General features: G+C 66.6%; 53 protein-coding genes and 1 other RNA gene (1 of these 54 cut by a window edge). 12 read left to right on the top strand and 42 right to left on the bottom strand.

Annotated features, from left to right (window positions below):
- Window positions 1-50: 50 nt before the first annotated feature.
- The 10 genes from pdxJ to rpoE all read right to left on the bottom strand — a co-directional run bounded on the left by pdxJ (window position 51) and on the right by rpoE (window position 9,056).
- Window positions 51-791 (bottom strand): pyridoxine 5'-phosphate synthase, encoded by a 741-nt coding sequence (gene pdxJ / locus PVZ72_RS22515; protein ID WP_273863047.1) that lies wholly within the window; start codon window positions 789-791, stop codon window positions 51-53.
- A gap of 3 nt (window positions 792-794) precedes the next feature.
- Window positions 795-1,478 carry a DNA repair protein RecO gene (gene recO / locus PVZ72_RS22520; RefSeq protein WP_187978495.1) on the bottom strand — a complete coding sequence of 228 codons (684 nt, stop codon included), beginning with the start codon at window positions 1,476-1,478 and terminating at the stop codon, window positions 795-797.
- Between the two features lie 2 nt (window positions 1,479-1,480).
- Window positions 1,481-2,386, bottom strand: coding sequence for a GTPase Era (gene era / locus PVZ72_RS22525; protein ID WP_133862947.1), 906 nt, complete (start codon window positions 2,384-2,386; stop codon window positions 1,481-1,483).
- On the bottom strand, window positions 2,379-3,068 hold the full coding sequence (rnc, locus tag PVZ72_RS22530) for a ribonuclease III (RefSeq protein ID WP_133862948.1): 690 nt from the start codon (window positions 3,066-3,068) through the stop codon (window positions 2,379-2,381). Before rnc ends, era begins: the two co-directional genes overlap by 8 nt.
- Window positions 3,065-3,460, bottom strand: a complete 396-nt coding sequence (locus tag PVZ72_RS22535) for a DUF4845 domain-containing protein (RefSeq protein ID WP_133862949.1) — start codon at window positions 3,458-3,460, stop codon at window positions 3,065-3,067. The genes rnc and PVZ72_RS22535 overlap by 4 nt, the downstream gene beginning before the upstream one ends.
- Window positions 3,457-4,311, bottom strand: coding sequence for a signal peptidase I (gene lepB / locus PVZ72_RS22540; RefSeq protein WP_133862950.1), 855 nt, complete (start codon window positions 4,309-4,311; stop codon window positions 3,457-3,459). The genes PVZ72_RS22535 and lepB overlap by 4 nt, the downstream gene beginning before the upstream one ends.
- 5 nt (window positions 4,312-4,316) lie before the next feature.
- Entirely contained in the window at window positions 4,317-6,116 is a 1,800-nt protein-coding gene (gene lepA / locus PVZ72_RS22545) for a translation elongation factor 4 (RefSeq protein ID WP_187978494.1), read from the bottom strand.
- Window positions 6,117-6,263: 147 nt separating this feature from the next.
- Window positions 6,264-7,688, bottom strand: coding sequence for a DegQ family serine endoprotease (locus PVZ72_RS22550; protein ID WP_273863048.1), 1,425 nt, complete (start codon window positions 7,686-7,688; stop codon window positions 6,264-6,266).
- A gap of 222 nt (window positions 7,689-7,910) precedes the next feature.
- Entirely contained in the window at window positions 7,911-8,441 is a 531-nt protein-coding gene (locus tag PVZ72_RS22555) for a sigma-E factor negative regulatory protein (protein WP_187978492.1), read from the bottom strand.
- A 33-nt stretch (window positions 8,442-8,474) separates the two neighbouring features.
- Window positions 8,475-9,056, bottom strand: coding sequence for an RNA polymerase sigma factor RpoE (gene rpoE / locus PVZ72_RS22560; protein ID WP_026083736.1), 582 nt, complete (start codon window positions 9,054-9,056; stop codon window positions 8,475-8,477).
- Window positions 9,057-9,387: 331 nt separating this feature from the next.
- Here rpoE and nadB point away from each other — a divergent pair, with 331 nt between their 5' ends.
- Window positions 9,388-11,010: an L-aspartate oxidase gene (gene nadB / locus PVZ72_RS22565; RefSeq protein ID WP_273863049.1), complete on the top strand. Its 1,623-nt coding sequence runs from the start codon at window positions 9,388-9,390 to the stop codon at window positions 11,008-11,010.
- Here the strand turns inward: nadB and PVZ72_RS22570 are convergent.
- Window positions 10,967-11,419: a protein YgfX gene (locus PVZ72_RS22570; RefSeq protein WP_273863050.1), complete on the bottom strand. Its 453-nt coding sequence runs from the start codon at window positions 11,417-11,419 to the stop codon at window positions 10,967-10,969. The two genes, nadB and PVZ72_RS22570, sit on opposite strands and share 44 nt — an antisense overlap.
- A complete protein-coding gene (locus PVZ72_RS22575; RefSeq protein ID WP_133862956.1) occupies window positions 11,403-11,660 on the bottom strand; it encodes an FAD assembly factor SdhE in 258 nt (85 codons plus the stop codon). Before PVZ72_RS22575 ends, PVZ72_RS22570 begins: the two co-directional genes overlap by 17 nt.
- Window positions 11,661-11,782: 122 nt before the next feature.
- On the opposite strand from PVZ72_RS22575, the gene ygfZ reads away from it, so the two are divergent.
- Window positions 11,783-12,700 carry a CAF17-like 4Fe-4S cluster assembly/insertion protein YgfZ gene (ygfZ, locus tag PVZ72_RS22580; protein WP_273863051.1) on the top strand — a complete coding sequence of 306 codons (918 nt, stop codon included), beginning with the start codon at window positions 11,783-11,785 and terminating at the stop codon, window positions 12,698-12,700.
- A 40-nt stretch (window positions 12,701-12,740) separates the two neighbouring features.
- The gene (locus PVZ72_RS22585) at window positions 12,741-13,568 is read left to right on the top strand and encodes an HDOD domain-containing protein (RefSeq protein ID WP_273863052.1); all 828 of its coding nucleotides are present in this window, start codon (window positions 12,741-12,743) and stop codon (window positions 13,566-13,568) included.
- A gap of 1 nt (window position 13,569) precedes the next feature.
- Here PVZ72_RS22585 and PVZ72_RS22590 read toward each other — a convergent pair whose 3' ends face one another.
- Entirely contained in the window at window positions 13,570-14,973 is a 1,404-nt protein-coding gene (locus tag PVZ72_RS22590; protein ID WP_273863053.1) for a sensor histidine kinase, read from the bottom strand.
- Complete coding sequence (locus PVZ72_RS22595; RefSeq protein ID WP_059313739.1) at window positions 14,966-15,637, bottom strand: response regulator; 672 nt, start codon at window positions 15,635-15,637, stop codon at window positions 14,966-14,968. The genes PVZ72_RS22590 and PVZ72_RS22595 overlap by 8 nt, the downstream gene beginning before the upstream one ends.
- Before the next feature lie 330 nt (window positions 15,638-15,967).
- Between PVZ72_RS22595 and PVZ72_RS22600 the strand changes: the two genes are divergently transcribed.
- From PVZ72_RS22600 to PVZ72_RS22610, 3 genes are read left to right on the top strand one after another with little or no spacing between them, the layout of a single operon-like run.
- The gene (locus PVZ72_RS22600; protein ID WP_133862960.1) at window positions 15,968-16,948 is read left to right on the top strand and encodes a Bug family tripartite tricarboxylate transporter substrate binding protein; all 981 of its coding nucleotides are present in this window, start codon (window positions 15,968-15,970) and stop codon (window positions 16,946-16,948) included.
- Between the two features lie 49 nt (window positions 16,949-16,997).
- Window positions 16,998-17,456: a tripartite tricarboxylate transporter TctB family protein gene (locus PVZ72_RS22605; RefSeq protein WP_017640135.1), complete on the top strand. Its 459-nt coding sequence runs from the start codon at window positions 16,998-17,000 to the stop codon at window positions 17,454-17,456.
- Window position 17,457: 1 nt separating this feature from the next.
- Entirely contained in the window at window positions 17,458-18,966 is a 1,509-nt protein-coding gene (locus PVZ72_RS22610) for a tripartite tricarboxylate transporter permease (RefSeq protein WP_273863054.1), read from the top strand.
- Window positions 18,967-19,028: 62 nt separating this feature from the next.
- Here PVZ72_RS22610 and PVZ72_RS22615 read toward each other — a convergent pair.
- The 8 genes from PVZ72_RS22615 to ppc form a co-directional block, all read right to left on the bottom strand.
- Window positions 19,029-19,099: non-coding RNA, sX9 sRNA (locus PVZ72_RS22615), on the bottom strand.
- An 81-nt stretch (window positions 19,100-19,180) separates the two neighbouring features.
- The gene (locus PVZ72_RS22620) at window positions 19,181-19,963 is read right to left on the bottom strand and encodes a class I SAM-dependent methyltransferase (protein WP_273863055.1); all 783 of its coding nucleotides are present in this window, start codon (window positions 19,961-19,963) and stop codon (window positions 19,181-19,183) included.
- Window positions 19,964-19,994: 31 nt separating this feature from the next.
- Complete coding sequence (locus tag PVZ72_RS22625) at window positions 19,995-20,696, bottom strand: extensin-like domain-containing protein (protein ID WP_273863056.1); 702 nt, start codon at window positions 20,694-20,696, stop codon at window positions 19,995-19,997.
- Window positions 20,697-20,803: 107 nt separating this feature from the next.
- On the bottom strand, window positions 20,804-21,661 hold the full coding sequence (locus PVZ72_RS22630; RefSeq protein WP_273863057.1) for a DUF72 domain-containing protein: 858 nt from the start codon (window positions 21,659-21,661) through the stop codon (window positions 20,804-20,806).
- A complete protein-coding gene (locus tag PVZ72_RS22635) occupies window positions 21,661-22,020 on the bottom strand; it encodes a hypothetical protein (protein WP_273863058.1) in 360 nt (119 codons plus the stop codon). The genes PVZ72_RS22630 and PVZ72_RS22635 overlap by 1 nt, the downstream gene beginning before the upstream one ends.
- A 137-nt stretch (window positions 22,021-22,157) precedes the next feature.
- Window positions 22,158-22,841, bottom strand: coding sequence for a tRNA (adenosine(37)-N6)-threonylcarbamoyltransferase complex dimerization subunit type 1 TsaB (tsaB, locus tag PVZ72_RS22640; RefSeq protein WP_273863059.1), 684 nt, complete (start codon window positions 22,839-22,841; stop codon window positions 22,158-22,160).
- Window positions 22,842-22,978: 137 nt separating this feature from the next.
- Complete coding sequence (gene adk, locus PVZ72_RS22645; RefSeq protein WP_133862967.1) at window positions 22,979-23,626, bottom strand: adenylate kinase; 648 nt, start codon at window positions 23,624-23,626, stop codon at window positions 22,979-22,981.
- A 190-nt stretch (window positions 23,627-23,816) separates the two neighbouring features.
- A complete protein-coding gene (gene ppc / locus PVZ72_RS22650; protein ID WP_273863060.1) occupies window positions 23,817-26,453 on the bottom strand; it encodes a phosphoenolpyruvate carboxylase in 2,637 nt (878 codons plus the stop codon).
- A gap of 163 nt (window positions 26,454-26,616) precedes the next feature.
- On the opposite strand from ppc, the gene PVZ72_RS22655 reads away from it, so the two are divergent.
- From PVZ72_RS22655 to PVZ72_RS22665, 3 genes are all read left to right on the top strand, one after another.
- A complete protein-coding gene (locus tag PVZ72_RS22655; RefSeq protein WP_133862969.1) occupies window positions 26,617-26,952 on the top strand; it encodes a pilin assembly protein in 336 nt (111 codons plus the stop codon).
- Window positions 26,953-27,218: 266 nt separating this feature from the next.
- Window positions 27,219-27,650 carry a DUF4398 domain-containing protein gene (locus PVZ72_RS22660; protein WP_273863061.1) on the top strand — a complete coding sequence of 144 codons (432 nt, stop codon included), beginning with the start codon at window positions 27,219-27,221 and terminating at the stop codon, window positions 27,648-27,650.
- Between the two features lie 45 nt (window positions 27,651-27,695).
- Complete coding sequence (locus PVZ72_RS22665; protein WP_273863062.1) at window positions 27,696-28,469, top strand: OmpA family protein; 774 nt, start codon at window positions 27,696-27,698, stop codon at window positions 28,467-28,469.
- 59 nt (window positions 28,470-28,528) lie between these two features.
- On the opposite strand, the gene PVZ72_RS22670 is transcribed toward PVZ72_RS22665, so the two are convergent.
- The 5 genes from PVZ72_RS22670 to msbA all read right to left on the bottom strand — a co-directional run bounded on the left by PVZ72_RS22670 (window position 28,529) and on the right by msbA (window position 35,717).
- Complete coding sequence (locus PVZ72_RS22670) at window positions 28,529-30,031, bottom strand: helicase HerA-like domain-containing protein (protein ID WP_273863063.1); 1,503 nt, start codon at window positions 30,029-30,031, stop codon at window positions 28,529-28,531.
- 50 nt (window positions 30,032-30,081) lie between these two features.
- Complete coding sequence (gene hldE, locus PVZ72_RS22675; RefSeq protein ID WP_273863064.1) at window positions 30,082-31,509, bottom strand: bifunctional D-glycero-beta-D-manno-heptose-7-phosphate kinase/D-glycero-beta-D-manno-heptose 1-phosphate adenylyltransferase HldE; 1,428 nt, start codon at window positions 31,507-31,509, stop codon at window positions 30,082-30,084.
- Between the two features lie 90 nt (window positions 31,510-31,599).
- The gene (locus PVZ72_RS22680) at window positions 31,600-33,015 is read right to left on the bottom strand and encodes a PIG-L deacetylase family protein (RefSeq protein WP_273863065.1); all 1,416 of its coding nucleotides are present in this window, start codon (window positions 33,013-33,015) and stop codon (window positions 31,600-31,602) included.
- A gap of 1 nt (window position 33,016) precedes the next feature.
- A complete protein-coding gene (locus PVZ72_RS22685; RefSeq protein WP_273863066.1) occupies window positions 33,017-33,913 on the bottom strand; it encodes a GNAT family N-acetyltransferase in 897 nt (298 codons plus the stop codon).
- A complete protein-coding gene (gene msbA / locus PVZ72_RS22690; RefSeq protein ID WP_273863067.1) occupies window positions 33,903-35,717 on the bottom strand; it encodes a lipid A export permease/ATP-binding protein MsbA in 1,815 nt (604 codons plus the stop codon). The genes PVZ72_RS22685 and msbA overlap by 11 nt, the downstream gene beginning before the upstream one ends.
- A gap of 245 nt (window positions 35,718-35,962) precedes the next feature.
- Between msbA and PVZ72_RS22695 the strand changes: the two genes are divergently transcribed.
- Entirely contained in the window at window positions 35,963-36,562 is a 600-nt protein-coding gene (locus PVZ72_RS22695; RefSeq protein ID WP_273863068.1) for a serine acetyltransferase, read from the top strand.
- On the opposite strand, the gene PVZ72_RS22700 is transcribed toward PVZ72_RS22695, so the two are convergent.
- Window positions 36,537-37,376 (bottom strand): hypothetical protein, encoded by an 840-nt coding sequence (locus tag PVZ72_RS22700; RefSeq protein ID WP_273863069.1) that lies wholly within the window; start codon window positions 37,374-37,376, stop codon window positions 36,537-36,539. The two genes, PVZ72_RS22695 and PVZ72_RS22700, sit on opposite strands and share 26 nt — an antisense overlap.
- Before the next feature lie 22 nt (window positions 37,377-37,398).
- Window positions 37,399-38,448, bottom strand: a complete 1,050-nt coding sequence (locus tag PVZ72_RS22705) for a hypothetical protein (RefSeq protein ID WP_093253871.1) — start codon at window positions 38,446-38,448, stop codon at window positions 37,399-37,401.
- A gap of 117 nt (window positions 38,449-38,565) precedes the next feature.
- Here PVZ72_RS22705 and PVZ72_RS22710 point away from each other — a divergent pair, with 117 nt between their 5' ends.
- Window positions 38,566-39,207 carry a lipopolysaccharide kinase InaA family protein gene (locus PVZ72_RS22710; protein WP_133862979.1) on the top strand — a complete coding sequence of 214 codons (642 nt, stop codon included), beginning with the start codon at window positions 38,566-38,568 and terminating at the stop codon, window positions 39,205-39,207.
- Between the two features lies 1 nt (window position 39,208).
- Here PVZ72_RS22710 and PVZ72_RS22715 read toward each other — a convergent pair whose 3' ends face one another.
- The 13 genes from PVZ72_RS22715 to glnE all read right to left on the bottom strand — a co-directional run bounded on the left by PVZ72_RS22715 (window position 39,209) and on the right by glnE (window position 55,149).
- The gene (locus PVZ72_RS22715) at window positions 39,209-40,381 is read right to left on the bottom strand and encodes an O-antigen ligase family protein (protein WP_273863070.1); all 1,173 of its coding nucleotides are present in this window, start codon (window positions 40,379-40,381) and stop codon (window positions 39,209-39,211) included.
- Between the two features lie 5 nt (window positions 40,382-40,386).
- Complete coding sequence (locus PVZ72_RS22720; protein ID WP_273863071.1) at window positions 40,387-41,148, bottom strand: glycosyltransferase family 2 protein; 762 nt, start codon at window positions 41,146-41,148, stop codon at window positions 40,387-40,389.
- A gap of 50 nt (window positions 41,149-41,198) precedes the next feature.
- The gene (locus tag PVZ72_RS22725; RefSeq protein WP_273863072.1) at window positions 41,199-42,158 is read right to left on the bottom strand and encodes a glycosyltransferase family protein; all 960 of its coding nucleotides are present in this window, start codon (window positions 42,156-42,158) and stop codon (window positions 41,199-41,201) included.
- A complete protein-coding gene (locus PVZ72_RS22730; protein ID WP_187978468.1) occupies window positions 42,155-43,288 on the bottom strand; it encodes a glycosyltransferase in 1,134 nt (377 codons plus the stop codon). The genes PVZ72_RS22725 and PVZ72_RS22730 overlap by 4 nt, the downstream gene beginning before the upstream one ends.
- Window positions 43,285-45,027: a carbamoyltransferase family protein gene (locus tag PVZ72_RS22735; protein WP_273863073.1), complete on the bottom strand. Its 1,743-nt coding sequence runs from the start codon at window positions 45,025-45,027 to the stop codon at window positions 43,285-43,287. Before PVZ72_RS22735 ends, PVZ72_RS22730 begins: the two co-directional genes overlap by 4 nt.
- Window positions 45,028-45,213: 186 nt before the next feature.
- Window positions 45,214-46,635: a lipopolysaccharide kinase InaA family protein gene (locus tag PVZ72_RS22740; RefSeq protein ID WP_273863074.1), complete on the bottom strand. Its 1,422-nt coding sequence runs from the start codon at window positions 46,633-46,635 to the stop codon at window positions 45,214-45,216.
- Window positions 46,632-47,387 (bottom strand): lipopolysaccharide kinase InaA family protein, encoded by a 756-nt coding sequence (locus tag PVZ72_RS22745; protein WP_187978466.1) that lies wholly within the window; start codon window positions 47,385-47,387, stop codon window positions 46,632-46,634. The genes PVZ72_RS22740 and PVZ72_RS22745 overlap by 4 nt, the downstream gene beginning before the upstream one ends.
- Window positions 47,384-48,115: a lipopolysaccharide kinase InaA family protein gene (locus PVZ72_RS22750; protein WP_133862986.1), complete on the bottom strand. Its 732-nt coding sequence runs from the start codon at window positions 48,113-48,115 to the stop codon at window positions 47,384-47,386. The genes PVZ72_RS22745 and PVZ72_RS22750 overlap by 4 nt, the downstream gene beginning before the upstream one ends.
- The gene (gene rfaP / locus PVZ72_RS22755) at window positions 48,115-48,921 is read right to left on the bottom strand and encodes a lipopolysaccharide core heptose(I) kinase RfaP (protein ID WP_273863075.1); all 807 of its coding nucleotides are present in this window, start codon (window positions 48,919-48,921) and stop codon (window positions 48,115-48,117) included. The genes PVZ72_RS22750 and rfaP overlap by 1 nt, the downstream gene beginning before the upstream one ends.
- Window positions 48,918-50,036, bottom strand: a complete 1,119-nt coding sequence (locus tag PVZ72_RS22760; protein ID WP_273863076.1) for a glycosyltransferase family 4 protein — start codon at window positions 50,034-50,036, stop codon at window positions 48,918-48,920. Before PVZ72_RS22760 ends, rfaP begins: the two co-directional genes overlap by 4 nt.
- Window positions 50,033-51,040 (bottom strand): lipopolysaccharide heptosyltransferase I, encoded by a 1,008-nt coding sequence (gene waaC, locus PVZ72_RS22765; protein WP_273863077.1) that lies wholly within the window; start codon window positions 51,038-51,040, stop codon window positions 50,033-50,035. Before waaC ends, PVZ72_RS22760 begins: the two co-directional genes overlap by 4 nt.
- Entirely contained in the window at window positions 51,041-52,075 is a 1,035-nt protein-coding gene (waaF, locus tag PVZ72_RS22770; protein ID WP_273863078.1) for a lipopolysaccharide heptosyltransferase II, read from the bottom strand. It lies immediately after the preceding gene.
- A gap of 113 nt (window positions 52,076-52,188) precedes the next feature.
- Window positions 52,189-55,149, bottom strand: coding sequence for a bifunctional [glutamate--ammonia ligase]-adenylyl-L-tyrosine phosphorylase/[glutamate--ammonia-ligase] adenylyltransferase (gene glnE, locus PVZ72_RS22775; RefSeq protein ID WP_273863079.1), 2,961 nt, complete (start codon window positions 55,147-55,149; stop codon window positions 52,189-52,191).
- 329 nt (window positions 55,150-55,478) lie between these two features.
- Between glnE and aceE the strand changes: the two genes are divergently transcribed.
- Window positions 55,479-55,654, top strand: the 5' portion of a protein-coding gene (aceE, locus tag PVZ72_RS22780) for a pyruvate dehydrogenase (acetyl-transferring), homodimeric type (RefSeq protein ID WP_187978463.1). 2,467 nt of this gene lie beyond the right edge of the window; 176 of the gene's 2,643 nt are visible here — the first part of the coding sequence; it begins with the start codon at window positions 55,479-55,481; its stop codon lies beyond the right edge, outside the window.

The following is a 55,654-nucleotide window of genomic DNA, read 5'->3' on the forward strand; positions in this document are numbered from 1 at the left end:
TGCGCCGGAAGTGGGGCGCATTATAGGGGAGTTTCAGGACAGGTCAACAGTTATTTTACGACCGAGCTGCAGCGGATCAATTCGGCCATGTCCCTGACCGCCTGCTTGAAGCCGACGAAGACTGCCTGGGCGACGATGGCGTGACCGATGTTCAGCTCGTTGATACCTGGCAGGGCCGCGATCGGCTGAACATTGTGGTAGTGCAGGCCATGGCCGGCATTGACCACCAGCCCGAGGCCGGTGGCGAATTCCACGGCCTTGGCCAGGCGCTGCAGCTCCAGGGTCTGCTCGTGCTGGGTGTCTGCCTCGGCATAGCGACCGGTGTGGAGTTCGATCACCGGGGCGCCGCAGTCCTTGGCCGCCTGAATCTGCTGCAGATCCGGGTCTATAAAGAGGGACACTTCCGAAGCGGGCAGCGCGGCAATGGCAGTGCGGATGCGCTGGACCTGCCCCAGGACATCCAGACCACCTTCGGTGGTCAGCTCTTCCCGGCGCTCGGGCACCAGGCAGACGTGCTCGGGACGGATCTCCTGCGCGAAGTCCAGCATCTCGGGGGTTAGGGCGACTTCGAGATTCATGCGGGTCTGCAGGAGCTCGCGCAGCAGGCGTACATCCCGTTCCTGGATATGGCGACGGTCCTCACGCAGGTGCAGGGTGATGCCATCCGCCCCTGCCTCTTCGGCGTCCAGTGCTGCCTTGACCGGATCCGGATATCTCGTACCCCGGGCCTGGCGCAGGGTAGCGACATGATCGATGTTGACGCCCAACAGAACACGACTGAACTCTTTCATGGCTTATTCACTTGGCTTGGCGAACAATTCGCGACTCATCAGGGGTTTGCTGCCCAGGTGCGGCGCCAGGGCCTGGCGCATCAGGCGCTTGGCAGCGCGGACTACCGTGGGATCGTCCCATTCGCCACGATCCAGTGCCAGGATTTCCGCGCCGGCCAGACAGCCCGGGCGAACCTCGTCGACGGGCTCGAAGCCCTGATCCGGAATGAAGCGATAGAGACGCTGGGCTTCGATGGCCCGACCATCCAGGGCCTGGGCCAGCGAAAAACCGTAGCCCAGCAGATCAAGCAGACGCCATTCGAAGGTACGCAACAGGGGTTCGACCGGACGGCCCTGGACCAGGGCGGCCAGGGTCAGACCATAGAGTTCGAAGAGGGCGGGATAGGGATCTTCGGCGGGTAGCAGCCGGACCAGCAGTTCGTTGAGATAGAAGCCACTGAAAAGGGCCTGTCCCTGAAGCAGAAAGGGCGGCGCCAGGGCCGCCACCTTCTGCAGATTCTTCAACTCCCCTCGCCCGCTGAGCTGGGCTTCGAGCGGAATGAAGGGTCTGGCCAGACTTCCGGAGCGGGAGCGGGCCGCGCGCAATACGGTACGGACCCGGCCAAAGGCGCCGAACACATCCACCAGCGCACTGCTTTCCCGGTAGGGGCGCGAATGCAGGACGAACAGCGGCTCGGACGCCTGCATCGCTAGAGGTCGGAATAACCCAGAGAGCGCAGGGCACGCTCGTCATCGGACCAGCCGCCTTTGACCTTGACCCAGAGGTTGAGCATGACCTTGGCGTCGAACAGGGTTTCCATGTCGTGGCGGGCTTCCTGGCCGATCCGCTTGATGCGCTCGCCGGCCTGGCCGATGAGGATCTTCTTCTGGCCATCACGCTCGACCAGAATCAGGCCGTGGATGTGCAGCACGCCGTTGTCGTACTTGAATTCCTCGATCTCGACCGCGACCTGATAGGGCAACTCCGCCCCCAGCTGGCGCATGATCTTTTCCCGGATCAGCTCGGCCGCGAGAAAGCGGCTGGATCTGTCGGTGATCTGGTCCTCGGGGAAGAAGTGGTCACCTTCCGGCAGACGTTCGGCGACCAGCTCTTCGAGGGCGTCGAGATTGTGGCCATGCTGGGCGGAGATCGGAATGAGCGCGGCTTCCGGCAACTGCTCCTGCAGCCATTGCAGGTGCGGCAGCATGTCGGCCTTGTCTTCCAGGCGATCCATCTTGTTGACGGCGAGCAGCACCGGGCACTTCACGAAGCGCACCCGCTCCAGCACCATCTGGTCTTCGTCGGTCCAGCGGGTGCGATCGACCACGAACACCACGACGTCCACATCGCGCAGGGCGGTGACGGCCGTCTTGTTCATGAAGCGGTTGAGCGCCTTCTGGTTTTCCTTGTGCAGACCGGGGGTATCCACATAGATGGTCTGGACCTCACCCTCGGTCTTGATGCCAAGCATGTTGTGCCGGGTGGTCTGCGGCTTGCGCGAGGTGATGGCCAGCTTCTGCCCCAGGATATGGTTGAGCAGCGTGGACTTGCCAACGTTGGGGCGACCCACGATGGCTACGTAGCCGCAGCGCGATGCCTTCAGCTCATCATTCATGACCATTCTCCACGCCCAGGGCGATCAAGGCCGCCGAGGCCGCTATCTGTTCGGCGATGCGGCGACTGGCGCCCTGCCCCGTCGTCTTTTCGTTGAGCATGGCGATCTCGCATTCGACGAAGAAGACCCGGCAATGGGGCTCTCCTTCGATGGCGACCACCTCGTAGCGCGGCAGGTCGCAGGCGCGCGCCTGGAGAAACTCCTGCAGCCGCGTCTTGGGATCCTTGTTGGTATCCACCGGCGTCAGCTCGCGCAGTTGCGGACCCAGCCAGGCCATGACCCGGTCTTTCGCCGCGTCCATGCCGGCATCCAGATAGATGCCGCCGATCAGGGCTTCCATGGCATCGGCGAGAATGGATTCGCGACGAAAGCCGCCGCTCTTCAGCTCACCGGAACCCAGGCGCAGGTAGTCACCGAGTTCGAAGCTGCGGGCCAGCAGCGCCAGGGTCTCGCCTTTCACCAGCTTGGCCCGCAAGCGGGACAGCTGGCCTTCACGGGCCTGGGGGAAGTGATCGTAGAGGGCTTCGCCAATGATGAAGTTGAGGATGGCGTCGCCGAGAAATTCCAGGCGTTCGTTGTTGCGACCGGCAAAGCTGCGGTGCGTGAGGGCGAGCAGCATCAGGTCCGGGTCCTGGAAGGTATAACCCAGCCGACGCTCGAGGCGATCTAGAGATAAAGTCACGGGAGATTTATACGGAAATCACGATTGAAACGAACGACCAGATCGATGTTGCGGATCAGGTGTTCACGTTTTTCATAGTCGAGGTGGATCTGCAGGTGGTTGCCGTCGGCTTCGACGCGCATGGCCTTTTGCAGATCGAGATCACGGATGTCGTTCACCTGCATACCCTTCCCCACGTAGCTGTAGACGTCGGACACGCTGCGAATCTGGTTATCGGGGTTGTCGCCGATGGATTCGATGACCTTGGTCAGAGCATTGTAGTCCAGGTAATGCGGAACGAGTTTCATGGCCGTGCTGGCCAGGAAGGCGATGACGCAGAGTCCGAGCAGACCACCGAGAAACGACAGACCCTGCTGACGCGACGGGAGACCGGGCACTCTGCGTTCATTCATCTGATGATACCTACGCGAGACAGGGTGGGCATGCTCTGCAGCTTGGGCTCCGGCCAGCTCAGCCAGACGGCGAAGGCCTTGCCGACGATGTTGCGGTCGGGAACCATGCCCAGCAGATCACGGGGAATGTTGGGATCGTCCCAGTAGCGACTGTCGTTGGAGTTGTCGCGGTTGTCACCCATCATGAAGTAGTGACCGGCCGGCACCTTCCACTCGTGGTCGGGCTCCATGCGGTAGCGGGTCATCTCTTCGCGGATCAGGTGTTCGGCCTTGCCCAGTTGTTCCTTGAACAGCTTGACGCTGCCCAGCGAACCCGGCTCGTCGCCTACCAGCTCCTCGCTGACGCGCTGGCCGTTGATGTACAGCTGCTTGTCGCTGGTATAGCGGATGGTATCGCCCGGCACGCCGATCACGCGCTTGATGTAGTTGACGCTGGGATCGCTGGGATAGCGGAACACCATGACGTCGCCACGCTGCGGATCACCGATCGGGATGACCTTGAGATCGATCACCGGCAGGCGGATGCCGTAGGCGAATTTGTTCACCAGGATGAAGTCGCCCACTTCCAGGGTCGGCTTCATGGAGCCCGAAGGAATCTGGAACGGCTCCACCAGGAAGGATCTCAGGATCAGCACGATGGCCAGGACGGGAAAGAAGGACTTCCCGTACTCGACCAGCGCCGGTTCCTTGTTCAACTGCTCCAGGACCACGGGATCAGGCTCGCTGACCTGCTGCCCGTAGGTCTGGATCGCCTTGCGACGACGCGGTGCGAGCACCAGCAGATCGATGAGCGCCAGGGCGCCGCAGACGGCGACCGCGAGAACCAGCAACAGAGGGAAGTTCCAGGACATGGGCTTCAGCTATCCACCTTGAGCACGGCCAGGAAGGCCTCTTGAGGAATCTCTACGCTACCAACCTGCTTCATGCGTTTCTTGCCCGCCTTCTGCTTTTCCAGCAGCTTGCGCTTACGGGAGACGTCACCGCCATAGCATTTGGCCAGGACGTTCTTGCGCAGCGCCTTGACGGTGGTGCGGGCGACGATCTGACCGCCAATGGCTGCCTGGATCGCCACGTCGAACATCTGCCGCGGGATCAGCTCCTTCATCTTCTCGGTCAGGGCGCGACCCTTGTAGTGCGCCTTGTCGCGATGGACGATCAGGGCCAGGGCGTCGACCTTCTCGCCGTTGATGAGGACGTCGAGCTTGACCAGGCTGGCCGCCTCGAAGCGATCGAAGCTGTAATCGAGCGACGCATAGCCGCGACTCACCGACTTCAGGCGGTCGAAGAAGTCCAGTACCACCTCGTTCATCGGCAGGTCGTAGCTGACCTGCACCTGGCTGCTGAGGAACTGCATGTCGCGCTGGACGCCACGCTTTTCAATGCACAGGGTGATGACGTTGCCCAGGTGCTCCTGGGGTACCAGGATGTTGGCGCGGACGATGGGCTCGCGCATCTCGGCGACGGAGGCCAGGTCCGGCAGTTTCGAGGGGTTGTCGACATAGATGGTGCTGCCATCCTTGAGCACCACCTCGAAGACCACGGTCGGCGCCGTGGTGATGAGGTCGAGATCATATTCGCGCTCCAGGCGCTCCTGGATGATCTCCATGTGCAGCATGCCGAGGAAGCCGATGCGGAAGCCGAAGCCGAGGGCCTCGGAGCTTTCCGGCTCGTATTGCAGGGCCGCGTCGTTGAGGGTGAGCTTCTGCAGCGCTTCGCGGAAGTCCTCGAAGTCGTCGGAGCTGACCGGGAACAGACCGGCGTAGACCTGCGGCTTGACCCGCTGGAAGCCCGGCAGCATGGCCACGTCAGGGGTGGCGCTGAGGGTCAGGGTGTCACCGACCGGAGCACCGAGGATTTCCTTGATGCCGGCGATGATGAAGCCTACTTCACCAGCCTTCAGGTCAGGCATCTCGGTGTGCTTGGGCGAGAAGACACCGACGCTGTCGACCTGGTGCACCTTGCCGGTGGACTTGACCAGGATCTTGTCGCCCTTCTTGACCCGACCGTGCTTGACGCGCACCAGCGAGACGACGCCCAGGTAGTTGTCGAACCAGGAGTCGATGATCAGGGCCTGCAGCGGTGCGTCGATCTCGCCTTCCGGCGGCGGAATGACCTTGACCAGTTGTTCGAGCACCTCGGGTACGCCCATGCCGCTCTTGGCACTGCAGGGCACGGCGTCGGTGGCATCGATGCCGATGATGTGCTCGATCTCGGCCTTGACCTTGTCCGGATCGGCCTGGGGCAGATCCATCTTGTTCAACACCGGCATGACCTCGAGGCCCTGCTCGATGGCGGTGTAGCAGTTGGCGACCGACTGGGCTTCCACGCCCTGCCCCGCGTCCACCACCAGCAGCGCGCCTTCGCAGGCGGCCAGCGAGCGGCTGACTTCATAGGTGAAGTCGACGTGGCCAGGGGTATCGATGAAGTTGAGCTGGTAGGTCTTACCATCTTCGGCCTTGTAGTACAGCGTAACGCTGTGGGCCTTGATGGTGATGCCGCGCTCACGCTCGAGATCCATGGAATCCAGGACCTGGGCCTCCATTTCTCGGTCGCTCAAACCACCACACATCTGGATGAACCGATCCGCAAGCGTCGACTTGCCGTGATCGATGTGGGCGATGATGGAGAAATTGCGGATATGGCTCAGATCACTCACGAATCAGCACTCGAATAGCCAGCGGCGGAACATCCGCCGGGAAAATAGCGGGGGAGTTTACCTGAATGCGGCAAACAAGGGGACTCGCGCCGTTCGAGCGGACAAAAAGAAGGGGCGGTCGCCCGCCCCTGCGCGCCTGCCTTGCCGTTACTTGCCCGGCAGCTTGAAGGTGATGAAGCTGGCGCGACCGTCGCGCACCACGCGCATCGAGATGGAACGACCCGCCGGCAGCGCCGAGGTGATCTTCTCGAAGGCCGGGGCCGATTCGATCGGCTGGTTGTTCAGGTGGGTGATGACATCGCCCGGACGCAGGCCGATGGCCGCAGCGGGACCGTCGCCACTCAACTTGTTGATGACCACACCGCCCTGGATATCCAGGGTCTTCTTCTGCTCGGGCGTCAGATTGGCGACGGCGATGCCCAGGCGATTGCTGGCGCGGTCGGAGCCACGCTCGCCACCGGAAGCGGCCTGGTCATCCTTGGGCATGTCGCCCACGGTGACGCTGAGGTTCTGCCGCTTGCCTTCGCGGATGATCTCCATGTCGGCCTTGGCACCCGGCTTGAGGTTGCCGATCAGGTGCGGCAGGTCGGCGGACTCCTCGATCTTCTGACCATTGACCGAGAGGATGACGTCACCCACCTTGATGCCGCTCTTGGCGGCGGGACCGTCGTCCAGGGTCTGGGCGACCAGGGCACCCGCCGGACGATCCAGGCCGAAGGATTCGGCAAGGTCCTTGTCCACTTCCTGGATGACCACGCCGAGCCAGCCGCGACTGACCTTGCCTTCGGTCTTGAGCTGGTTGGCCACGTTCATGGCGACGTCGATCGGGATGGCGAAGGACAGCCCCATGAAGCCCCCGGAGCGGGTGAAGATCTGCGAGTTGATCCCGACCACTTCCCCCTTGAGGTTGAACAGGGGGCCGCCGGAGTTGCCCGGGTTGATGGCTACGTCGGTCTGGATGAAGGGGACGTAGCTTTCATTGGGCAGGCTGCGACCCTTGGCGCTGACAATGCCGGCGGTGACCGAATGATCGAAGCCGAAGGGTGAGCCGATGGCCAGCACCCATTCACCCACTTTGAGCTGGTCGGAGTTGCCCAGCTTGAGGGTAGGCAGGTCCTTGGCGTCGATCTTCAGCAGGGCCACGTCGGTGCGGGGATCCGCGCCGATCAGTTTGGCGGTATGGTCGCTGCGGTCGGACAGGCGCACCAGGATCTCGTCGGCATCGGCGACCACATGATTGTTGGTCAGGATGTAGCCATCGGGCGAGATGATGAAGCCGGAACCCAGCGACTGGGCCTGCTCCTGCTTGCCCCGGGGACTGCGCGGCATCTGCGGAATGCTGCGCTCGAAGAATTCACGGATACCCGGTGGCAGGCCTTCCAGGTCGGGCATGGTCATGGCGCCGGCGCCGCGACCTTCGGCAATTTTCTGCCGGGTGCTGATGTTGACGACCGCGGGAGATGCCGCCTCGACCAGCCCGGTGAAATCCGGCAGATCGGCCCGGGCCATGGCCGTCATTCCCATCAGCCAGAGCCCCATCAGGGCAGCCGTGTAATGCTTTAGATTGCGCATGCGCATGCAGCTCCACTCTATCCAATGACTTGAACACATCGCTGGCGACCTGCCTTTCCGGGATCGGAGGCACTGTCAGTGACGACTGGCAGCAGAAATACCACGCCCTTGCTGAACGATAGCTTTCGAAGCTTTTTTGCGACCTGGTCGAAAATCTCCAGGGCAAAAAAAACGGCGCCTGGAGCTGGGCTCCGGGCGCCGTTTCGAGGTGAAGCCAGCGGATCAGCGCTGGGCAGGAGCGTCCTGCTTTTCACCTGCTGCAGGCTGATCAGCCTTGACCTGGGCGTTGGCCTTGGTGCTTTCTTCGCTGAAGCTGGCCAATACAGCCGGGCTACGTGCGGGTTGTGGCACGGTCAGCTGGCTCGGCGCCTGCTGGGCCAGACCCTGGGTGGAGACGTCGGACTGGTTGTACATCCGCACGCCCGCCAGTACGGCGAAGGTCACGGACGCAGCGACCGCGACACGACCCAGGCTCGACCAACGACCCTTGCTCGCCTGAGCGGCAACAGGTGCTGCTACTGGCGCTGTGGCGACCTCATCACGCTCCAGCGTGGTGGTGACGCCTTTGGCGATATCCAGATTCGGCAGCATGGGCTCACCGCGAATCACGGCGCTGACCATGGCGTAGCGCGACCAGGTGGCGCGCAATTCCGGGTCCTTGCTGACCTCGGCGATGACGCGCCGGGTTTCGAATTCGTCCGCTTCGTTATCCATAACAGCGGACAGGGATTCCAGCAGGGCTTCACGACTCATACGTATTACCTCTCTAAAAGCTGTCGCCGCTGTCTATGCATCACGCAGCAGGGGCTGCAATGCTTTGTCTATCGCTTCCCGAGCCCGGAAAATCCGGGACCGGACCGTTCCCACCGGACATTGCATAACATTGGCAATGTCCTCGTAGCTGAGGCCTTCGAACTCGCGAAGAGTCAGCGCGGTGCGCAGATCTTCCGGGAGTTGCTGGATGGTCCGATGCACGGTGGCCTCGATCTCATCCCGCAAAAGGGACCGCTCCGGGGACTCGATATCCTTTAGAGCATGGTCGCCTTCATAAAATTCCGCATCTTCGGCACTGACGTCGCTATCCGGTGGACGACGACCCCGGGCAACCAGATGGTTCTTTGCCGTGTTGATGGCGATGCGATAGAGCCAGGTGTAGAAAGCACTATCGCCACGGAAGTTCCCGAGGGCACGATAGGCTTTGATAAAAGCCTCCTGAGCGACGTCCTGGGCTTCCTGGGTATCGTGGACGAAACGCACGATCAGACCGAGAATCTTGTGCTGATACTTGAGCACCAGCAGGTCAAAGGCACGCTTGTCGCCGCGCTGTACGCGCTCGACCAGTTGTTGATCCTGCTCCTGAGTGGGCAGGACTTGCTTGCTATCCTTGGCTTGCAGCTCGGTATCGTCCTTGCCTTCACTATCGACGCGCGCTGCTAGACTGGGCTGTTGCACGAAGTTTCTCCCCTCCACAGCAGTTGATGAGCGAGCACTGAAATGGCTGCTAATCGCTCCTGGGTATCACTGATTTAGCTTTGGCAGATGGCCCATTCTCGTCCAGGCACTCCGGCCGCACGGATGAGCGATTATCTGTACATAGACCCCGTTTGACGCCCGCGAGTTCCCTGCCCCCTTGCCATCGATGGCTATGCCGTCAGTCGCCGTGTTCCTATACTCGCCGTCTCGGTGAGAAGGAAACGTCATGGCGCGTCATCTGGAATTCGATGTCCTGGTAATCGGCAGTGGCGCCGCAGGCCTGACGCTTGCGCTCAATCTGCCCGCGACGCTGTCGATCGCGGTGCTGAGCAAGGGCGAGTTGGCGCATGGCTCGACCTACTGGGCGCAGGGGGGTGTCGCCGCCGTGCTGGACGAGGGCGATACCGTCGAGGCGCACGTGCAGGATACCCTAGTCGCGGGCGCCGGGCTGTGTGACGAAGCCGCTGTGCGCTTCACCGTCGAGCACAGCCGCGAGGCCATGCAGTGGCTGATCGACCAGGGCGTACCCTTCACCCGCGAGCAGGACGGCGCCAAGGGTGGCCTGGGCTTTCACCTGACCCGGGAAGGCGGCCACAGCCACAGACGCATCATTCACGCCGCCGATGCCACCGGCATGGCGATCTTCGACACCCTGCTGCGGACCGCGGAAGGCCGTCCCAATATCCAGCTGCTCAGCCAGCGCGTGGCGGTGGATCTGATCACCACGGAAAAACTCGGCCGGCCGGGTACGCACTGCCTGGGCGCCTATGTGCTCGACCGCACCAGCGACCAGGTGGATACCCTGCACGCGCGTTTCACGGTGCTGGCCACTGGTGGCGCCAGCAAGGCCTACCTCTATAGCACCAACCAGGACAGCGCCAGCGGTGACGGCATCGCCATGGCCTGGCGCGCCGGCTGCTCGGTAGCCAATCTGGAATTCAACCAGTTCCATCCTACCTGCCTCTATCACCCCCATGCGCGGAGCTTCCTGATCACCGAAGCCCTGCGTGGCGAGGGGGCCGTATTGCGCCTGCCCGATGGCGAGCGTTTCATGCCGCGCTTCGACCCCCGCGCCGACCTGGCACCGCGCGACGTGGTGGCGCGGGCCATCGATCACGAGATGAAGCGCCTGGGCATCGACTGCGTCTTTCTCGACATCAGCCACAAGCCGGCGGACTTCGTGCAGGAGCACTTCCCGACGGTCTATCGCCGCTGCCTGGAACTGGGCATCGACATTACCCGCGATCCGATCCCCGTGGTACCGGCCGCGCACTACACCTGTGGCGGGGTGCGCGTCGATGAGCACGGGCGCTCGGATCTGGCCGGTCTCTACGCCATCGGCGAAACCAGCTGTACCGGTCTGCATGGCGCCAATCGCATGGCCAGCAATTCATTGCTGGAGTGCTTCGTCTATGCGCGCTCGGCGGCACTGGACATTCAGGCGCAAGAAGCCGAGATCGCCATGCCGTGTGACCTGCCCGACTGGGATGCCAGCCAGGTGACGGACTCGGACGAGGACGTGGTGATCGCGCACAACTGGGACGAGCTGCGGCGCTTCATGTGGGACTACGTCGGCATCGTGCGCACCTCCAAGCGACTGGTGCGCGCCCGCCATCGGATTCGGCTGCTGATGGACGAGATCGACGAGTTCTACAGCAACTATAGAGTGAGTCGCGATCTGATCGAGTTGCGCAACCTGGCGCAGGTCGCGGAGTTGATCATCGAGAGCGCCCTCGCCCGTCAGGAGAGTCGCGGCCTGCACTTCACCCTGGACTATCCGCAGCTCGCCAGCACGGCCCGGGACACTATTCTGGTGCCGCGAACCGACGCGGCGCGAAGCGAAGCCTGACTCTCAGGCGGCGATGGGCGTCCGCGGTGAGGCTGTCGCGCGCGATGCAGAGACTGCGGGTGCGTCTTTCGTCCGGCACCCGATAACGCAGCACCACCAACCGCGCCAGGGCCAGGCTGTCAGGGCGCACCTGGATGGCCTGCCAACCGGTCGCTGGCGACCAGAGCTGCCAACCCTCGGCGCCATGCCGCAGCCGCCGTGGCACGCCCGGGTAGCGCTGCTGGAGCTGGCGCTGGCGCACGCGCTGCCAAGACCAGAGCACCAGCAGCGTCAGCAGGGGCTTGAGCGTCCAGGGAATGGCCGCCAGCCAGGGGCAGATCCCCGCGCCGAAGGCGGCCAAGGCGTGCAGCCGCAGGAGGCCGGCAGAGGCGCTCCAGCGGCATTCGAGGGGCTCAAGCCGGCTGGACACGGTCCAGGATCATGCGCACGATGAGCTGCAGATCGGCGTCTTCCGGTTCGCCACGCTGCATGAACCAGTGGAACATGTCCTGATCCTCGCACTCGAGCAGCTTGCGATAGCGCGCCTGGTCTTCCGCGCCCAGGGAGGAATAGACCTCCTTGACGAAGGGCACCAGCAATACATCCAGTTCCAGCATGCCGCGACGGCTGTGCCAGTACAATCTGTTGAGTTCGGTAGCTTCGGTACTCATGGGGACTCCTGCGACAATCGGCGCAGTATAAGCCCGAAGCGCCCCGCCGCGCAGTGCGCCTGACATTCACCCCGGGCACGCCTATGATGAGCGGCTTCACTCGACACGGAGCTGCTGCCGCAATGGCCGACTCGCCGTATTTCTGCCGCTTGACCCACGAAGGCGTCCTGGCCCTCCGCGGGGTCGATGCGACCAAGTTTCTCCAGGGGCAGGTGACCTGCAACCTCAACTATCTCGCTGACGACCAGGCCGGCCTGGGGGGTCGCTGCACGCCCAAGGGGCGCCTGGTGTCCAGCTTCCGCATCGTCAAGCAGGCCGACGGCTATCTGCTGGCGATGGCCGCGGAGCTGGTCGAGCCCTTGCTGACCGATCTGAAGAAGTATGCGGTCTTCTCCAAGTCGACGCTGACCGATGAAAGCAGCCACTGGCAACGCCTGGGGCTCTCTGCCGCCGGCTTCGCCAGCGCCTATCCCGACGTCGTGCTGGGTGACCAGGCCAATGCCGTGGCACCGCTCGATGGCGGCTTCGCCCTGCGGCTGGAGGATGGCCGGGTCGAGACCTGGCGCGCCGTGGACGCAGCGGCGCCAGCCTTGCCGGAGGTCGCGCTCGATGAGTGGCTGCTGGCCCAGGTGCGGGCCGGCGTGGGCCAGGTGTTCGGCGCGACCCGCGAGCTGTTCGTCCCGCAGATGATCAATCTGCAGGCGCTGGATGGCGTGAGCTTTCGCAAGGGCTGCTACACCGGCCAGGAGATCGTCGCGCGTATGCAGTACCTGGGCAAGCTCAAGCGGCGCCTCTATCGGCTCGCCGGCAGCGACCAGCCCCCCGCCGTGGGTACCGAGCTGTTCTCGCCGGTGCATGGCAGCAGCGTGGGCGAGGTGGTGCTCGCCGCGTCTAGCGCCGAGGGCTGCGAATTCCTGGCGGTGCTGCAGGGCGATGCCGCCGAGGATGGACGCGTCTCGGTGGGCAGCTCGGGCGGGCCAAACTGCCGTTTACTCGATTTGCCCTACTCACTCGATAGCGATCGTGAAATAAAGCGCTGAAGGTTGGGATCGCCTTTTCCGCTCCTCACACAGGTACGTCATGACTCCTCTTGCCGAAAAAGTTGTCCAGGATCTTCTGCACGCGATAGACACGGATCGCGTGGTGCTGCCCACCCTTCCCGAGGTGGCGCTGAAGGTCAGAGAAGCGGCCGAAGACCCCAACGTGGGTGTCGCCGAGCTGAGCCGGGTGATCGCCATGGACGCCGCCCTGACCGCGCGCCTGATCAAGGTGGTCAACAGCCCGCTGCTGCGCACCAGCAAGGAGATCACCGACCTGCAGATGGCGGTCGGGCGCCTGGGCATCAACTACACGGCGAACCTGGCCACGGGCCTGGCCATGCAGCAGATGTTCCAGGCCACCAGCGACGCCGTGGATCGCAAGATGCGCGAGGTCTGGAGCCAGGGCACCGAGATCGCCGCCATCAGCCATGCGCTGTGCAAGAAGTACACGCGCCTGATGGCCGACCGCGCCCTGCTCGCCGGCCTGGTGCACCAGATCGGCGTGCTGCCGATCCTGACCTATGCCGAAGAGCAGGAAGACCTGCTGGCCAACGCCATCACCCTCGACCAGGTGACGGCACGCATTCATTCGCAGATTGGCGAACGCATCCTCAAGGTCTGGGATTTTCCCGCGGACATCGCCTGCGTGCCGCGCGAGTACCTGGCGCTGGAGCGTCAGCCCGCGACGGCCGACTACGCCGACATCGTGCAGATCGCCACTCAGTTGCATGCCCAGCGCCAGGGTCAGGAAGGTTCGATCCAGACGCTGCCTGCCGCCATCCGCCTGGGGCTGAACAATCAGCCCGACCCAGCCAAGGATCCAGCCTTCTGGGACGCGGTGGAACAGTCGCGCACCCTGCTCGGCTGACCTAGACGTCCTCGGCGGGAAATTCGACCCGCACCCGTAGCCCGCCAAGCGCGCCGTCCAGCAACTGGATACGCGCGCGGTGGGCGGCGCAGATCTCCCCGACGATGGCCAACCCCAGACCGGCGCCCCCGGACTGCGGATCCAGGCGCTGAAAGCGCTCGAACACCTTGACCCGCGCATTGGCCGGAATGCCGGGACCGTCATCCTCGACTTCCAGCACCGCCGGCGCCAGCACCCGCACCACGATGTTGCCACCTGGCTGGCTGTGGGCCAGGGCGTTTTCTACCAGGTTGCAGAGCAGCTCGTTGAGCAGCGTCGGCTCACCGATCACCGGCGCCTTGGCGAAGGGCTCGAAGGCCAGGGCGACGCCCTTGGCATGGGTCAGCGGCGCCAGCGCCATGGCCAGCTCCCTGGCCAGTTCGCTGAGCTCCAGCCGTTCGGCGCCACCCTCGGCGATGGCCTGGGCGCCGCTCTCGATGCGTGCCAGCGACAGCAGCTGGTTGGCCAGGCGCGCCAGGCGATCGGTGCTCGCGCGGGTCTCTTCCAGGGTGGCGTACCAGGCCTGGGGCTCGCGTTCACGCAGGCCCAGTTCGACTCGCGCCTTGATCGCCGCCAGCGGGGTGCGCAATTCGTGGGCGGCGTTGGCGATGAAGTCGGCCTGGCGCTCGAACAGCCGGCGCAGGCGCAGGGTGAAGCCCTCCAGGGCATGCACCAAGGGCAGCAGTTCCTGGGGCGCCCGCACCTCGGGCAGCGGGCGCAGGTCGTCCACCCCACGCTCTTCCACGGCCTGGCGCAGGCGCTCCAGCGGTCGCAGGGCGGCGCCGACCGCCATCCACACCAGCAGGATGGCACCCAGCCCCATCAGCCCGAGGCGGATCAGGGTGTCGGTGAGCAGACTGCGGGCCACCTCCTCGCGAGCTTCGGCGGTCTCAGCGACGCGGATCTCGGCCATGCCGGTGAGATCCGGCTGGCTGACCGGCTGGGCCAGGCTGACCACCCGCACGTCCTTGCCGCGATAGGTGCTGTTGTAGAAGCGCGCCAGGGCCGGATAGTCGCGGGTCAGGGGGGCGCCCGGCGGCGGGGGCGGGATCTCTTCGTAGCCGGAGATCAGCCGGCCACGGGTATCCAGCACCTGGTAGAAGATGCGCCCCACGTTGTCGTAGGCGAAATTGTCCAGGGCGATGTAGGGCACATCGGCGCGCAGGGTGCCGTTGGACGCCGACAGGCCTGCGGCGATGGTCCGGGCCGAAGCCAGCAGCGTCCGGTCATAGGCCACGTCGGCCAGGCGCCGGCCATTGAGATAGGCCGCCAGACTGCTGATCGCCAGGATCACCGCAAGCAGGATGACCATTCGCAGCAGCAGGCGGCCACGCAGGCTGCCCGCCGCCTTCGCCACTTCAGCCATGCTGTTCTTCCAGCAGATAGCCCAGGCCGCGGAAGGTGACGATGCGTACCGCGCCGGCTTCCAGCTTCTTGCGCAGGCGGTGGACATAGATCTCGATGGCCTCGGGACTGGCCTCTTCGTCCAGGCCGAAGACCTGGGCGGCGAGTTGCTCCTTGCTCATGACCCGTCCGGGACGGGCGATCAGCGCAGCCAGCACGGCGTGCTCGCGGGAGGTGAGCGACAGCGCCTCCTCGCCCAGGGTGAAGCGCGAGGTATTGAGGTCGTAGATCAGCGGACCGCAGCGCTGCTGGCGATCGCCGCCCAGCACGCTGCGGCGCAGCAGGGCCTTGACCCGGGCTTCCAGCTCGGTGAGTTCGAAGGGCTTGGCCAGGTAGTCGTCGGCGCCAAGATTGAGGCCCTGCACCCGGTCCTTGACCTCGCCCCGGGCGGTGAGCATCAGCACCGGCAGGCGATCGCCGCGCTCGCGCAGGCGCGCCAGCACCTCGAAGCCGTCCATGCGCGGCAGGCCGACGTCGAGAATGGCCAGGGCATAGCTTTCGCTTTGTAGGGCCAGGTCGGCGGCCACGCCATCGTTGAGCAGATCGACGTTGAGCCCGGCACTTTTGAGCGCCTGGGCGACACTTTCGGCCAGAGGCGGATGATCTTCGACCAGTAGGATGCGCACGCTGACAGCTCCTGCCTAAAAGGCCCGAGTTTACCGGATAGTGGCCCCTTGACCCGTTGCCCGCCACGCACATTCGTTGCCTTTCACGACTGAAAGGCTGTTGAAAGCTTGGCGGTCTAGAGTGAAAGGTAGCGGTCCCAGAACCGCATGATGCTTGCCCAAGCGCCACCCCTGGTTGGCCAACAACAATAACAAGCGGAACGACATCCATGCTCGCCCTCGCGCAGCTCCACGTGCTCCCGTGCTACCTCTCCGAACGATCGCCGCCCTGGCGAGCCTGAGCCGTGTCCGCCTGTCAGCTTCTGAAATAACAACAAAAGGAAGACGTCGATGAGCACTACCTTGCGCACCCTCACCCTGACCCTGGCCGCCTCCGTGCTGCTGTCCGCCCAGGCCATGGCCGAACCCAAGCGTCCCGAATGCATCGCTCCGGCTTCCCCGGGCGGTGGCTTCGACCTGACCTGCAAGCTGGCCCAGAGCGGCCTGGTGGAAGCCAAGCTGCTGGACAGGCCCATGCGCGTAACCTACATGCCCGGCGGCGTCGGCGCGGTGGCCTACAACACCGTGGTGGCTCAGCGTCCGGCGGATGGCGACACCATCGTCGCCTTCTCCAGCGGTTCGCTGCTGAACCTGGCCCAGGGCAAGTTCGGTCGCTTCGACGAGAAGGCCGTGCGCTGGCTGGCGGCGGTGGGTGCCAGCTACGGTGCCATCGCGGTCAAGGCCGATTCGCCCTACAAGACCCTGGGTGATCTGGTCGAGGCGCTGAAGAAGGATCCGAGCAAGGTGGTCATAGGTTCCGGCGGCACCGTGGGCAGCCAGGACTGGATGCAGACGGCGCTGATCGCCAAGGCCGCCGGCATCAATCCCAAGGACCTGCGCTACGTGGCCCTGGAAGGTGGCGGCGAGATCGCCACCGCGCTGCTGGGCGGCCACATCCAGGTCGGCAGCACCGACATCTCCGACTCCATGCCCCATGTCGAGGCCGGCAACATGCGCCTCCTGGCGGTCTTCGCCGAGCAGCGTTTCGACGAACCGGCGATGAAGGACATCCCCACCGCACGTGAGCAGGGCTACGACATCGTCTGGCCGGTGGTTCGCGGCTTCTATGTCGGCCCGAAGGTCACCGACGAGCAGTACAACTGGTGGAAAGCCAGCTTCGACAAGCTGCTGGCGTCCGACGACTTCGCCAAGCTGCGTGATCAGCGCGAGCTCTTCCCCTTCGCCATGACCGGTTCCGAACTGGACGCCTATGTGCAAAAGGAAGTCGCGCGCTATCGCGGCATGGCCAAGGAATTCGGCCTGATCCAGTAACAGAGCCCCCGCCCCTGGCGCCCCTCCGGGCGCCTTCGAGGATGTCGACATGATCTTCCAACGCGCCTTCATGGCGGTCTGGCTGGTGGCCGGACTCGTCATGCTGTTCATCGCCCGGGATTACCAGGCGCCCTTCTCCTACGAGCCGGTCGGTCCGCGGGCCTATCCGATGCTGATGTTCGGGCTGATGAGCCTGGGCCTCGCCTATCTGATCATTCGCCCCACGCCAATCGGCGATGGCGAAGATCAGAAGCCGCTGGACGCCTCGTCGCTGCGCAAGGTGGTGGCCTGCTGCGTCATCCTGCTGGGCTACGCCCTGACCTTCCAGCCGCTGGGCTTCCCCTTGAGCGCCTTCCTTACCGCCACCCTGTGCGGCCTGCTCTATGGCGGTCGCCTGATGCCCTGTGCCCTGGTCAGCCTGCTGCTCTCGGTAAGTCTCTATGTGCTGTTCGACCGGGTGATGGAAGTCCCCCTACCCCTTGGCGTGCTGGAATTCCTGGAAGGCTGACATGGAAACCTTGAATTTTCTGATGCAGGGCTTTGGCGTCGCCATGACGCCGACCAACCTGATCGTGGCGCTGATCGGCACCCTGATCGGCACCGTGGTGGGTCTGCTGCCGGGTCTCGGGCCGATCAACGGCATCGCCCTGCTGATCCCGGTGGCCTTCGCCCTGGGCCTGCCGCCGGAGACGTCGCTGATCCTGCTGGCGGCGGTCTATCTGGGCTGCGAATACGGCGGCCGGATCTCTTCGATCCTGCTGAACATCCCCGGCGAAGCCGCGACCATGATGACCTGTCTGGACGGCTATCCGCTGGCACGGCAAGGGATGGCGGGCGTGGCCCTGTCGCTGTCGGCCTGGAGCTCCTTCATCGGCGCCTTCATCGCCACCTGCGGCATGGTGCTGTTCTCGCCGCTGCTGGCCAAGTGGGCGATCGCCTTCGGTCCGGCGGAATACTTCGCGCTGATGGCCCTGGCCATCCTCAGCCTCTCCGGCATGGCCGCCGAGAAGCCGGTCAAGACCCTGGTCGCCGCGCTCTTCGGCCTGGCCATCGCCTCCGTGGGCATCGATGCCAACAGCGGCGTCTATCGCTTCACCTTCGACAACGTGCATCTGGCCGACGGCATCGACTTCGTGATCCTGGTGCTGGGGCTGTTCTCGGTGAGCGAACTGCTCCTGCTGCTGGAGCAGACCCATCATGGCCAGGTCGCGGTCAAGGCCACCGGGCGCATGCTGTTCAACGTGCGCGAAGCCCGCAGCGTATTCATGGTCAACATGCGCAGTTCGGTGAGCGGCTTCATCATCGGCGTCCTGCCAGGTGCTGGCGCGACCCTGGCCAGCGCCCTGGCCTACACCACCGAGAAGCGTCTGGCGGGTGCCGATGGCAAGTTCGGCAAAGGTGACCTGCGTGGCCTGGCCGCGCCGGAAACCGCCATCGGCGCGGCGGTGTGCGGCAACATGATTCCCATGCTGACCCTGGGCATCCCCGGCTCGGGCACCACCGCGGTGATGATCGGCGCCCTGACCCTGTACAACATCACCCCCGGCCCGCTGCTGTTCCAGAACGAGCCGAATCTGGTGTGGGGCCTGATCGCTTCGCTGTTCATCGCCAACGTGATGCTGCTCATCCTCAACGTGCCTATGGTGAAGATGTTCACCAAGATCCTCGATGTACCGAACTGGTCGCTGGCCCCGGCCATCGCCATCATCACCGGCATTGGCGTCTACGCGGTGCACGCCACCACCTTCGATCTGGTGCTGATGGTCTGCGTGGGCATCTTCGGCTACATCATGCGCAAGCTGGACTTCCCCCTCTCGCCGCTGCTGCTGGGCTTCATCCTCGGCGAGCTGATGGAGACCAGCCTGAGACGCGCACTGTCGATCTCCAACGGCGAAGTGGGCATTCTCTGGCAGAGCGGCATCAGCCAGGTCATCTGGATCGTCTGCATCCTGATGGTGGCCCTGCCCTTCTACCGGGTCTGGCGCAAGCGTCGCGCGCCCAAGCCCGCGACCGTCTGAAGTCGGTGACACCAGCGCCCGCGGCCGGAGTCCTTCCGCCCGCGGGCGTTTTCGTTCAGGGCGGCTAAAAAAACGTAGCGAGCGGCTGTCAGGCGGGTGCGCGCGGCGCGCAGGAACCGCATCGGGCTCGCGTACGAGTGTATGGGGGATACATGAGGATTCCGAGCACTGCACGCGCCCGTCTGGCGGACGCGCAGTAGGGTTGTTAGCTGCTCTAGGAGGACTTGAAGCTCTTCTTCGGATAGATGTCATAGCGGCTGGACTTGCCCTCCAGCACATAGCCCGGTTTCACCCCCTCGATGGCCGGCGCCTTGCGCGGGCGCTTGACCACCACCCGGTGGCTGGCGCGGGCCAGGGCCGCGGCGAGCAACGCCGGGGCGTCCAGGTCATCGCCCACCAGCGGGCGGAACAGGCGCATTTCCTTCTTCACCAGAGCGCTCTTGTCGCGATGGGGGAACATGGGATCCAGATAGATCACTTCGGGCGCCTCGCCCTCCCCGCCCTGCAGGTAGGCGGTGGAGTCGGCCTGCACCAGGGTCATCAGGGCGGCGATGCCGGCCGCTTCATGATCCCGCGCGGCGCGGGCAAGGCCGTCTTCGAGCAGGGCGGCGATCAGCGGCTGGCGCTCGACCAGCGTCACCGTGCAGCCCAGGGTCGCCAGCACGAAGGCGTCGCGGCCCAGACCCGCGGTGGCGTCGAGCACGCGCGGGCGCACGCCGGGTCCGACTCCGATGGCCTTGGCGATCATCTGGCCGGCGCCACCGCCGAACTTGCGCCTGTGCGCCGCCGCGCCCTCGACGAAGTCCACCCGTACCGGACCCGGTGCCTCCGGGCCGCGCTGCACCAGTTGCAGGCCCTGAATACCGACCTGCAGGGCGAATTCCTCGGTCGTGGCGGTGCCCAGGGGCAGGTCAAGGCGCGCGGCCCAGGCAGCGGCGGCCTCGGTGAAGGCGGGTTCCAGGGCTTCGACGATAAGCGCGGGGCGGGCGGTGGACATGGGCGACTCGCTGGCGAAAGGACCGGCCATTCTACCGGCAGACGCGAAAGCCACCCATGTCGACATGGAAATGATCGCGGTGCGCCGCGTTGTAGTCCGGTCCCAGGGTGGTATTGAAGGACCGGCAAGCCCCATCGCGTACCAGCCGCAAGAAGCGTTGGGCCTGGGGATCGCCCTTCCAGTCCCGTGCCACGCTGATGCGGCGGCCATCGGCCAGGCGCAGTCCGGCGATGTCCAGGGCGTTGGCCGTGGCGTGCTGACTGCGCCGGCCGCTGGCGCGGCCATAGATGTTGCGGCAGGCAAAGCTGCCGTAGTGCTCCACCTCGGCCACCCGCTGGCCATAGACGGCTTCGGCCGCCGGCTGCAGGCCCTGCCGCTCGAACAGCGCGAAGCTGACGGCCAGGGGACAGCTGGCGAGGAAGCTGCCGCTGAGTCTCACCCCTTCGCCGCGCTGGATGCGCACCGTCCGCTCCAGCGGGCAGTCGGCCGAACCGGCATTGCCACGTAATTCGCGATAGTTGAGCGCCGAGGTGGCCAGGGACGCCGCGCAATAGTCGGCATCGGCCTGCAGGCGCCAGAGCTTGAGTCGGGTGACGGCAGTGGTGGGTGCCTGGATGTCCAGCGGCGCCCAGGGGTTGTAGGCAGGCGGAATGCGCAGCCAGCCCTGGTCGAAGGCGGTGTGCAGACCGCCATAGAGCAGGATGACGAGACCGAGCAGGTGTCTGGCTTTCATGCGGCGCGCCGAAGAGGATCGTCAAGCGAGAGACTTCATCTGACCGGAGCGGACCACGGGAATGCCGGCGAAAACGTCGCCAAACGTATCGCGGTGGACGGCGCGGACTAGAGCAGGCCGAGTTGTTCGGTATCAGCGGTGCTCAACTCGGGCAATGCGGGCAAGCCGGACAGGCGCTCGCGCAGCTGGGCGTGGAATCTCAGGGCCAGCTCGGGCGCCTGGCGGTTGTCCGGGGTATGCAGGAAGACATAGGGCACCTTGCCCGCCTCGATCCAGTCGGCTACCCGGGTGACCCACTTGGCCAGGTAATAGTCGTTGGCAGCGAGCTCCAGGCGGCCGATGAAGCGCACCTGGGGATGCTCGCTGAATGCCAGGGCACGCGCCGGTACCCGCGGCTTCTTGGCCTGGGCCAGGCGCACGGCCGGCTCGCTCGGATCGGCGCTGAACAGGGCAGCCGAATCCAGGCCGACGCGCTCCACGCCCAGGTCCATGAGCAGGCGGTTCAAGGCCCGCTCGGACTCGCCCTTGTCGAAAAAGGCCAGGTGCCGGACCTCCACGGCCAGGGCGCAACGCGGCGCCATGGCCGAGAGAAAGACCTGCAGTTCCTTGAGCCGATCGGGCCCGAAGCCGGCGGGCAACTGCAGCCACAACGGACTGGCGCGCTCGCCAAGGGGCGCCAGCAAGTCGAGAAAGGTGCGTGCGCTGGCGAGTTGCACGCGCAGATCCTCGGCATGGCTGATGTCGCGGGGAAACTTGGCGCAGAAGCGAAAGTCGGCAGGCATCAGCTCGGCCCAGCGGCGGATGGTGTCCGCCGCGGGCCAGGCATAGAAGGTGGTATTGCCTTCCACGGCATTGAACACCTGGGCGTAGCGCGGCAGGAAATCTCCCGGGCGCAGGCCGTGGTAGAGGCTTTCACGCCAGGCGTTGTCGTTCCAGGAAGGGCAGCCGAGAAAGTACGGCAGCATCAGGCGTAGAGATCGAGGCCCACGACGCTGGAGGAGCCGTCCGCCTCGGCACCGAGGGCGGCGGTGCTGCCGTAGCTGGCCAGCGCCTGTTGCGCACGCGCGGTGAGCTGACTGGCGAAGCGCCCTTCCCGCTCGCTGAGCACCAGGCCATTGCCACCGCCGTTGCCGGTATCGGTTGCCGCGGTCGCCTCGACGCGGCGGACGGGCGCGACGTCGTACCGGGAATTACCCGTGGCCTCGCGGGCGATGGCGTTCTGACGGGCGTCCTCGTCCTTCGCCACCTCGCGTACGGGCGTGACCGCGCGCGAGGAACGATTCAGGGGATAAGCAGAGGAGGAATAGCCGCTGTCAATGCGCATGGCAGGTCCCGAACGGATGGCACTACTCTAAGTAGGGTCGAAAGCTATGACAATCAACGGCCAGACGCCCGTCGCGACCGGCGGACGAGCGGCATATACAGCTTGGACGTCAGACTATTACGTCGGGTTTCCTGACGTCAGACCGACTGCTTGGGAGTGGCGACCCGATCACGCAGATAGACGGGTTGCGCCGCTTCGGATTCGGCCGACACGGCTTCGCCGCGCTGCCAGGCCGAGGCCGCCAGCACCGCCAGATCCTGCGCATGGGGCAACAGGCTGGCATCCCGCTCGATCAGGGGCACAGCCATGCGATCGCCGTAACCCCAGCCGGTGCCGGCACCGAACCAGTCGCCGGTGGCGGCAGCCGGCAGGACGACGGCTTCGGGGGCCAGCACGGCTTCCGTTCCTGCCAGCACCATGGCGTCGTCGGCGAGGTGATAGCAGCCCCAGTAGACCTCGTCCATGCGCGCATCAATGGCCGCGGCCACCTGGGTCACGCCACGCTCGCGCCAGGCGCGCTGGGCGATGATCGCCAGATTCGACACCGGCAACACCGGTCGCTCCAGACCGAAGGCCAGGCCCTGCACCACGCCGATGGCGATGCGCACGCCGGTGAAGGCGCCCGGACCGCGACCGAAGGCGATGGCGTCCACCTGCGTCAGACTCAGACCGGTCTCGGCCAACAGCTCCTGCACCATGGGCAGGACCCGCTGGGCATGCAGACGTGGCGCGATCTCGTAGCGATGGATGATCTCGTCGCCCAGATGCAAGGCGACCGAACAGGCTTCGGTGGCGGTATCGAGGGCGAGCAGGATGGACATGGGGCGAATCCGCGACGAGGAAAAAGGCTGCGCATTCTAGAGGAAGACGGGACGCGCGGGGACCCGCCCATCGGTCATGACGCCAGGACGGCGCCTTGACCGGACCGCCTGCAGGCACAGGCGGCCGTTACCGGCGTTTAGTTCAGGGCCTGCAGCACCTTAGCGGTGATGGCATCCACCGAACCCACGCCCTCGATGCGGCTGCACTTCGGCGTGCCCTGGGCGGCGCCCAGCTTCTGGTAGAAGTCCACCAGCGGCTTGGTCTGGGAATGATAGAGGTCCAGACGCTTGCGAATGGTGGCTTCGCGGTCGTCTTCGCGCTGTACCAGCGGCTCGCCGGTCAGATCGTCGGTGTCGGCGACCTTCGGCGGATTGTGCTCGACGTGATAGACGCGGCCCGAACCCGGGTGCACGCGGCGACCGGAAAGGCGCTGGACGATTTCCTCGTCGTCGACGGCGATTTCCAGCACGTGGTCGATCTTGACGCCTGCGGCTTCGAGGGCCTCGGCCTGGGGAATGGTGCGCGGGAAGCCGTCGAACAGGAAACCCTTGGCGCAATCGGCGTCGAGGATGCGTTCGCTGATCAGGGCGATGATGATCTCGTCGGAGACCAGGCCACCGTTGTCCATGATGTCCTTGACCTGCAGGCCCAGGGGCGTGCCGGCCTTGACCGCGGCACGCAGCATGTCGCCGGTGGAAACCTGCGGAATGCCGAATTTCTCAGTGATGAACCGGGCCTGAGTACCTTTGCCGGCACCGGGCGCTCCCAGCAGGATTACGCGCATCTGTTGCTCCTTAGAATGGTCTCGGACTGGCAGCCCGCGCGGGGCGCTGTCGCGATGATTGTTGTCGACGACACGAGACGGCCAAAGGGACCAACCATACACAGCGCCCCCTGGCCGCACAAGTTACCAAGCGTCGCAGGTGCCGGGGCCGTCCAGACGACGCCGGACCCCGGCAAAAGCGACAGTCTGTTCAACCGGTATTGCGCAGTCCGGCGGCGATCCCGGCCACGCTCACCAGCAGGGCCTGATCGAGTGCGGCCGGCTGGCTTTCGCCTGCCGCCCGCGCGCGGGCCAGCAACTCGATCTGCAAGAGATGCAGCGGATCGAGATAGGTGTTGCGCACGGCAATGAACACCAGGGTTTCCGGATGGTGCTCGAGCAATTCGTCCTGCCCGGTCAGGCGCAGGACCGCCACCCCGGCCTGGCGCAGCCGCTCGCGCAACTGGCTGCCGAGCACCTGCAGATCGGCTTCCACCAGGCGTTGGTCATAAAGCCGCGCCAGTTCGGCCTCGGCCTTGGCCAGCACCATTTCGAGCATGTCGATGCGCGTCTGGAAGAACGGCCAGCGCTCGCGCATCTCGCGCAAAAGCGGCGATTCGCCACGGCGCTCGGCTTCTTCCAGCGCCCTTTCCCAGCCGAGCCAGGCCGGCAGCATCAGCCGGGTCTGGGTCCAGGCAAAGATCCAGGGGATGGCCCTGAGGCTTTCCACGCCGCCTTCGCGGCGCTTGGCCGGGCGACTGCCCAGGGGCAAGCGGCCCAGCTCCTGCTCGGGCGTGGCCTGCCGGAAATAGCTGACGAAATGCGGATCCTCGCGCACCACCCCGCGATAGGCCTGCAGGCTGTCGCGGGCCAGGCGATCCATCTGCTCGCGCCAGGCCGGCTCGGGTGCCGGTGGCGGCAACAGGGTGGCCTCCAGCACGGCGCCCAGGTACAGCGCCAGATTCTGCTCGGCGATGGCTGGCTGACCGAACTTGAAGCGGATCATCTCGCCCTGTTCGGTGGTGCGGAAGCGCCCGGCCACCGAGCCCGGCGGTTGCGAGAGAATGGCCGCGTGAGCCGGGCCACCGCCACGCCCCACGGTGCCGCCACGGCCATGGAACAGCAGCAGTTCGACGCCACGACTGGCGCAGATGTCCACCAGGGCTTCCTGGGCACGGTACTGAGCCCAGGCGGCCGCCAGGGTGCCGGCGTCCTTGGCCGAGTCGGAATAGCCGATCATGACCTCCTGGGGACCGGCCAGACGCTCGCGATAGTCGGGCAGATCGAGCAGGCTGGCGATGGCCGTGCCGGCGTGATCCAGATCGTCGAGGGTCTCGAACAGCGGCACCACGCGCATCGGCTGCCGTACCCCGCACTCGCGCAGCAGCAGCTGCACGGCCAGCACGTCGGATGCGGCGCCGGCCATGGAGATGACATAGGAACCCAGGGCGTCAGGCGGCGAAGCGGCGATGACGCGGCAGGTGGCGAGCACCTCCCGGGTATCGGCCTCCAGCTCGGCGTCCAGCGGCAGCAGGGGGCGCCGGCTGCCGAGCTCGCCGCGGAGGAATTCCAGGCGCTGCGCCTCGCTCCAGGCGGCATAGTCGCCCAGGTCGAGGTAGCGGCAGATATCGGCCATGGCCGCGGCATGGCGCGCGGCGTCCTGGCGGATGTCCAGGCGGACCAGATAGAGACCGAAGGTGCGGGCCCGCCGCAGGGTATCGAGCAGGGAACCGTCGGCGATGACCCCCAGGCCGCAGCGCTGCAGGGAGTCGTAGCACAGCTGCAGCGGCGCGATCAGCTCGGCGTTGTCGCTGAGGACATGGCGGGCGCCGGCATGGGGATCGGTGATGGCATGGGCCGCCCAGCTGCGGGTGATCTGCAGCCGCTCGCGCAGCACCTTGAGCACCTTGCGATAGGGCTCCGGGTGATCGCCGGCCTGCTCGCGCAGGGCCGGACTCGCCGCCTGCATGGACAGCTCGGCGGCGAGCCGATCGACATCGCGCAGATAGAGATCGGCGGCCATCCAGCGCGCCAGCAGGAGCACCTCGCGGGTAATGGCGGCGGTGACATTGGGATTGCCGTCGCGGTCGCCCCCCATCCAGGACGAGAAGCGCACCGGCGCCGCCGTCAGCGGCAGCCGCTGGCCGGTGCGTTCCAGCAGGCCGGCATCCAGCTTGCGCAGCAGACTGGGTATCGCCTGCCAGAGCGAATTCTCGATCACCGCGAAGCCCCACTTGGCTTCGTCCACCGGCGTCGGGCGCTGGCGGCGGATCTCTTCGGTGTGCCAGGCCTCGGCGATCAGCCGGCGCAGCCGTGCCTCGATGGCGGCCACCTCGGCAGCGGTGAGGTCGCGATGATCGAGGGCCGCCAGTTGCGCACTGATCTCGTCGTATTTCTGGATCAGGGTGCGCCGGGAGACCTCGGTGGGGTGAGCGGTCAGCACCAGATCGATGTCCAGCGCCGCGACCCGCTCGGCCAGCGCCTGGCCGGAGTGCCCGGCCGCGCCCAGACGCTCCAGCAATTCCGGCAGCACCTGCTGCTCGAAGGGTGGCGGCTCGTCCTCGGTGCGCCGTCTGACCCGATGATATTCCTCGGCGATGTTGGCCAGGTTGAGAAAATGGCTGAAGGCCCGCGCCACTGGCAGCAGCTCGTCTTCGGCCAGGGTATCCAGGGTGTCGCCCAGTTGGCGGGCACCCTCCGCGGAGCCGCCACGGGCGGCCTTGGCACCCTTGCGGATCCGCTCGATCTTGTCGAGAAAGGCCGCGCCATGCTGGTCGGCGATGGTCTGCCCCAGCAGATCGCCCAGCAACCGCACCTGCTCGCGCAGGCGAACGTCGATTTCCACCATCTCGTGCTCCTCGAAAGTACCGGTTCGGACCTCACGGCAACCGCTGCGGTCTAGCGCAGAGGACAGCACCCTGCTGTCACGGTTGCAAGCCCCGGCTGTTGCAGGGTGCCCAGCCTCGCTCAACCTGAATATCCGACCTTTGCCTAAGCCACGGGAGATGCTCATGAAGATTCGCGAACTTGCTCACCAATGGGAGCAGCAGGCCACCACCTCCGGCACCACCCGCAGCTACCGCCTCGACCTGGAAGTCGAGACCGCGGCCCGTCTCGAGGCGCTCTGCGAACTCTATCCCCAGCGCACGCCCGAAGCCCTGCTCGGCGAGTTGCTGGCGGCCGCCTTCGAAGAACTGGAAGCCAGTTTCCCCTACGTGCAGGGCGAGGAAGTGGTGGCCACCGATGAACTCGGCGACCCCCTCTATGCCGATGCCGGCACCACGCCGCGCTTCCTGGAACTGGCGCGCAAGCACCTGCATCGCCTGCAGTCCGAAACGGCCGGCTAGCCGCCAACCTGCAGCTTTACCTACGCCGCTACCGCTCTGCCAAGGGCCTCCGCGCATGGCGAAATTCGATAGCCAGTGAACATTTTTGCCGGATGAGCGGTCACAGAGTCAGACCGCAGCGCTGGACGAGGGCTGGTTACCAGTACCCGTCACGGCCCCTTGGGGACGGATCGGACTTGCTTCCACGTGCGGCTTTCAACTGACCAGGCGCCCGCCCTGCCCGTGCCGGCGGCGCGCTTTTCGGATCAACAACGGAGCTTGAATCCATGAAGAGTGCCACTGCCCAAAAGTCCCTTTCCAAAGCCTGCACCCTGAAACTTGCAGCCCTTGCCCTGGGCAGCTCGCTGTTGCTGGCCGGTTGCGCCGGCAATCCGCCGACCGCCCAGATGGCCGTGACCCAGTCCGCCGTCAACGAGGCCGTGAGCGGCGGCGGCAACCAGTTCGCCCCCATCGAGACCAAGTCGGCTCAGGACAAGTGGACCCAGGCCCAGACCGCCCTCTCCAACGAGAAGTACGACGAAGCCAAGCAACTGGCCGAGCAGGCCGAGTGGGATGCCCGCCTGGCGACCCGCAAGACCCAGGCCGCCAAGGCCGCGGCGGCGCTGCAGGATGCCCAGAACAGCATCCAGCAGATCCGTGAGGAAGGTCAGATCAACCTGCAGCTCCAGCAGAACCTGCAGAAGAAGGTCCAGCAGTAAGCGACCGCCCCTTTCCTCCCTTCACGAATTCAAAGGACGACCATCATGCGTAAACACATTCTGATCCCTGCCATGTCGCTGCTCAGCCTGGCCCTGGCCGCCTGCTCCACGCCGCCCAACCCGAATCTGGAACAGGCCAAGTCCGACTACTCGGCGCTGGAATCCCAGCCCCAGGCCGCCCAGCTGGCCGCCCTGGAAACCAAGGACGCCGGTGCCTGGCTGCAGAAGGCCGAGAAGGCCTACAAGGACGGTGAAAACGAGAAGACCGTCGACCAGCTGGCCTACCTGACCAACCAGCGCATCCAGACGGCCATGCAGACCATCAAGCTGCGCATGACCGAAGCCCAGATGCAGAATGTCGACGCCGAGCGCACCCAGGCCCGCCTGGACGCCCGTACCGCCCAGCTCAAGCAGCTGCAGGACGCCCTGCAGGCCAAGCAGACCGAGCGCGGCACCGTGGTGACCTTCGGCAATGTGCTGTTCGACTTCAACAAGGCCGAACTCAAGCCCCAGGGCTACGCCAATGCCCAGAAGCTGGCCGATTACCTGAAGCAGAATCCCGAGCGCAAGGTGATCGTCGAGGGTTACACCGACAGCGTCGGCAGTGACTCCTATAACCAGCAGCTGTCCGAGCGTCGCGCCCAGGCCATCCAGACCGCCCTGGTCAGCGCCGGCGTCGAGCCGAGTCGCATCCAGACCCGTGGCTATGGCAAGGCCTTCCCGGTGGCCAGCAACAGCAACGCCTCCGACCGCGCCCTGAACCGTCGCGTGGAAGTGACCATCTCCAACGACGCCAACCCCGTCGCCCCGCGCATGTAATGACTGCGTGAAGCTCAAGGACCCCGCCCAGGCGGGGTCTTTTTTTGCCTGCGGTCCGGCTAGCGGCGCTTGCCACCCAGCAGGGAGCCAAGCAACCCCCGAACCAGCTGCCGTCCGAGCTGATTGGCCGCCTGGCGTGCCGCGCTCCTGAGTGCATTTCCCGCGAGTTCGCCCACCAGATCGCTAAGGGCACCGCCCTGCCCGGCCTTGGTCCGTGCCGCTGCCGGCGCCTCCGTCGGTACCCGCTCGGCCTGACGCTCGCGCAGGATCTCGCAGGCCGATTCGCGATCCACGGCCCGGTCATAGCGACCCGCCTGGGGCGACTGGCGGATCAGCGCCTGGCGCTCGGCTTCGCTCAGCGGGCCGACCCGGGATTGCGGCGGGGCGATGGCCACGCGCTGGACCATCGCCGGCGTGCCCTTGTCTTCCAGGCTGCCCACCAGGGCCTCACCGATGCCCAGCTCGGTCAGCACCTGCAGGCTGTCGAACGCCGGATTGGGCCGGAAGCCGTCGGCCACCGCGCGCAGGGCCTTCTGCTCCCGGGCGGTGAAGGCGCGCAAGCCGTGCTGGATGCGCAATCCCAGCTGGGCGAGGATGGCGTCCGGCAGGTCGCTGGGCGACTGGGTGACGAAATAGACGCCAACGCCCTTGGAGCGGATCAGTCGCACCACCTGCTCCAGGCGATCGCGCAGGGCCTTGGGGGTGTCGCCGAACAGCAGATGGGCCTCGTCGAAGAACAGCGCCAGCACCGGCTTATCGGCATCGCCGCGCTCGGGCAGTTGCTCGAACAGCTCGGCCAGCAGCCAGATCAGGAAGGTGGCATAGACCTTGGGCGCCTCGTGCACCAGGCGACTGGCGTCGAGCAGATGGATGCGTCCGCGGCCGTCGGCCTCCGGGCGCAGCACGTCTTCCAGTTGCAGCGCCGGCTCGCCGAAGAAGGCCTCGGCGCCCTGCTGTTCCAGGGTCGCCAGCCGGCGCAGCAGCGCCTGGGCCGAGGCGCCGGCGAACAGCGCGCGGTCTTCGCCCAGGGCCTCGGGCTGTTCGCGCAGGTGATTGAGGACGGCCTTGAGGTCCTTGAGATCGAGCAGCAGCAGGCCTTCGCGATCGGCCACCTTGAAGGCGGCGTGCAAGGCGGCCTGCTGGCTGTCGGTCAGCTCCAGCAGATTGCCCAGCAGCAGCGGGCCCATCTCGCTCAGGGTGGTACGCAGCGGATGACCGCGTTTGCCGTCGACGTCCCAGAGGGTGACCGGATAGGCCTGGGGCTGGTGCGGCAGACCCTGGGCGGTGATACGTTCGGCCAGCTTGCCCTGAGGCGCGCCGGCCGCGCCGAGGCCGCAGAGATCGCCCTTGATGTCGGCGGCGAAGACGGTGACGCCAGCGTCGCTGAAGGCTTCGGCGAGGCGCTGCAGGGTCACGGTCTTGCCGGTGCCGGTGGCGCCAGCGATCAGACCGTGCCGATTGGCCAGCTTGAGCGGATGACCGAGCGGTTGGCCAGCGTGCGGGGCGGTGTTCGGGTCGGCAGAAACGGCAGTACCAAGGATCAGCAGGGGCGTCGAGGGCATGGCGCAGCTCCGTAGCGGTTCTGCGCCCAGCTTAACCCGGGAGTCCGCGCTCAGGTACGGTTGCGGATCCGCTCGACGATGGCGGTGGTGGAGCTGTTTTCCACCAGGCCGAGGATGCGTACCTCGCCACCATAGGCCTGCACGATCTGGGCGCCGACCACCTCTTCGACGCTCTTGTAGTCCCCCCCCTTGACCAGCACATCCGGACGCACCTGCTCCAGCAGGCGCTCCGGGGTGTTCTCGCTGAAGGGGATGACCCAGTCCACCGCGCCGAGGCCGGCCAGCACCGCCATGCGCCGGTCGACACTGTTGACCGGTCGGCCCGGGCCCTTGAGGCGGGTCACGGAGGCGTCGTCATTGACCGCCACGATCAGGCGATCGCCCTGGGCCCGCGCCTGTTCCAGATAGGTCACGTGACCGGCGTGGAGGATGTCGAAGCAGCCGTTGGTGAAGACGATCTTCTCGCCATGGGCGCGGGCGTCCTCGATGGCCAGCTGCAGCTGTTCCAGGCTCAGGACGCCGCGCTCGGAGCCTTCCGAACGCTGCACCGCGCGCCGCAGCTCGGGGGCGCTGATGGCGGCGGTACCCAGCTTGCCGACGACGATGCCGGCAGCCAGATTGGCCAGCCCCACGGCCTGGGGCAGGTCTTCACCGGCGGCCAGGGCAGCGGCCAGGGTGGAAATCACGGTGTCGCCCGCGCCGGTGACATCGAACACTTCGCGCGCACGCGCGGGCAGATGCACGGCCGGCTGAGCGGGACGCAGCAGGGTCATGCCGTGCTCGCCGCGGGTCACCAGCAGCGCCCCCAGATCCAGGCGCGCCATCAGTTCGCTGCCCTTGGCGACCAGCTCGGCGTCGTCGGCGCAGACGCCGACGATGGCTTCGAATTCGGAGAGATTCGGCGTGATCAGGCTGGCGCCGCGATAGATGGAAAAGTCCTTGCCCTTGGGGTCGGCCAGCACCGGGATGTTGCGCGCCCGCGCCAGCTGGATGAGGGCCTGGTGATTCTTCAGGGCGCCCTTGCCGTAGTCGGACAGCACCAGCACCTTGACCCCGGCCAGCATGGCGGCGGTGTCCGAGGCCAGCGCCTGGGCATCGGTGTCGAAGGGCTCTTCGAAGTCGACCCGGATCAGTTGCTGATGGCGACTCATGATGCGCAACTTGACGATGGTCGGCTGCTGGGCGATGCGCTGGAAGCGCACCTGCACATGGGCCGCTCTCAGGCTGTCGGTGAGGGCATCGGCGGCTTCGTCCTGGCCGGTGACGCCGACCAGATAGGCCGGCGCGCCCAGGGCGGCGATGTTGAGGGCGACGTTGGCCGCGCCACCGGGACGATCCTCGTGCTGGTCGACGCGCACCACGGGTACCGGCGCCTCGGGGGAAATCCGCGAGGTGGTGCCGTGCCAGTAGCGGTCGAGCATCACGTCGCCGACCACCAGGACCGGCGCGAGATCGAAGCGAGGCATGGTCAGCTTCATAGGGACAGGCTCCAAAGCGCGAAAATGGCGGCGATCATAGCATAGGGGCCAAGGCGCCCCGAAAGCGCCTGCCGGCGGGAGACGCCGGGTTCAGAGCTCGTCGCGGCCGCTTATCCAGAACAGCTCGTGACGGCGTACGGCCTTGCGAAAGAACTCGTCTTCGCCGGTGCGCGGCCAGCGGCGTCCGGCCAGCAGCCACTGGATGGCCCGACGCAGGCGTTTCTTCGCCGGCAGCGGCACCAGCAGGTCGTGCTGCATACCCAGGGCCATGGCCTTGTCCAGCCGTCGCTCGGGGGTCAGCAGCGGACTCCAGGGCACCAGGGGCGCGGGCGTCTCGATGGCCGGCGGCAGGGCGATGCCGCCTTCGGCCGGGCCCATGGGCCAGCGGTCGTTGTCGTGCAGGTGGTTGGCGTAGAGCAGTTCGAGTTCGGGCTGCCACTGGCTCAACGTCAGGGCTTCGCGCAGGGCCTGGGTACTGGCCACGTGATCGGCATGGGGATCGATCTGCGGATGCGGCAGCACCACCACCTCGGGACGGAAGTGCTCCAGCAGGGCCACCAGATCGGCCACCAGATTGCGCCAGGTGGGGGCGCCGTCGACATCGCCGGGCAGTTGCAGGGGATTGTGGCGCCGGGCGCTATGCACATCGCTGTCGCCGGACTCGCGGGAGCCGAAGGTGTCTTCCGGCGCCTGGCGCATGGCCGGCAATTGCAGGCAGTAGTAACCCAGCTGCACGCAGCGCTCCGGCGGTACCCCACCCCACAGCGGCGTGACCAGGCTGTCCCAGGTGCGCAGCCGCCCCTTGAGCCGGGCCGCGGCCTGGCGATCGAGGCCCAGGCGCTGATAGTGCCCGGCCTCGATCTCGCCCTGGGTCAGGGTGACGATGCTGGCTTCCCGCGCCTGGCTGTAGAGGCCGAACGCCGCCAGTTCGGCGTCGTCGGCGTGGGGCGCGATGACCATGACGCTCTTGCTGCGGAAATCCGGCTGGGCGAAGACGTGCAGACGCAACTCGCCCTGCAACCGGCAGAAGCGCGTCCAGAGGTGCAACTCGCCACGCCGCAGGGCTTCGGCGTAGCCACTGAGATTGACATAGCGCCGCCCGGCCACGCCGCGCTCGAAGTCCTGGCGATCGCCTTCGTCACCGGCGCGCAGGTGCACCCGGGGATCCAGCAGGCGACCAAGCCAGCCGGCCCGCAGCCGACCTTCCAGGAACAGCGTCAGCTCGCCCGGCGGCAATTCCACCGCGGCCAGTCGACCGTGCTCCAGATGCAGGCCCAGCACCAGGGTGTCGGCGGGGAACTGGTAGCTGTAGTTGTCGCGCGGCGAATAGAAGAGATGGTCGGCGAACCAGGCCTCGTGGCCGAGCCAGACCAGCAGCGCCAGCAGCGGCGCGCTCCACCAGGGCCCGAGCGCCAGGCAACCGAGCAGCACGACGGCGATGACCACCAGGACCAGCCGCTTGTGACGGCGGTGACGCTTGAGCAGGGTTTGTTTGCGGGCGGTCATCTCAGCTCTCGAAGACGGTGACGCGGTGGCACCAGCGGTCCTTGTAGTCGCGATCGGCGCGGCCGAAGGAATAGCGCAACGCCTTGCCGAGGGCGCGGGCATCCTGCCAGGCGGCCTGGGTGTTCAGATAGGTGAGGACGCTGCCGGGACTCAGGTCGCTGGCAGCCGGATCGACACCGCCGTTGACGTATTCGACGCTGATCCATTCGGGCGCCTCCACCCGATAGAGCACCTGGATCGCCACCGGACGTTCGCCGAGCATGAGCAGCGAGCCGGTCATGAATTCCCGCAGCAGGCCGAACACCTCGGCCAGCCGGGCCTTGCCCGGCACCTCGAAGCCCCAGCGCGCCTCGAACAGCTCGGCATAGATCCGTGCCTGCTCGGTGCTGTCCAGCTCGGCCATGGGGACCACGCGCCCACCGGCGTCTTCGAACAGGCGCTGCTCGCGACGCTGGTTGTAGCGGAATTTCTTCGACCAGGCTTCGGGCTCGCGGAGCATGGCCAGTTCTTCGCTCTGCCGGCGCAGACCGGCGAAACGCTCGTCGCACAGGGGCGACAGATAGCGGGCGCGCTGCCGCAGGGGCGCCGCGCTACCCGGAGCGGCGGGCAGGATGATCTCGGCGTTGCCCAGGTCGAACAGGGCACGCTGGCGGCGCTTCTTCAGCACCGTACGCGACAGCGCCAGCTCGCGCCCCCAGCAGGGCACCGCGGCCTGCAGGCCATCCGCGCCGGGCCAGCCCAGGTAGCGCACCGGAATCCCGGCCAGCTCGGCCAGTCGGGCGATGACCTCCGGGTGGCTGGCGACGCTGCCGCCATGGCGCTGCCAGGCGGCGGCGTAGTCGGCGGCGGAAATGGTCGTCCAGCCGCGTTCACGCCAGAAACGGAACCTATTCAGCATGGGACGCGGGCGTCGCGGGAGCGACGTCCTCGAATTGCTTGGCGTGCAGGCGCGCATAGTAGCCGTTCAGCGACAGCAGCTCGCCATGGCTGCCACGCTCGACGATGCGGCCATGGTCCATCACCAGGATCAGGTCGGCCTTCTCGATGGTGGAGAGGCGGTGGGCGATCACCAGGGTGGTCCGGCCCTGCATGACGCGATCCAGCGCCGCCTGGATGTGGCGTTCGGATTCGGTGTCCAGCGCCGAGGTGGCTTCGTCGAGGATCAGCAGCGGCGCGTTTTTTAGCAGCGCCCGGGCGATGGCCAGGCGCTGGCGCTGGCCGCCGGAGAGCAGCACGCCGTTCTCGCCGACCTGGGTGTCGTACTGCTGCGGCAGGCGCTGGATGAATTCGTCGGCATAGGCCGCCTCGGCCGCCGCCCTGACCTGCTCCATCGGCGCCCCGGCCAGATCGCCATAGGCAATGTTGTTGGTGACGCTGTCGTTGAACAGGGTGACGTGCTGGGTCACCAGGGCGATGTGCCGGCGCAGGTTGGTCAGCCGATAGTCCTGGATCTCCAGGCCGTCGAGGAGGATCTCGCCCTGCTCGTGCTGGTAGAAACGGGGAATGAGGTTGGCCAGGGTCGACTTGCCGCTGCCGGAACGACCCACCAGGGCCACCATCTGGCCGGGCTCGGCGACGAAGTCGATGCCCTCCAGCACCGGCTTGTCGGTACCCGGGTAGCGGAAGGTCAGATTGCGTACCTCCAGCCGACCCTGGACGCGCTCGCGTTCTTCACGGCCGTCGTCGCGTTCGGCGGGCTCGTCGAGCTGCTCGAAGATGCTTTCCGCACCGGCCACGCCGCGCTGGATGGTGGAGCTGACCTCGGAGAGCTGGCGGATCGGCTTGGGCAGCAGGCCGGCCATGGTGATGTAGGCCACCAGGTCACCGGCGGAGGCTTCGCCGCGCAGCCAGAGCACCAGGAACATCAGCACCGCCATGGCGGAATAGATGACCAGCTGCAGCATGGGCGTATAGACCGCGCCGGTCTTGGTCATGGTCAGCTGCTTGTCGGTGTTGGCCAGACTGGAGTCGAGGAAGCGCCGTTGCTCGTAGTTCTCGCCGCCGAAGCTGCGCACCACCCGATAGCCCTGGATGGCCTCGGAGGTGATGTGGGTGACGTCGCCCATGGCCGACTGGATCTTGCTGCTCTGCTTGCGGAACTTGCGACTGGCGCTGGTCACCATCAGGGCGATCAGCGGCAGAATGGCCACCATCACCAGGGTCAGCTTCCAGTTCATCCACAGCAGCGAGGCGAACAGGAAGACCACGGTCATGCCTTCGCGGATCACCACCTTGATCGCCTCGGTGGCGGCGCCGGTCACCATGGTGACGTTGAAGGTGATGCGCGAGATCAGGTGACCCGAGTTGTTGGCATCGAAGTAGCGATTGGGCAGGCGCAGCATGTGGTTGAACAGCGCCACCCGCAGGTCGTGCACCAGGCCGAGGGAGACCCGCGCCAGGAAGTAGTTGCCGAGAAAGGAACCGACCCCCTGCCAGGCGGCGATCAGGATGATCATCAGCGGCACCGCCTGCACCAGGTGCAGGCCACCGACGATGGGCCAGCCCGGGAACATGGAGGCGTTGGGGTTGTTCAGGCCATCGACGAAGTACTTGAGGATGCCCGCCAGCATCGGCTGGGTGGAGGCGAAGATCAGAAAGCCGACGATACTCAGGGCGAACATGCCGATGTAGGGCCGCACGTAGCCGAGCAGGCGGAAATAGATCTTCAGACTGGAGGTCTGCGCAGGGGAGTCTTGGCTCATGGTCTCGTCGTGACGCAAAAGCGCCATGTTAACACGCACCCGCCGCCGACCCAGCGGCGGGATTTTCCGCTAGGCTCTGCACGAAAAGTCGTCGAGCGAAGGTCAGGCGAGGCGAAAAAGGCCGAGGAAGCGGAGTCTACGAGCAGTAAATGAGCATTCCGCATGTCTTTTTCAACGAAGCATCACCGAGCGCAGACTCTTTTCGTACAGAGCCCAGGCTTGCCCTCCCCCGCCCCGGAACACCTATGATGCCGCCGCTGATCGCCACCTTCGCCGAACTCAAGGATTACTGGCGCCTGGAGGTGCTGGGCGCACCCGGCAAGCCCTTGCGACTCAAGCGTCTGCTCCGGCGCGTCACCGCGGGAGAGAGTCCGAGCTTCCTGTTCTGGTATCGCCTGGCGCAATTCCTGTACTGCCGCCCGCGCGGCCTGCTCAACTACCGCAAGCTGGCGGAGCGGATCAATCGCCGGCTGATCCGTCGGCACAATATCGAGATCCTGCTGGGCGCCCGTATCGGCCCCGGGCTGCGCCTGCCCCATCGCATGGGTATCTGCGTGTCGAATCTGGCGGTGATCGGCCGCAACGTGATGATCCGCCAGCACACCACCATCGGCATCAAGAGCGACGATCCGGCGCAACTGGTCGGCATCTTCATTGGCGACAATGTCAGCCTTGGCGCCCACGTCTGCATCGTCGGCGACCACCTGACCATCGGCGACAACGTGGTGGTTGGCGCCGGCGCCCTGGTGATGCGCGACATCCCCGCCGACAGCCTCTACTACAGTCGCCACGAGGCGGTGATCCGTCCGCTGCCGGGCGCTATGCCCGGGGATGGCGCCCCCTGAGGATGGTCCGCAGCATCTGCGGCAGAACGCCGTACAGATACGGCCGATTGCCCAGCAACTGCCGCCCCAGGTAGCGCAGCACCTTGCCGCGCGAGGCGCCCTTGTAGTGCAGGCGCAGCAGCAGGGCGACATAGAATTTCTCGATGTCGCGAAAGCGCCGCTGGGCCGGGGTTTCCGCTTCCAGTTCGGACAGCGAATGGTCGAGGATGCCCGCGCAGCGCAGCGCCACCGGCTCGTCCCGCGCCAGCGCCTGCACCCGCAGGAAAAAGGAGACATCGACGCCATAGAGGGCGAAGCGCTCGTCGAAGACATCGCCGTGGCGGGCCGCAATACGCGCGGCCAGGCCCTGCGTCAGGCACAGGCCCGAACTGATGGTCACGGTGGCCTGGGGATCCAGGGGCCCTTCCGCGGTCACCACCGCCTTGTACTGGTGGGGATAGCGGATGGCGCCCGCCCCCAGCACCAGGGGTACCAGCAACTCGGCGTCCTGGCCAAGCGCCTGCAGAAAGCGCCCGTCCACCACGGTGTCCTGGTCGAAGATCACCAGGCGCTCGGCGCCCAGCCGCAGTGCCTGGTTGTAGACCCGACTCAGGGGCGGATTGCCGAGGTCTTCCTCGATCAGGACCGTCGTCCAACCCGGGGCTGCCAGCAGCGCCTGGCGCTCCGCGTCCTCCAGCGTCCGGGGGCCGTTGTTCCAGACCAGCAGGGCGCTGTCGGCCGGCAGGCTGGCCGGGGGCTGGGCCAGCAGGCTGTCGAGGGTGGCCGACTCCGCGGGACGCAAGCCATAGAGGACGACGAGAAAGAGCGTTCGCATGGACTTCCCTGGGGATCGCGGCCTAGCCGCGCACCCGCTTGCGCAGATAGTCGAGGGCCGCGCCGGCTTCGTCGGCCAGGTGCGGACGCGGCAGGTCGTTGGGCCAGATGCCTTCGGCGAAGGCCTGGCGATCGCCGCCGCCGAGACGCTCGCTCAGCGCCCGCTCCCACCAGACGTGGCGACAGGCACGGGCATAGCTGTCCTGGGGCGCCAGGCAGCCATAGAGCAGCTTGCGCCCCAGGCTCGCCCGCTGCTTGTCCAGGCCGGCCAGCTGCCACTTCACCCGCAACCGGGTCCAGACATCTGGCAGCGGCTTGGTCAGTGGCACCTCCTGCCAGTGCTGCTGCAGCGCCGGCGAAAAGTCCTCGCCATAGCGCTCGAAGAAGTGCGCCAGCATGAAGTGCAGAAAGCGCTTTTCCGCGTAGTAGTGGCGCACGGGGCCGCGCGCCTCGCCGATGGCCAGATCCGCCAGGCTGAACGACAGGGCGATCTGCTCCAGGGTATGGACCTCCTCGTCGTGGCCATGCCAGTCGTCGATCAGGGCGATGGCCTGCTCGACCCGCGGCAGATGGACCCGCGCCAGACCACAGACGCCGCTGTTGTAGAGCCGGGTCTCTTCCGCCGGCTCCTGGCCACGCGCGGCCAGGGCCGCCGCGAAGCGGGCGAATTCCGGGCGGGTACGGGCCTTGCGCCAGGACCACTCCTCGATGTCCAGCAGCCCGCGTCCGCTGTCGATGCCGTCGAACAACGACGCCAGCGGCGCCTGGACCACGGTGTCGCTGTCCAGGAACAGGGTCCTGTCGGCCCGCGGCAAGGCCCAGGCGATGGCGCAGGCCTTGCTGCGGTGCAGATAGCCGTGCTGCCCCTGCCACTCCCTGAGCGTCGCGGCCTCGATGGCCACTACTTCCGCCGGCCAGCCGCGATAGTCCTGCGGCCGATCGGTCAGGATACGGAGGGCGATGTCCTGGCCCTGCCGCCAGTGCAGGGCGCTGAGCAGGCTGAACTTCAGCTCCTGCCGATAGGCCTGGGCACCGCCGTAGACGAAATACAGGAGTTGGCGTGTGGGGCGCATGTAAAGCTGCCGGCAAAAATCTGATTCTAGCAACAAGCGGCCGGATAGGTCGCAGGGGTCACTTCACAGCCTGCCACCTTCGGGTAACATGCACGCCCTGACGTTGACGGGTCCTGCATGAAGCCTCTCGAACATTCGCGCTATCTCGAACTGCGCGACGCCGCCCAGGTAGTGGAAGCCGATCACCATGGCGACAAGGTCCTGCGCCTCACCGATGGCAGCTATCTCAAGCTCTTTCGCCGCAAGCGGCTGCTGACCTCGGCGGCGCTGTTTCCCTATGCCCAGCGCTTTGCCGACAACGCCCGCCAACTGGCCGAGCGCGGCATTCCCTGTCCGCAGGTGCTGGAGGTCTATCGCGCCGCCTCGCTGCAGCGCGATCTGGTGCACTACAGCCCGCTGCCGGGCGCCACCCTGCGCCAGCTGCGCACCTCGGACGAGGCCGCGGCGCTGCGCCCCGCCCTGGGTCGCTTCATAGCCGAATTGCACGACAGTGGCGTCTACTTCCGCTCGCTGCACCTGGGCAACGTGGTGCTGACGCCAGAAGGCGAACTGGGCCTGATCGACATCGCCGATCTGCGCTGTCATGCGCGGCGTCTGCCGCTGCGCCTGCGGGTGCGCAACTTCCATCACCTGCTGCGCTACGGCGAAGACCGCGACTGGCTGTTCGAACCCGGTCGCGAACCCTTCCTCAGGGCCTATGCCGAAGCCTGCCGCCAGCCCCTGGACTGGCGCGAACTCGACCGGCAGCTGCAGGACTAGATCAGGACTGGACCGGCACCGCCTGTCCCAGCGCCAGCTTGCGCCGGCGCTGCACCTCGGCGCCGACGATCATCGCCGCGGGCAACAGCACCAGCGGCCACAACTCGTCCGGATTGCCGATCAGCTTGGCGCCGTCGAAATTGAGCATCAGCAGGGCCACGGCCAGATAGAGTCCCCAGGGATCGCGCTGGCGCAGAGCCGCGCCCAGGCTGGCCAGCATCAGCACGCCGAAGATCAGCAGCGACACCAGGCCGGTGTAGATGCCGAAGGAGACGAAGATGTTGTGCGGGTGCTGGATGGCCTCGGTGCCATGCAGCAGGTCGTGACTCTGGTAACCCAGGCCGCAGCCCAGCCACCAGCCGCAGGACTCCCAGTCCTTGATCATGAAGTGGAACAGCTCGATGCGTCCGGAATCCGCCCGGCCCCAGAAGGCGACGAACCAGGCTTCGGTATGCACCACCTGCACCACTCCGGCGATCAGGGCACTGACCAGCACGACCAGCGCCAGGGTGCGCAGCGGAAAGCGCGGAAAGGCGAAGAGCACGCCGAGGGCGGCCAGGAAGCCGATGCCCACCAGGCCGGTACGGGTCTGCAGGGCGAAGGAGATGCCGACGATGCTGACCACCACCGCCGCCAGCAACTCGATCCAGCGACGCTCGCGGATCCAGGTGGGCGCGGCCAGGCCGCCCAGGCAGACCATCCAGATGCTCACATAGATGGGATTGGAGATGCGTCCCGGCAGGTGGATGACCCGCTGACCGACGGCATAGTGGCCGGTCAGCCAGAACACCAGGCTGGAGCCCACGGCATAGGCGCAGACCACCCAGAAGGCCAGGCGTACGAGGCCGGGGCGACGAAAGAAGTCGCCATCCACCAGGCAGGCCACGGTCAGCACGAACAGCAGCACATAGAGGATGTGCTTGAAGAACTGCCCCTCTTCGGCCCGTGCCCCCGGCACGATGAACCAGGCGAGAAACACCAGCCAGAGCAGCAGCAGCGGCGAGCGCCAGTCGATCAGCCGCGGCCGCAGCACGAAGAGGATCAGCGCCGGCAGGGCGATCGCCGCATAGAAGTAGCTGTTGATCCACTTGGCCGTGGGGATGCACAGGTAGGCGGCCATGAACATCAGCACCGCCAGGGTGAAATAACGACTCTGCTGCAGGCGATCGAGCAAGGGTGTCACCACAACAGGGCTCCCAGGAGTGCGCCGACCAGGAAGGCCAGTGCCAGTTTGATGCGTTCCATCCGCCGGCGCTTCTGCTTGTCGTTGCGGTCCTTGTCGCTGACCACGTGCTGGCCGAAGCCGGTATGCAGCACGGCATCGTTTTCCAGGATCAGCGCGTGGCGCTGGGCGTCGGCATAGCGCCGGGACAGTTCCTTCTCGCCGCTCAGGTCGCCATAGGGGGCGTGCAGCAGGTAGTCGGCGCGCCGGCGCAGACCGGGATTGAAGGAAAAGCCCTGCCATTCGGGCTTGTGCGAGCCGACTTCGTAAAAGGTGATACCGGCATGCACCTGCCGCGACTTGAGATAGACGTAGGGGCTGTGGATCGCCAGGTCATGGGCATGGCTGCGCAGCCAGACCTGCAGCGCCTGGGGATCGGCCTCCAGCAGCGCCTGGGAATCCTCGATGAAGCCGGGGCGATAGAAGGCCCAGTCATCCTCGCAGTGGAAGATCCAGCTGGTCTCGACCCGGGCATAGGCGGCGTCGACACTGCGCATCTGGCCAAGCTTGGGATTGTTGACGATGAACTCGGTGTGTTCGCGCCAATGGGCGGGGATGCAGTCGCGTACCGCCTCGTCACCGGAATCTTCGGTGATGAAGACGCGGCGGATGGGCGCGGTGTTGAATTCGTCGAAGGTCGCCAGCGTCTGCCGCAGCAGGTCGAAGCGCCCGCAACTGGTGACGACCACGGAGATGTCGCTGTCGGCGGAAAACTGCACGTTCTACCCTTTCTGCCAGTTGAGTCGAAAGCCGGACCTCGGGCAGCGCATCAGCGTCCCAGCCTGCCGAGCAGGCGGTGCAGGAACCCCGGAGCGACTGCCGGTCGCAGCGCTGGGGTTATAGCCGAAACGATGCGCTCACCCAAGTGGCCGAAAGCGAAAGAGTGACGCGCCAGGGCCTCTCCAGCCCTGGCGATGGTCGCGGCGTGCGCCGGATCGCCGCGCAGCCGGGCGAGTTTCTCGCGCAACTCGTCCAGCGAGCGATAGAGCACCACGTTGACGCCATCCGCAAAACCCAGGGCGCGGTTCTCCTCTTCACCCTGATCGAAGGTGAAGAGCACGCAGCCGCAGGCCATGGCCTCGAAGTTCTTGATCATGTATTCGCCCATGCCGACATCGGCGCCAACGAAGTAGCGGATGCGGTTGAGGGTATGCAGGTATTCGTCGCCCGAGCGGGTCTTGGTGATCAGCAGCGGCTCGACCTTGGCCAGGTCTTCCAGCAATTGCTTGCGCCCGCTGTAGGCCACGCTGCCGAGGCTGCCGACGAAGCCCAGTTCGATGTCGCGTTCGAGCCCCAGGTCGCGCAGCCGGCTGTCGTCGTAGCCCTTGGGCACGAAGTGGGCGTCCACCCCCTCCTCCTGCAGCCGCCGCGCCACGCCGGCGCCGGAGACCAGCACCCTGACGTGGGGCATGGCCCGGTAGTAGCGGCTGAATTTGCCGGTGTACTTGCAGGGGATGAAATTCTGGTAGGCGTCGTGCTCCAGCTCCACCAGATTGGGCAGGCTGCGGATGAAGGCGACCTGCCTGAGCTGCTTCTTGAATCTGAGAAAAAGCAGGATGCGATCGTATTGCTCGGGCTGGGGCACCGCGCGGCGGAAATAGCCGCGCAGATCGGCCTGTTCCTCGTCACTCAGCCAGCGCAGGTCGCACTCGCAGTGGGCGGCGATGCTGGCATAGAAGTGGTCCAGCAGGATGCGTTGCTCCTTCTGGACCAGGAACAGGACTTTCACGGCGCCGGGGCCTTGAAGGCGGCGACCATCGGCAGGCGCCAGAAGTCACGGCGCACGGCCTCGTCGGAGAAGCGTTCGGCCAGGCGCTCGCGCATGTGCTGCACGCAGGCGCGTCTCTGGCTCGGCGCCAGGCGGCCGAGGTGCTGCAGGCCCTGGCCGAGGGCTTCGGCGTCGCCGAGGGGAAAGAGGAAGCCGACCCCCTCGACGATCTCCCGCGCGCCACCGCAGGAAGTGGCGATCAGCGGGACGCCGGCGGCCATGGCCTCCAGCAGGACCATGCCGAAGGGCTCGTGGTCGGAACTCAGGGCGAAGACGTCGAAAGCCTTGAAATAGCGCCGGGCGCCGTCTACCTGACCAAGGAACAGCACCCGGTCGGCGATCGCCAGTTCGCGGGCCAGGTCCTTGAGGTCTTCTTCCAGGCGGCCCTTGCCGAGGAGCGCCAGCAGGGCATTGGCCGGCAGATTCGGCAGGGCGGCGGCGAAGCCGCGCAGCAGGGTGGCCTGGTCCTTGTCCGGATGCAGGCGACCGACGTTGCCGACGATCCAGGCGTCCTGGGGCAGCTTGAGCCCGGCGCGGGCCTCGTCGGCCGGCAGCAGTTCGCGTTCCACCGCCTCGACGTCCAGACGGTTGTAGAGGGTCTCGATGCGCTCGGCCGGCCAGTCCTTGAGGCGCTGGCGCAACTCGTCGCGTACCGCGTCGGAGACGCCCAGCAGGGTCAGGCGCTTGCTCATCAGCTTGGCGAACAGCCGCCGGCCGAGCCGGTCGTAGTCGCCAAAGGCATGGTGGACGCCGATCACCGGCAGATTGGTGGCCAGGCAGGCGATCCAGATCGGCTTGAATCTATGGGCGATGACGAAGCGGATACCGCGCGAGCGGACGATCTCGCGCAGCGCCTGGATGGCGCCGAGCTTGAGGCCCCGCACGTCCTTGGAGGAATACTCGAGGAACAGCACCTCGTCGCTACCGCAGCCGGCGGCCACCTCGGCATCGGCCGTGCCGGTGAGAAAGACCGTGGTGACGCGATAGCCGCTGCCCGCGAAGAGGCTGGCGGTCTGGCGGGCGCAGTCGAGGAAGGGACCGTCGTAGCCATGACAGAACTGCAGCACCCGCGGTTCGGCGGAACGCGTCATAGGCCGGCCCCCTCCTTGATCACCAGGACGTCTTCCATGATCAGGTACTGCAGGTCCGAGCCGAAGAACATGTTCAGGGCATCGGTGGGCGAGCAGACCATGGGTTCGCCGCGGCGGTTGAGCGAGGTATTGAGGGAGACGCCGTTGCCGGTGAGCTTTTCCAGCTCGACCATGAGGTCGTACCAGCGCGGATTATGCCGGCGCTCCAGCACCTGGGCGCGGGAGGTGCCGTCTTCGTGGACCACCTCGGGCACCCGGCTCTTCCATTCCTCGTTGACCTCGAAGGTAAAGGTCATGAAGGGCGAGGGATGGTCGACCTTGAGCATCTGCGGCGCCACGGTATCGAGCATGGACGGGCAGAAGGGCCGCCAGCGCTCGCGGAACTTGATCTGGGCGTTGATGCGATCGGCCACGCCCGGCACGCTGGGGCAGCCGATGATGGAGCGACCGCCCAGGGCGCGCGGACCGAATTCCAGGCGACCCTGGAACCAGGCCACCGGATTGCCGGCCACCATGATCTCGGCGATGCGCTGGGGCATGTTGTCGATCCGCTCCCACTTGGGTGCGTTGGGATGGCGGGCGCAGGCGGCGATGACGTCTTCGTTGCTGTAGCCGGGGCCGAGATAGACGTGCTCCATCTTCTCCACCGGCACGCCACGGGCGTGGGAGACGTAGGCGGCAGCGCCGACGGCGGTGCCGGCGTCGCCCGAGGCGGGCTGGACGAACAGCTCCTTGACCTCGGGACGGGCGATGATCTTCTGGTTGAGCTTGACGTTGAGCGCGCAGCCGCCGGCAAAGGCGAGCTTGCCGGTCTGGCGGATGATGTCGCCCAGGTAGTAGTCCATCATCTCCAGCGCCAGGCGTTCGAACAGCGCCTGCATGCTGGCGGCATAGTGGATGTAGGGATCGTCGGCGATGTCGCCTTCACGCTTGGGTCCCAGCCACTCGATCAGCTTGGGCGAGAAGTAGTAGCCCTTGCCCTTTTCCTTGTAGCGGCGGAAGCCGATGACGTTGGCGTAGTCGGTGTTGATGATCAGCTCGCCGTTCTCGAATTTCGCCAGGCGCGAGAAATCGTACTTGCTGGCATCGCCATAGGGCGCCATGCCCATGACCTTGAATTCGCCGTCGAGCATCTCGAAGCCGAGGAATTCGGTGAGGGCGCCATAGAGGCCACCCAGGGAGTCCGGGTCGTAGAACTCCTTGATCTTGTGGATCTTGCCGTTCTCGCCGTAGCCGAAGAAGGTGGTGGCGTACTCGCCCTTGCCATCGATGCCAAGGATCGCGGTCTTTTCGCTGAAACCCGAGCAGTGGTAGGCACTGGAGGCATGGGCCAGGTGGTGCTCGACGGCTTCCAGCTTGACCTTCTTCAGGTCGAAGCCGAGCTGCACCAGGCACCACTCGATGCGCTTCTGGTAGCGGTGGTAGCGACGATTGCCGAACAGGATGGCGTCCAGGGCGCGATCCGGGGCGTAGGCATAGCGCTTGGCGTAGTGCCAGCGGGCTTCGCCGAAGAGACTGATGGGCGCATAGGGAATGGCCACCACGTCGACATCGGCGGGGCTGATCCCGGCCTGTTCCAGGCAGAACTTGGCCGACTCGTAGGGCATGCGATTCTTGGCATGCTTGTCGCGCACGAAGCGTTCTTCTTCCACCGCGGCGATCAGCTTGCCGTCGATATAGAGCGCGGCGGAGGGATCGTGGCTGAGGGCGCCGGACAGGCCAAGGACGGTCAGGGACACAGGTAAAGCCTCTGTACAGGGCGAAGCCAGAGGAGTTCGCCGGGGTTTCGCGAGGCCGCTGCAGGCCCGCCTCGCCTCAAAAACGGCGAATTATAGCCGTTCAGGCAGGCCACGGGTAATGGCCGCACGCCGGAGCGGGGCCTAGCGCACGGCGATTCAGCCCCGGTACAGATGGCGGGTCGGCGCTCAGGCTGGCGGCAGGCGCTCGTCGAGCAGGCGATGCAGGGCGCTGTCGGCCGGCCAGTTGCGCAACAGCCGGGCGCGGTCGCGGGCATAGGCGGCGGCGTAGGCACGGTCGCTGCCATGGGCCTGGAGGGCGTCGAGGTCGATCACCAGCCAGCGACCTTCATGCCAGATCAGGTTGGTGCCCTTGAAATCGCCATGGCCGAGGCGCTCGCGACGCAGGGCCTCGACCAGCGCCAGCAAGGCCTCCAGCTCGACCGCAGGCGGCGCCGACTGCACATAGGGCGCGAAGCGCTCCAGCAGATTGGGTCCGTCGACGAAGGGCGTGACCAGATAGGCGCGCCCGCGCAGGCCGAGAAAGCGGCGCTCGCGCACGGCCAGCGGCTCGGGAGTGGGAATGCCGAGGAATCGCAGCCGATGCCCCTCGCGCCAGCTGTGCCAGGCTCGGCTCGGTCGCCAGAAGCGCGTCAGCCAATGGCCGAAGCCCTTGATGTTGTATCTCTTGAGCACCAGGTCCTGGTCCTGCCACTGCACGCGGGCCACGGTGGCGGCGCCGCCGTCCTTGAAGGTCGGCAGGCCGGCCAGGGCGGCGTCGGGATCGGCCAGCAGGCCTTCCAGGCGACTCAGCCAGGTGCGCCGCACGGCGATCAGGCCAAAGGCGCTGCGGGTGACGGCGAACAGGGTGCATTCCCGGCCGCTCTTCTTCAGGTAGTCGGCCAGGCGCCAGCGGCGGATCTCGGCGATACGCGCCAGCAGAGCTTCCAGGCGCAGGGCGTGTTCGGCATTGACCAGCAGGTAGTGGATCAGCAGCTCTTCCAGCTGAGCATCCAGGGCGGCCGGCAACTGGGCGAAGAACACCGCCAGATTCTCCTGCACCCGCGCCTGGGACAGCGGCTGGCCGACGGTCTCGGCCTGGATGTCCGCCGCGTCTATGACCAGGGCGGCGCCGTCCTTGACCAGCAGGTTGTCCAGGTGCAGATCGGCTTGCCAGAGCCCCTGGGCATGCAGCCGCGCCAGGGTGGCGAGGGCCGCGCCGAGCAACGCGTCCTGTGCCGGCGACAGGGGCGGCTCGGTGACGAGCGGCTGCCAGAGCTGCTCGACGCTGGGCGCCGCCTCGATGAAGTCGAACAGCAGCCAGGCGCCCTGCCCGCTCGCCTCGCCGCTCTCCAGCAGCGTGGGGGTCGGCGCCGCGGCGGCCGCCAGCAGGCGGCACCCCTCGCGCTCGCGGGCGAATTGCCGACTCGCGCGCTCGCCGACCAGCAGCTTGGCCAGCACCCGCCGGCCCTGCCAGCGGGCCTCGCCGACATAGCGCTGACCGGGCAGCACCCTGAGCAGCGACAGCAGTTCCAACTCGCCACTGGGCAGTTCGATGCGCAACGGCAGGGTCGGCGCACGACCGGCCTTGGTCAGTTGCTCCAGGGTCATGCCTTGCGCTCCTTGTGGCGGCGACGCCCGGCCAGACGCCGACTCCAGTCGCGCACGGCGACGCTGTCCAGCGGCTGGTCCAGATAACTCGCCAGCAGGCGGGCGATGTCCTGCTCGCTCCATTGCGGCGCGCGGCGCAGCAGGGGTTCGAGATCGCGCAGGCGATCGCGCCGGCCGAACAGCAGCGGCCGGGTCTTTTCCAGATCGATCAGCCGCGCGGCCAGGCCTTCGCCCTGACGCTGCAGGAACAGATGCTTGGGATAGAAGCAGCCGTGCACCTGGCCGGCGCCGTGCAGCTGGCGAGCCAGTTCGCCAACGGCGACCAGCACCGCCTGGCGCTCCTCGGGAGCCAGGTGCGCCCAGACACGCAGCCAGCTGTCGAGATCGCGCCAGTCATCCAGCGCCCGGGTCAGCAGGATGGCGCGCCAGCCCTGGTCATCGCGGCGCTCGCCGTAATAGGCCAGCTCCAGCGACGGGATGCCGCGCTCGGCGTAGCGGCGGATGTTGCGACTCTCGCGGGCGAAGGTCGGCTCGCCAAGCGGGCGGGCCAGGGTGCGGGTCAGGTAGTCGCGCTGGCGCTTGAGGTAGTAGCCATGGCCGCCAACGTCCAGGCGAAACACCTGGCTGAAACCGCCGCGTCCCTGGTTGGGTTCGTCCACCGCGGTCAGCTCCAGCGCCCACAGCGCCGCGAAGCTGTCCAGGCCCTGGCCGGCCAGCACGGCCCGATCCTCGGCCGCCCACACCTCGTTCATTCCCGCCCCTTGAAATAGTCCAGTACCTCGCGGATGCGCCCCTTGTCGTTGTCGCTGAGGCGCGCGCGACCGCGGTATTGCAGATAGAACCTGAGGCGCTGGGTGCGCGACAGCTGGTACTTGGCCACCTTGTCCAGGCAGGCCAGGTCCTTGACGATGCGCCAGCGCAGCCAGTGGCCGACCCAGAAGGCGCCGGCCGGGCAGTCGATGAGATAGAGCACGCCCTGACCATCCACCAGCAGGTTGCGCCACTTGAGATCGTTATGGACGAAATGGTGGTCGTGCAGGGTACGGGTCGCCGCGGCCAGCTGACGGCTGACGTTGTCCACCCACACCCGGTCGCGCAGCCGCGGATCCTCGCGCCTGGCCAGCTCGGCGAGGTCCAGGGTGTCGGGAATCTCGCGGGTGATCATGGCGCCGCGGGCGAAGCCCCGGGGCGAGCGCTCCATCCCCCAGGCCACCACCGGCGCGGTGGCGATGCCCCACTTGGCGAAACGCTTGAGATTCTGCCATTCGGCCTTGACCCGCGGCCGCCCGACATAGCGCCGCAGCCCCTTGCCGGCGCCGTGGTAGCGCTTGACGTAGTAGCGGATGCCGTCGCGCTCGATGCGCACCACTTCCGACAGCGGATCGCTGGTCAGGCGTTCGCCGCCGAGGGCGAACACCGCTTCCAGGGTGGCGAATTCGGGCAGGTGGGCGACGCTGGAATCGATGCGCCAGTCAGCCATCAGAGCCGGTCCCCGTAGCGTTCCTTGCGTTCCAGCAAGGCGGCGGCCTTGCGTTCCAGACGCGCCAGCAGCGGTGCCTCGTCGCGCAGGATCTCGCGCAGCGGCCGCTGGAAGTAGCCCCGCAGGAAGCGCAGGAAGTCGCGCTGCGTCAGGCCGATGCCCAGGGCGGAGAAATACAGCCCGGCCAGGTCCTTGTCGCGCCAGCGCCGGGGCACCTGGGTGCGGCACTGGGCGCGGTGCAGGTCGATCAGCCAGAGCTGCAGATTGGCCACGGTGACCGGCTGGGCGGTGTCGAGCAGGAAATGGCAGATGTAGCAGTCGCGATGGTTGACACCGGCCCGGTGCATGGCCCCGGTCATGCGCGCCACCTCGGCGATCAGCGCCCGCTTGAGCAGGGGCTCGGGGGGCTGGCGGACCCAGTCGAGGCTGAAGTCTTCGAGGCTGACGGTGGGCGCCAGCTCCTCGGTGATGATGAAGGAGTGCTGGGTCGCCGGATTGGCGCCGCGCTCGCCGAAGGCCACCGCGGTCATGGTCGGCACGCCGACCTGGTGCAGCCGCTCGATGGCCTGCCATTCCTGGCGCGCACCCAGCACCGGCTGCTTGGCCTGCAGCAGATTCTTGGCGATCTCGCCCCAGCCGATGCCGCGGTGGATCTTGACGAAGTAGCCACGACCGGCCACCTCGGTGCGCAGGGTGCGGCGTCCGTCCAGCTCGCGATAGACCTGGCCCTGCAGGGCCTCCACGGCGACGAAGGGATCCTGGCCGGCCCAGCGGCTGGCGAAGGGCTCACGCAATTGCAGGGTCATGCCACCCCCAGGATGACATCGGCGGCGCGTTCGGGCAGCGAATAGAGATCGGCGCTGGCGGCGAAGGCCAGGCCATTGCGGCCCTGCACCGCGCGGCGCTCGGGATCGGCCAGCAGCTCGGCGAGCATCCGGTCCAGGGTCTCCTGGACGAAGGGCGACGGCACCACCGCGCCGGCGCGGGCCTCGTCGATGTAGTGGGCATAGCCGCAGACATCGGTGACCAGCACCGGCAGCCCGGCGACCAGCGCCTCCAGCAGCACGGTGCCGGTATTCTCGTTGTAGGCCGGATGGATCAGCAGATCGGCGCCGAGCAGGAAGCGCGGGATGTCGCTGCGCCCCTTGAGGATCTCGACCCGCTCGCTCACGCCCAGCGCCTTGGCCTGCAGCAGGAAGGGCTTGGGATCGTCCTGGCCGATGGCGAACAGCCGGGTGCGCTTGCGCAACTCCTTGGGCAAAGAGGCCAGGGCGCGCAGGCTGCGATCCAGGCCCTTGGTCTTGAAGCCGGAACCGATCTGCACCAGCAGCAGCTCGCCCTCCTCCAGCCCGAATTCGCGCCGGAAATCGGCGCGGATCTCGGCGGCGTTGGCCGGCGCGCGACGATCGGCGGCGATGCCCGGCGGCAGGAGGTGGAAGCGCGGCGCCGGCGTGGCGTAGTGCTTGACGAACAGCGGCTGCTGCACCTCGGAGATCATCAGGATCTCGGTCGGCGACTCGGGGGCGAACACCGCGCGCTCGTATTCGGCGAAGTGGCGATAGCGACCCCACTGGCGATACAGCGGATTGCGCAGGGTCTGGGCCTTGTCCTCGAAGCAGGGATCGGCGGCGTAATAGACGTCCAGCCCCGGCATCTTGTTGAAGCCGATCACCCGGTCCACCGGATCGCGGGCGAGGTCGGCCTGCAGCCAGGCGTGGAATTTCTCGTTGCGCCGGTGATTGAACAGGGCGCTGACCCTGGCCACCCGCACGTCGAAGCCCTCCGGCACCGGGCCTTCCCAGATCAGGGTGTAGACGCGGATGGCATGGCCCCGGCGCTGGCACTCCTGGGCGATGCGCAGGAAGTCCCGCTGCAGGCCGCCAAAGGGAAAGTACTTGTAGAGCACGAAAGCCAGGGTCATGCGGGGAGGTCTTCCAACAGCAGGGTTTCCAGTTCCAGTTCAACCCGCTCCGGGGTCAGGGCGGCGAGACTGGCCGCGGGCTGATCGCGCGGCTCGTCGGTGCCGTCCAGCCCCACGGCGCTCAGGTGCACCTGGGAGCGGCCATAGGCGCCGACCTTCTTCGGACTGGTCGGGCCATAGAGCGACACGGTGGGCACGTCCAGGGCCGCGGCCAGATGGCCGAGGCCGGTATCCACCGCCACGCAGGCACGGGCGCCGGCCAGCACCTTGGCCACCCCGGCGAGATTCAGTCGCGGCAGCACCTGGACGCCATCCAGGCCGTCGGCGATGCGTTCGGCTCGGGCATGTTCCGCCTCGTTGCCCCACAACAGTCGCACCGGCCAGTCCAGTTGGCTCATGCGCTCGGCCAGTTCGCGCCAGTGGGCCTCGGGCCAGTGCTTGCTGACCCAGGTGGTGCCGTGCAGGAACACCACATAGGGCGTCTCGTTGGTGCCGGCCAGGCGTTGCCGATCCAGGCCGTAGTCACCCACGCCCGCCGGCAGCGGATAGTCCAGGGCCTGGGCGAACAGCTGGCGGATCCGCTCCAGGGCGTGCTGCCCCTTGGCGACATGATAGCGCTCGTCATAGAAGCGGCTGGCCAGGGGCTCGCGGGCGGAGTTGCGGTCGAGACCGGCCACCGGCGCCTCGGCGTAGCGGGTCAGCCAGGCGCTCTTGAGCAGGCCCTGGGCATCGATCACCCGGTCATAGCGCTGCTCGCGCACGCGCGCCTTGAATTCGCCCCACTCGCCACTGGCCCAGGCGGAAAAGGGCTGCTTGCGCCAGCGGCGCAGGGCCACCGGGATCACCTGGCTCACGGCCGGGTGCCAGGCGGGAATCTCGGCGAAGCCCTCCTCCACCACCCAGTCGAAGCAGATGCCGGGGATGGCCCGCGCCGCATCGGTCAGGGCCGGCAGGGTATGGATGACATCGCCGAGGGAGGAGGTCTTGATCAGCAGCACGCGCATCTAGCCCACCTCGACCGGATCGGCGACCAGGCGGCCAAGCGCCTCCTGCACCAGGCTCGGCTGCAGCAGGCGCAGGCAATCGTAATGGCCGAAGCGGCAGGTACGGTCGAAGCAGGGACTGCACTCCAGCCCCAGGCGCACCACCTCGACCTGGCTGGCCAGCGGCGGCGTGAAGCCCGGCGAGGTGGAGCCATAGACCGCCACCAGCGGGCGATCCAGGGCGGCGGCCACGTGCATCAGACCGGAATCGTTGCTGATGACCGCACTGGCACAGGAAAGCAGGTCGATGGCCTCGGCCAGGGAAGTACGCCCGGCGAGGTTGTAGACATCTTCCTCGAAACCGGGGGTGACCCACTCGCGGATCTCTTCGCCACCGGGGGCGTCCTTCTGCGAGCCGAACAGCCAGACCTGCCAGCCCTGACGCAGCCGGGCATCGGCCACGGCGGCGTAGTGCTCGGCCGGCCAGCGCTTGGCCTCGCCGAATTCGGCGCCCGGGCAGAGCGCCAGCACCGGCCGGTCCAGGCTCAGGCCGAAGCGCTCCAGGGCGGCGTCACGGCTGGCCGGGTCGATGGCCAGCCGTGGCTTGGGATAGGGTTTGGGCAACTCCGCACCGGGCGCGTAAGCCAGCGCCATGAAGCGCTCGATCATCAGCGGATAGCGCGCCTTGTCGAGGGTGCGGATGTCGTTGAGCAGGCCGAATCTCATCTCGCCGCGCCAACCGGTACGCTTGGGGATGCCGGCGAAATAGGGCACCAGCGCCGACTTCAGCGAGTTGGGCAACAGGATCGCCTGGTCATAGCGACCGCGCAGCTGCTGGCCGATGCGCCGGCGGGTGGCCAGCTCGAAGGCGCCGTGGCCGAGGGGAAAGCTCAGGGCTTCGCGCACCTCGGGCATGCGCTCGAGCAGCGGGCGACTCCACTCGGGGGCGAGGACGTCGATCTGGCAGTCGGAATGCTGGCGCTTGAGGCAGACGAAGAGGGTCTGCGCCATCACCATGTCGCCGACCCAACTGGGTCCGATGATCAGAATATTCATGCTGGAAGGCGATCGGCACCTAGCGGGTGGCCGACTCCCACTCCCTCAGGCCCGGCCTGATCGAAAGCTCGCGCACGGACATCGACATCTTGCCTCTCCTTACTGATGACGGCCTAAAAGGTGGCCGGATTGCCGGACGGCGTGTCCAGCCCCAGGCCGTGCCAGATACGGCGCACTTCGTCGCGCTCGGCGAGAAAGCCGTCGGCCGGCACCTTGCCCGGCTGCTTCTGCAGCACCAGGCGGTGCAGCGCGGCGCGGTAGACCTTGTAGGCTTCGCGCAGGGCAATGGCGTCCGTGGCCGGTACCAGACCAGCCGCTTCGAGGGATTCCAGGATGCGGATGTTGTCGGGAAAACGCAGCAATTCGGGATGCTGCCACGACCAGGCCAGAACGGCATATTGGACCATAAATTCGATATCGACGATACCGCCGGCATCCTGCTTGAGGTCGAAGCGCTGCTCCGGCCGGCGCGCGTTCGGCCCCAGTCCGCCGGCGGTCACCGCGGTGCCGAGGTTGTCGAGCATCTTGTCGCGCATGCCGGCCACGTCGGCCTGCAGGGTCGCCAGCTCCCGCTGCCGACCGAGGATGCGCGCCCGCACCGCGTCGAAGCGCGCGCCAAGCCGCGGGCAACCCGCCACCACCCGCGCGCGCACCAGCGCCTGGTGCTCCCAGGTCCAGGCCTCGCTCTGCTGGTAGCGCTCGAAGGCCTCCAGCGAGCTCACCAGCAGCCCCGCCGCGCCGGACGGCCGCAGGCGCATGTCCACCTCGTAGAGGGTGCCCACCGGGGTAGTGGTGGTGAGCAGATGGATGATGCGCTGGCCGAGGCGATTGAAGAACTGGGCGCCATCCATGGGCTTGGCGCCATCGGTCTCGGCCAGGGGATCGGCGTCGTGAATGAACACCAGATCGAGATCCGAACCATGGCCGAGCTCGATGCCGCCGACCTTGCCGTAGCCGACGATGACGAAGTCCGGCTGGCAGGGCGAGCCGTCGCGTCGCTGCGGCGTGCCATGGCGCTGCACCAGCTGGCGCCAGGCCAGGCCGAAGACCTCTTCGAGGATCACCTCGGCGAGCCAGGTGAGATAGTCGCTGACCTTCATCAGCGGCAGGCTCCCGGCGATCTCCGCCGCCGCCACCCGCAGGCTGTGGGCGCGCTTGAAGTGACGCAGCACGTCCATCTGCTGCTCCAGATCCTCTTCGGGCAGGCGCATCAGGCGCTCGCGCAATTCGGCGGCCAGCTCCGGTTTCTGCGGCGGATGATAGAGCCGGCCCTCGTTGAGCAATTCGTCGAGCAGCGCCGGATAGCGTGTGATCTGTTCGGCCACCCAGGCACTGGCGCCGCAGAGCTCCAGCAGCCGCGCCAGGGCCGGCGGATTCTCGCTGAGCAGGACCAGGTAGGCGGAGCGTCGCGCCACGGCTTCCACCAGCGGCAGCACCCGCTCCAGCGCCCGATCGGGCTGCTCGTCGGCGCTGACCGCATCCAGCAGCCGTGGCATGAAGGCATCCAGGCGCTCGCGACCGGCGCGCTGCATGGCCCGCACCTGGCCGCTGGCCCGCAGACTGGCCAGCAATTCCAGCGCCTGCTCCGGCGCCTGGAAGCCCGCCGCGCGCAGTCGCGCCAGGGACTCCTCGGGGTCGAGCAGGTCTTCCCACAGCGGCAGCCAGCTGTCTTCCAGCTCGGCGCTCTGGGTCTCCTCCTCGGGATCGGCGATGGTCTGCTGGAAGTGCCAGTCGATGCGGCTGCGCCAGCCGTCGAGCGCCGCGCTGAAGTCATCCCAGTCGGCATACCCCATGAGGAAGGCCACCCGCGCCCGACCCTGAGGGTCCACTGGCAGGGTCTGGGTCTGCTGGTCGGCGATGGCCTGCAGCCCGTGCTCCACATAGCGCAGGAAGCAATAGCCCTCGCGGAGCTCCGCTTCGGCCGCGGCCGGCAGATAGTCGCGCTCGCGCAGACTGGTCAGTACCCCGAGCAGCGGGCGCTGCTGCAGTGCCGGATCGCGCCCGCCGTGGATCAGCTGGTAGGCCTGGGCGATGAATTCCACTTCGCGGATGCCGCCCGCGCCCAGCTTGACGTTGTCGGTCATGCCGCGCCGGCGCACCTCCTGGCGGATCAGCTGCTTCATGCTGCGCAGGGCTTCGATGGCGGAGAAATCCAGATAGCGCCGATAGACGAAGGGCCGCAGCAGGGTCAGCAGCTCGGCGCCGCTGGCCTGGTCGCCGCCGACCACCCGTGCCTTGATCATGGCGTAGCGTTCCCAGTCGCGGCCCTGGTCCTGGTAATAGAGCTCCATGGCGGCAAAGCTCAGCACCAGGGCGCCGGCGCTGCCATAGGGCCGCAGGCGCATGTCGACGCGAAAGACGAAGCCCTCCACCGTGGTGGCGTCCAGCGCCTTGATCAGGCGTTGTCCGAGGCGGGTGAAGAATTCCTGGTTGTCCTGCTCGCGCCGCGCGCCGCGCGTCTCCCCGCCCTCGCCATAGGCGAAGATCAGGTCGATATCGGAGGACAGATTCAGCTCTCCCGCACCCAGTTTGCCCATGCCCAGCACCACCAGCTGCTGGGGCTGACCGCTGTGGCGCCCGGTCGGCACGCCGAACTGGCCGCACTGCTGGGCATAGAGCCAGGCGCAGGCCTGGTCGATGCAGGCGTCGGCCAGGTCGCTGAGGTCCCGACAGGTCTCCACCAGATCGGCGCGCCGGGTCAGGTCGCGCCAGACGATGCGCACCTGCTGCAGCATGCGAAAACGCCGCAGCCGGCGCCCCAGTTCGGCTTCGTCCGGGCAGTCGGTCAGGGCCTCGCGCAGGCGCTGCGCCATCGCCCCCGGCGCCAGCGACAGCTCCAGATCGCCGCTGTCGACCAGCGCCAGGCAAGGCTCGGGCAGGCGGCAGAACTGCTCGACGACGAAATCGCTGAGGGCGGCCACCCGCCGCCACTCGGCGCGCAGCGGCGCGGGCCAGTTCGCCTGGCGGGCCGCCGCCGCGGGCAGCGGGGACAGGGCGTCGGCCAGACGCCGGTCGGCGAGCTCGGCACAGGCGACAAGAGTCGGAGGCAGTTCGGGACGAAGGAGGGGTATCATGGGCAGTCCTGCGCAGGGACGGTCGAACCCCACCACCCTGCCGCGAACCCCCTACCCGGGACATTCCGACGGACCACCTGGTCCGAGCGGGAACCGTTTTCTCGTCCGCGGTTCGGAGTTCGCGAGCCCTCGAGCAGCGCGTTCGACAAACGTCGAATTGTTTTTTATCGCATTACAGCTCGGAGCTGAAACGGATTTGAATTTGTAGTAAAACTACACGCCGATCGGAACCGTCCGGTCATAAATCCAAGAATTTTCGCTGCCCCCAAGAGGCCGGCGGCGACCCTGAGGCGACCGATTTTGGAAGCCTTTCCGCCCTGGAGCAAGCCATGCAAGATCTCGATCCCGTCGAAACCCAGGAATGGCTGGACGCCCTGGAGTCCGTCCTCGACCACGAAGGCGAGGAGCGCGTTCATTATCTGATGACCCGCATGGGCGAACTGGCTACCCGCAGTGGTACCCAGTTGCCCTACTCCATCAATACCCCCTATCGCAACACCATTCC

The sequence above is a fragment of the Pseudomonas sp. LA5 genome, assembly GCF_028640825.1.
Classification (GTDB): Bacteria; Pseudomonadota; Gammaproteobacteria; order Pseudomonadales; family Pseudomonadaceae; genus Chryseomonas; species Chryseomonas aestiva.

Excerpts from the sequence above, each read along its gene's own strand:
- rfaP (WP_273863075.1), bottom strand. The coding sequence starts at position 48,921 with ATGACCCTGCAATTGCGTGAGCCCTTCGCCAGCCGCTGGGCCGGCCAG.
- glnE (WP_273863079.1), bottom strand. The coding sequence starts at position 55,149 with ATGATACCCCTCCTTCGTCCCGAACTGCCTCCGACTCTTGTCGCCTGT.
- PVZ72_RS22655 (WP_133862969.1), top strand. The coding sequence starts at position 26,617 with ATGAAGATTCGCGAACTTGCTCACCAATGGGAGCAGCAGGCCACCACC.
- PVZ72_RS22660 (WP_273863061.1), top strand. The coding sequence starts at position 27,219 with ATGAAGAGTGCCACTGCCCAAAAGTCCCTTTCCAAAGCCTGCACCCTG.
- PVZ72_RS22610 (WP_273863054.1), top strand. The coding sequence starts at position 17,458 with ATGGAAACCTTGAATTTTCTGATGCAGGGCTTTGGCGTCGCCATGACG.
- PVZ72_RS22620 (WP_273863055.1), bottom strand. The coding sequence starts at position 19,963 with ATGTCCACCGCCCGCCCCGCGCTTATCGTCGAAGCCCTGGAACCCGCC.
- PVZ72_RS22605 (WP_017640135.1), top strand. The coding sequence starts at position 16,998 with ATGATCTTCCAACGCGCCTTCATGGCGGTCTGGCTGGTGGCCGGACTC.
- PVZ72_RS22635 (WP_273863058.1), bottom strand. The coding sequence starts at position 22,020 with ATGCGCATTGACAGCGGCTATTCCTCCTCTGCTTATCCCCTGAATCGT.
- waaF (WP_273863078.1), bottom strand. The coding sequence starts at position 52,075 with ATGAATATTCTGATCATCGGACCCAGTTGGGTCGGCGACATGGTGATG.
- PVZ72_RS22750 (WP_133862986.1), bottom strand. The coding sequence starts at position 48,115 with ATGGCTGACTGGCGCATCGATTCCAGCGTCGCCCACCTGCCCGAATTC.
- PVZ72_RS22760 (WP_273863076.1), bottom strand. The coding sequence starts at position 50,036 with ATGACCCTGGCTTTCGTGCTCTACAAGTACTTTCCCTTTGGCGGCCTG.
- PVZ72_RS22710 (WP_133862979.1), top strand. The coding sequence starts at position 38,566 with ATGAAGCCTCTCGAACATTCGCGCTATCTCGAACTGCGCGACGCCGCC.
- PVZ72_RS22600 (WP_133862960.1), top strand. The coding sequence starts at position 15,968 with ATGAGCACTACCTTGCGCACCCTCACCCTGACCCTGGCCGCCTCCGTG.
- msbA (WP_273863067.1), bottom strand. The coding sequence starts at position 35,717 with ATGAGCCAAGACTCCCCTGCGCAGACCTCCAGTCTGAAGATCTATTTC.
- waaC (WP_273863077.1), bottom strand. The coding sequence starts at position 51,040 with ATGCGCGTGCTGCTGATCAAGACCTCCTCCCTCGGCGATGTCATCCAT.
- PVZ72_RS22730 (WP_187978468.1), bottom strand. The coding sequence starts at position 43,288 with ATGACGCGTTCCGCCGAACCGCGGGTGCTGCAGTTCTGTCATGGCTAC.
- lepB (WP_133862950.1), bottom strand. The coding sequence starts at position 4,311 with ATGTCCTGGAACTTCCCTCTGTTGCTGGTTCTCGCGGTCGCCGTCTGC.
- PVZ72_RS22700 (WP_273863069.1), bottom strand. The coding sequence starts at position 37,376 with ATGCGAACGCTCTTTCTCGTCGTCCTCTATGGCTTGCGTCCCGCGGAG.
- PVZ72_RS22550 (WP_273863048.1), bottom strand. The coding sequence starts at position 7,688 with ATGCGCAATCTAAAGCATTACACGGCTGCCCTGATGGGGCTCTGGCTG.
- PVZ72_RS22575 (WP_133862956.1), bottom strand. The coding sequence starts at position 11,660 with ATGAGTACCGAAGCTACCGAACTCAACAGATTGTACTGGCACAGCCGT.
- PVZ72_RS22555 (WP_187978492.1), bottom strand. The coding sequence starts at position 8,441 with ATGAGTCGTGAAGCCCTGCTGGAATCCCTGTCCGCTGTTATGGATAAC.
- nadB (WP_273863049.1), top strand. The coding sequence starts at position 9,388 with ATGGCGCGTCATCTGGAATTCGATGTCCTGGTAATCGGCAGTGGCGCC.
- PVZ72_RS22585 (WP_273863052.1), top strand. The coding sequence starts at position 12,741 with ATGACTCCTCTTGCCGAAAAAGTTGTCCAGGATCTTCTGCACGCGATA.
- recO (WP_187978495.1), bottom strand. The coding sequence starts at position 1,478 with ATGCAGGCGTCCGAGCCGCTGTTCGTCCTGCATTCGCGCCCCTACCGG.
- PVZ72_RS22670 (WP_273863063.1), bottom strand. The coding sequence starts at position 30,031 with ATGCCCTCGACGCCCCTGCTGATCCTTGGTACTGCCGTTTCTGCCGAC.
- ppc (WP_273863060.1), bottom strand. The coding sequence starts at position 26,453 with ATGGTGGAAATCGACGTTCGCCTGCGCGAGCAGGTGCGGTTGCTGGGC.
- PVZ72_RS22740 (WP_273863074.1), bottom strand. The coding sequence starts at position 46,635 with ATGACCCTGGAGCAACTGACCAAGGCCGGTCGTGCGCCGACCCTGCCG.
- PVZ72_RS22745 (WP_187978466.1), bottom strand. The coding sequence starts at position 47,387 with ATGAACGAGGTGTGGGCGGCCGAGGATCGGGCCGTGCTGGCCGGCCAG.
- PVZ72_RS22590 (WP_273863053.1), bottom strand. The coding sequence starts at position 14,973 with ATGGCTGAAGTGGCGAAGGCGGCGGGCAGCCTGCGTGGCCGCCTGCTG.
- PVZ72_RS22685 (WP_273863066.1), bottom strand. The coding sequence starts at position 33,913 with ATGCTGAATAGGTTCCGTTTCTGGCGTGAACGCGGCTGGACGACCATT.
- PVZ72_RS22630 (WP_273863057.1), bottom strand. The coding sequence starts at position 21,661 with ATGCTGCCGTACTTTCTCGGCTGCCCTTCCTGGAACGACAACGCCTGG.
- ygfZ (WP_273863051.1), top strand. The coding sequence starts at position 11,783 with ATGGCCGACTCGCCGTATTTCTGCCGCTTGACCCACGAAGGCGTCCTG.
- PVZ72_RS22665 (WP_273863062.1), top strand. The coding sequence starts at position 27,696 with ATGCGTAAACACATTCTGATCCCTGCCATGTCGCTGCTCAGCCTGGCC.
- hldE (WP_273863064.1), bottom strand. The coding sequence starts at position 31,509 with ATGAAGCTGACCATGCCTCGCTTCGATCTCGCGCCGGTCCTGGTGGTC.
- PVZ72_RS22625 (WP_273863056.1), bottom strand. The coding sequence starts at position 20,696 with ATGAAAGCCAGACACCTGCTCGGTCTCGTCATCCTGCTCTATGGCGGT.
- PVZ72_RS22705 (WP_093253871.1), bottom strand. The coding sequence starts at position 38,448 with ATGCGCCCCACACGCCAACTCCTGTATTTCGTCTACGGCGGTGCCCAG.
- PVZ72_RS22535 (WP_133862949.1), bottom strand. The coding sequence starts at position 3,460 with ATGAATGAACGCAGAGTGCCCGGTCTCCCGTCGCGTCAGCAGGGTCTG.
- adk (WP_133862967.1), bottom strand. The coding sequence starts at position 23,626 with ATGCGCGTAATCCTGCTGGGAGCGCCCGGTGCCGGCAAAGGTACTCAG.
- PVZ72_RS22680 (WP_273863065.1), bottom strand. The coding sequence starts at position 33,015 with ATGACCGCCCGCAAACAAACCCTGCTCAAGCGTCACCGCCGTCACAAG.
- pdxJ (WP_273863047.1), bottom strand. The coding sequence starts at position 791 with ATGAAAGAGTTCAGTCGTGTTCTGTTGGGCGTCAACATCGATCATGTC.
- PVZ72_RS22695 (WP_273863068.1), top strand. The coding sequence starts at position 35,963 with ATGATGCCGCCGCTGATCGCCACCTTCGCCGAACTCAAGGATTACTGG.
- tsaB (WP_273863059.1), bottom strand. The coding sequence starts at position 22,841 with ATGTCCATCCTGCTCGCCCTCGATACCGCCACCGAAGCCTGTTCGGTC.
- era (WP_133862947.1), bottom strand. The coding sequence starts at position 2,386 with ATGAATGATGAGCTGAAGGCATCGCGCTGCGGCTACGTAGCCATCGTG.